Here is a 57,304-nt window from a genome sequence, read left to right on the forward strand (position 1 = left end):
GAGCGGACCGCGGTCCTCAGCCGAGGTCGCCGGCCGCCGTGAGCTCGGCGAGACGCACCAGGGTGCGCACCGCGCTGCCGGTGCCGCCCTTGGGCGTGTAACCGAACGGCCCGCCCTCGTTGAAGGCCGGTCCCGCGATGTCGAGGTGCGCCCAGGTGATGCCCTCGCCGACGAACTCGCGCAGGAACAGGCCCGCGACCAGGCCGCCGCCCATCCGCTCGCCCATGTTGGCGATGTCGGCGGTGGGGGAGTCCATGCCCTTGCGCAGGTGCTCCGGCAGCGGCATCGGCCAGGCCGGCTCGCCGACCTCCTCGGCGGCCTCGTGCAGCGCGGTGCGGAACGAGTCGTCGTTCGCCATGATGCCGAAGGTGCGGCTGCCCAGCGCCAGGACCATCGCGCCGGTCAGGGTCGCCACGTCCACGACGGCGTCGGGCTTCTCCTGGGAGGCCGCCCACAGCGCGTCGGCGAGGACCAGGCGGCCCTCGGCGTCGGTGTTGAGGACCTCGACGGTCTTGCCGCTGTACATGCGCAGCACATCACCCGGACGGGTGGCGGAGCCCGACGGCATGTTCTCGGCCAGCGCCAGCCAGCCGGTGACGTTGACCTCCAGGCCCAGGCGGGCGGCCGCGACGACCGCGGCGAACACGGCGGCGGCACCGCTCATGTCGCACTTCATCGTCTCGTTGTGACCGGCGGGCTTGAGCGAGATGCCGCCCGAGTCGTAGGTGATGCCCTTGCCGACGAAGGCGAGGTGCTTGTCCGCCTTCGAGGAGGTGTACGAGAGCTTGACCAGGCGCGGGCCGGAGGCGGAGCCCCTGCCGACGCCGAGGATGCCGCCGTAGCCCCCCTTCTCCAGGGCCTTCTCGTCGAGCACCTGCACCTTGAGGCCGTGCTCCTTGGCCGCGGCCTGGGCGATGGCGGCGAAGGCCGCCGGGTCCAGGTCGTTCGGCGGCATGTTGATCAGGTCACGGGCGCGGTTGAGCTCCTCGGTGACGGCCGTGGCGCGCTCGACGGCGGCCTTGTGCTCCTTGTCGCGGGGCTTGCCGCCGAGCAGCGCGGCCTCGGCCAGCGGGGCCTTGCCGGCCTGGGCCTTGGCGTCCTTGCCGTTGTCCTTGTAGGCGGTGAAGGCGTACGCGCCGAGCAGCACGCCCTCGGCGATCGCGCCCAGGGCGGCGGCGTCGGTGAGGGGCAGCGCGAAGGCGGCCTTCTTGACCCCGGTCAGGGTGCGGGCGGCCGCGCCGGCGGCCCTGCGCAGCGCCTCGGCGTCGTAGGCGGCGTCCTTCTCGGGCTCGGCGCCCAGGCCGACCGCCACCACGAGGGGGGCCTTGAAGCCCGTCGGTGCGGGCAGCTTTGTCACCTCGCCCTCGGCACCGGAGGCGCCGAGGGTCTCGAGGACGCCGGCGAGCCTGCCGTCGTAAGCCTGGTCCACGGCCTCGGCGCCCGGTGCGACGACCGGACCCTTCGAGCCTTTGGCGACACCGATCACGATGGCGTCGGCCCGGAGACCGGGCGCCGCGGCGGTGCTGAGAGTGAGAGCAGTCACGGTGGTGGAATCTCGCTTCCGGTGAGGAGTGTCTGTGGCCGAACGGTGTGGGTCGACCTGGCCCGTGTGCCGACCTGGCGCGGCCGGCGGGAGCGGTCTCCACCAGGGCCCTCACCGGTGCGGCGGACCGGTGCGGACGTCTGGGAGGAGCCTACGCGCGTAAGGGCTTTCGCTCATTCCTGCGGGCGTTCACCCGTCGGTGGCGTCGTCGTCACTTCCCGATCCTCGCACTCCCCGCCCCGGGCTACACCCGGCGGGTCGCGAACGGAGGCGCGTCGCCCGGACCTCACCACGGGCTGGCTGCCGCGGGCGTCGCCGTCGGCGGCCCGGTCCGGGACGCGGCCCGCGAGCCGCCGCCGCGCCGACTCCCTTGCAGTGGCGCCGAGTTCGCTACGGAGCCGGTGCCGCCCCGGGAGCGGGCGCGGGCACGGCGGCGCCGTGGCGAAGCCCGAAGCCGGTCACGGCCGTGCCGGCCACCCGGTCGGCGAGGGAGCGGCGGCCGGGCAGCAGGACCGGCAGGGCGTCGAGGAAGAAGACGGCGACCGCCACCGCCCACACCGTCAGCGACAGCAGGAAGCGGCCCTCGACGAGCAGCACGCAGGCGACGGCGTACATCGCGACGTCCGCGGCGGTGGTCACCGCGGCCCGCAGCGCGGCCCGGTGCGGCGCGGTGCGGCACGGCGCGGTGCGGTGCGGTCGACCTTCAGGCCGAGCAGGCCCTTGCCGAGGGTGCGTCCGGCCAGGGCGAGGCAGGTCCACCGGTAGAGGAAGGTGGCGACGACCAGCAGGCCGAAGGCCTCCTCGACGTACAGCACCGCCTTGTTCCACAGGGACAGCCCGAAGTGCTCCCCGGCGCCGGGGACGTCGCCGCGCGAGGCCGGCAGGTCGAGGCCGCCGCGGGTGGCGAGTTCGGGCACGGCGGTGACGAGTGCGGAGACCCGGTGGAAGGTGAGCACCGCGAGCGCCGAGGCCCCCGCGAGCACCAGTGCGAAATCGATGAACCAGGCCATGGCGCGGCGCAGTTTCGGCACGAACGTCCCCCGATCGTGATCATCCGTCCGTGTGAGGCGCAACAGACCAGTGCTCCGCCGGCCGCGCCCCGGCCGACAGGCCTGCCCGCGAACTAGCGGCCTAGGGACAGCAGTACGAGCGCGGCTGTCGCGGCCGTCTCGGCCAGGGCGCCGAACACGTCGCCGGTGACCCCGCCGAAGCGGCGGGTGCAGTGGCGCAGCAGGAGTTCGGCGACGGCGAGGGCGGCGAGCACCGACAGGGCCGTGCGGACGGCGTCGTACGTCCCCAGGAGCGCGCCGGCGGCAGCGGCGGCGAGCACCGTGACGCCCGCGGCCCCCGCCGCCGCCCGCGCCGGGACCACCCCGGCGACCGCGGCCCCCAGGCCCTCGGGCCGGGCGGCCGGCACCCCGCCGCGGGCGGCCAGGGTCAGGGCCAGCCGCGCGGCGGTCGCCGAGACGACGGCGGCGAGCGCCCCGCGGGCCCAGGAGTCCCCGTACAGCTGGGCGAGCGCGGCCGTCTGGGCGAGCAGCCCGAGGACGAGCGTGATCACCCCGAACGGGCCGATGTCGGACTGCTTCATGATCCGCAGCGCGTCCTCGGCGGGCTTGTTGCTGCCCAGCCCGTCGGCGGTGTCGGCCAGTCCGTCGAGGTGCAGCCCACGGGTGAGCGCGGCCGGTACGGCGACGGTGGCGACGGCGGCGAGCGACGGGCCGGTCCTCAGGAACAGCAGGAGCGCGCCGAGCGCGGCGGCACCGGCGCCGACCGTCAGCCCGGCCAGCGGAGCGCACAGCATTCCGGCGCGCGCTGCCTGCCGGTCCCACCGGGTCACCCGCACCGGGAACACGGTCAGGGTGCCGAAGGCGAAGCGGAGGCCGTCCGGCCAGGCGGGGGTCTGGGGCATCGGCGCAGATTACCGGGCGGGCGGGACGGCACCCGCGGCCACCCTGGATAAGGTGCGCATATGGGACATTGGTTGTACCGGAACATCGTCGAGCCGGGCAAACTCCCCCTGCTGCTCGCCCTGATGTCCTTCGTCGTCACCTTCGCGGTCACCCGGGTGGTCACCCGCATGATCCGGGCGGGCCGGGGCCCCTTCGGCAACGTCAAGGCGGGCGGCCTGCACATCCACCACGTGGTCCCGGGTGTCGTGCTCACCGTCGCCGGCGGCTTCGGGGCGGTCGCCAGCGGCCGTGAGGGCTTCCCCGCGGGTCTGTCCGCGGTCGTCTTCGGGATCGGCGCGGGCCTGGTCCTGGACGAGTTCGCGCTGATCCTGCACCTCGACGACGTCTACTGGAGCGAGGAGGGCCGCAAGAGCGTGGAGGCCGTGGTGCTCACCGCCGCCCTCGTCGGGCTGCTGCTGTCCGGCTTCGCCCCGTTCGGCGTCAACGACCTCTCCCAGGACGAGATCGCGGACCGCGGCACCGTCATCGCGACCGTCGCCGTCAACTTCCTCTTCTCCCTGGTCGCGCTGAGCAAGGGCAAGGCGCGGACCGCGGTCTTCGGGGTGATCGTGCCCGTCGTCGCCCTGGTCGGCGCGATCCGGCTGGCCCGCCCCGGATCCCTGTGGGCCAGACGCTGCTACCGCCACCGCCCGCGCGCCCGCGCCCGGTCCCGGCTGCGGGCCTACCGCCACGACCGCCGGTGGGCCGGACCCCGCCGCGCCCTGGAGGACTGGATCGGCGGCAAGCCCGACCCGGCACCGGGCCGGCTGCCGGGCCCCGACCACCGGTAGGGCCTGCCGGGCCGCTGCACCCGGACGGCGTCAGGGCGGGTCGGACGACAGGTCCGCCCGGGTGCCGAACCGCTTCGCCGCGCCCCGGTCCGGCAGTCGGTGCCGCAGCGCCGTGGCACCGCACAGGGCCACCGTCGCCGCGATCGCCGCCAGATGCTCCTTGCCGGCCAGGTTCTCCTTCAGCAGCACCTCGACGGCCATCGCCAGGGCCACCGCGCCCGCGGTCGCGTACGCGCCGTAGCGCCAGCCGAGGCAGATCGCCAGCCCCACCACGGCCGCCGACGGCCCGGTGTCCACGACCTGGGCGTCCGAGACGGGCAGCCCCAGCGGACGGCCGGGGCCGAGCGCGATGCCCAGCCGGGCGTACAGCGTCCCGGCCAGCGTGGCGGTGTAAGCCACGAGCAGGGTCCGCCACCGGCCCAGACAGATCTCGGCGATCCCGAACACGATCAGGATCTGGGCGAGCGCGCCCCACACCGGCAGGTCCAGCGCCGGCACGAACAGCGACAGGGGCGTACGCAGCAGGGCCGGCCCCAGCGGGTCCTCGGCGCGCACGGCACCGGCGTCCTGCACGAGCCCGTAGCCCCACGACTGGTTCTGCACGACCTGTATCACCGCCGTCAGGCACACCGCCCCCAGCGTCATCGGGACCGCCCGCCAGCGCCGCTTCAGCAGCGGCTCGCGCACCGTGACGTACAGCAGACCCCATTCGGCGCGGGCCCAGCGGGCGATCCTGTTCATCCGGTGTTCCTCATCCCCGTGGTCTCATCTGTGGGTGTCCAGGTGCCTGCGGTGCAGCCACTTGGGCAGCCCCGGTGCCTCCAGGAACCCCTCCGCCCGTGCCGCCGCGACACCGATGCGCAGCAGGTCCGCGCTCTTCTCGAAGAGCAGGAACCGCGGTTCCCAGATGGGCCGGTACTTGGCGTTGGCCCGGTACAGCGACTCGATCTGCCACCAGCGCGAGAAGAAGCTGAGCAGCGAACGCCACAGCCGCAGCACCGGTCCGGCGCCGAGACGCGCACCACGTTCGAAGACCGAACGGAACATCGCGAAGTTGAGCGACACCTGAGTGATCCCGATCTCGTGGGCCCGCCGCAGCAGTTCGATGACCATGAACTCCATCAGCCCGTTGTCGGAGCCGCGGTCACGCCGCATCAGATCGAGCGAGAGCCCGTACGGCCCCCACGGCACGAAGGACAGCAACGCCCGCAACCGCCCGTCCTCGTCCAGGCATTCGAGCATCACGCAGCGCCCGTCCTCCGGGTCGGCGAGCCGCCCCAGCGCCATGCTGAACCCGCGCTCGGTCGCCCCGTCGCGCCAGTCGTCGGCCCGTGCGACGAGTTCCGCCATCTCCTGCGCGGAGATGTCCTCGTGCCGCCGGATGCGGACCGTGCAGCCCGCCCGGCGCACCCGGTTGCAGGCCTGCCGCACGGTCCGCATGGCCCGCCCCTCCAGGGTGAACTCGGCGACCTCCACGATCGCCTCGTCGCCGAGTTCGAGCGCGTCCAGGCCGTGCCGCGCGTACACCGTGCCGGCCTCCTCGCCCGCCCCCATCACGGCCGGGATCCACCCGTGCGCACGGGCCTCGGCGAGCCACGGCTCGATCGCCCCCGGCCAGGCCTCCGGGTCCCCGATCGGATCCCCGGAGGCCAAGGACACCCCGCCGACGACCCGGTAGGCGACCGCCGCCTTGCCGGTCGGCGACCAGACGACGCTCTTCTCCCGGCGCAGCGCGAAGTACCCCAGCGAGTCCCGCTCGCCCTGCTGTCCGAGCAGGGCGCGCAGTCGCTTCTCGTCGTCCTCGGTGAGCGGGTCGACGGCGCGCCGGGAGCGGAAGGCGGCGTAGAACACGGCCAGCACCAGCGCCGTGCTCAGGACGTTGACGGCGACGTCGGCCCAGTTGGGCGTCGAGATGCCCGGGTAGCGGGACTCGTCGGCCGCCACCGAGACCAGCCGCAGCGTCCCGTACCGCCAGCGCTCGGCGAACGTCGAGAGGCCCGGGTCCGCGGCCTGGTTGGTGACCGTCACCAGCAGCGCGGCCAGCAGCGAGGACAGCAGCAGTCCGCCGGTCGCGACCACCGCCGCGAGCCGGGGGTTGGCACGGTCGCCCTTGGCGTAGAACTCGCGCCGCCCGACGAGCAGGGCGCCCACGAAGACCGCGGTGAGGCCGAGCGAGATCCAGTTCTGCGCGTACTGCCGGATGTCCGGGAACGCCATCGCGAGGGCGAACAGCACCAGGAACGGACCGCTCAGCCCGAGGTTCAGGATCCACGCGGCCCGCTTGCGGCGGCGCATGGTGACGGCCAGGAACGCGGTGAACACACCCGACGCGAACCCGGCCGTCAGCAGGTACGGCGTGAAGAGGTTCTCCTGGTTGTGCCGGCGCACGTCCTGCCCCAGGGAGACCCACACCGCGCTGAGGAAGTTGACGAAGGCGATCGCCCGCAGATACCAGACGGCGAGGCTCGCGGCCCGCCGCGAGGCTCCGGTGCTACGGCGGTCCCGGACAGGCGCGATACGGACATCTCCCATGAAGGTTGATCATATGGGGGAGTCTCCCGCGAACCGCTCTTTCGTCACCGCCCTGTCCGACGGCCGGCCGGCCGCCCCGCCGCCCGCGAGCCGGCTCCGGCCGGGTGCGGTCAGACGCCCTCGGGCGCCTCCGCCGTCTCGGGCTCTTCCGGCTTCTCCAGCCCGTGCGCCTGCTCGCCCTGCTCGTCCTGCTCGTCCTCTTCGGCGTCCGGATCCTGTGCCTTCTCGGCCTCCGGCCGCTCCGGGAGCTCCGCCGCCAGGGCCGCCGCGGCCTGCACCAGGGGCAGGGCCAGCAGCGCGCCCGCTCCCTCGCCGACGGTCAGCCCCTGCTCCAGCAGCGGCTCCAGGGCCATCCGGTCCAGCGCCTTGGCCTGCCCCGGCTCGCCGCTGCCGTGTCCGGCCAGCCACCAGTCCGGCGCCCGGAACGCGATCCGCTGGCCGACCAGCGCGCACGCCGCCGCCACGACCCCGTCCAGGACCACCGGCATCTTGCGCACCGCGCTCTGGAGCAGGAAGCCGGTCATCGCCGCGAGGTCGGCGCCGCCCACCGTCGCCAGCAGCCGCAACTGGTCGCCGAGCACCGGCCGGGCCCGGCGCAGCGCGTCCCGGATCGCCGCGCACTTGCGCATCCAAGCCAGGTCGTCGATCGCGAGCCCGCCCCGCCCGGTCACCACGGACGCGTCGGTGCCGCACAGCGCGGCGACCAGCACCCCCGCCGCCGTGGTCCCGCCCACGCTCACATCGCCGAGCACCACCAGATCCGTACCGGAGTCGGCCTCCTCGTCGGCCACCGCGACCCCGGCGAGGAACGCGGCCTCCGCCTCCTGGAGCGTCAGCGCGTCCTCGACGTCGATGGACCCGCTGCCGCGCCGCACCCGATGCCGCACGACGTCCGCGGGCAGCTCGTCCGGTTCGCAGTCCAGCGCCATGTCCACGACCCGCACCGGTACGCCCAGCCGCCGGGCCAGCACCGAGACGGGCCGGCCGCCCTCCAGCACCGCCCGCACCAGCTCCACGGCGCTGCCCGCGGGCCGGGCCGAGACACCGCGCCCGGCGATGCCGTGGTCCCCGGCGAAGAGGATCACGCGGGGCCGTTCGACCGGCCGCACCGGCACCGCCGACTGTGCCGCGGCCAGCCACTCACCCAGGTCGTCGAGGCGCCCCAGCGATCCGGGCGGCACGATCTGACGCTCCCGGCGCGCCTCGGCGTCGCGGCGCACCCCGCCGTCGGGGCGCTCGATCAGATCGGTGAAGTCGTCGAGATTCAGCGAGCTCATTCGCCGAACAGTACCGGCACCGGTCGAACGTGACGGCGCCACATCGCCACCCCGCGCGCACGACGTCGTTGCGCCCAAGATCTGGATCCCATACGTTCCACTTTGCGACGAAATGGTCGGACCTCGACCCTGCCCGGCCGTCGCCCTCTCGCCCCACCGGGAGCCGCTCATGTCCTCGCAGCCCGTCCCGCCCCCCGCCGTCCCCACCGCTCCCCACGCCGAACGGCGCCGCGCCCGCTACGCCGCCGAACTCGCCCTGGGCACGGACCGCTTCCACGAACCGCGCCGCGCGGACTGCCCCTGGTGCGGCTCGGCCCGGCTGCGCACCCGGCTGCGCGCCCCCGACCTGGTTCAGGGCAAGCCGGGCAGCTTCGTCGTCGACGAGTGCCGGGACTGCGCGCACGCCTTCCAGAACCCCCGCCTGACCGCCGAGGGCATCGCCTTCTACCAGCGGGACCTGCACGAGACGCATCCCGACGAGGTCGCCGTCCGCACGACGGGCGCCTTCGCCGCGCGGGCCCGCCGGGGACGGCTGCACGCCACCGCCCGCGCGATGCTGCCGTTCCCCGAGCCGGAGAGCTGGCTGGACGTGGGCACGGGACACGCACATTTCCCGGAGACCGCCAAGCAGGTGTTCGCCTACACCTCCTTCGACGGTCTGGACCCCACCCCCCGGGTGGCCCGCGCCCGCGCGGCCGGGCGGGTCGAGGAGGCCCACGTGGGCCGGCTGACCTCCCCGGAGATCGCCGCCCGGCTGCGCGCCCGCTACGACGTGGTGAGCATGCTCCGCCACCTGGAACACACGACCGACCCCCGCGCGGAACTCCACGCCGCCCTCGCGGTGCTCCGGCCCGGCGGCCATCTGCTGCTCGAACTGCGCGACCCGCGCAGCGCGTTCGCGACGCTGCTCGGCAAGTGGTGGCTTCCGTACGGCCAGCCCCGCCACCTCCAGCTGATCCCGCTGCCCAACCTGTGCGCGGAACTGGAGTCCCGGGGCTGCACGATCGTCACCGTCGACCGCCGGGCCGGCCATGTCCCGTACGACCTGGCCGGCGCCCTGACCCTCGCCGTCACCCGCGCCCTGCCCGCGCCGGACGCCCCCTGGCGGGCGGTCCCGCCCGGCGCGCTGCGGCGGCGGCTGCGCAGCGCACTGCTCGGGGCGAGCACACCGTTCGTCGCGGCGGCCGCGGCGCTGGACCACCTCCTGGCCCCGCTGCTGCGCCGCACCCGCTTCTCCAACACCTACCGGGTCATCGCCCGCCGCGACTGACCTCCGCGGCCGGCCGGATCCGCTTCCCACGGCCGGTGCGGACGTCAGCCGCGCAGCGTCAGCACCTGCCCCGCCACCACCAGCAGCACCTGCTCGCACTCCCCGGCGAACGCGGCGTTGAGCCGGCCCAGTTCGTCCCGGTAGCGCCGCCCCGAGGCGGTGGCCGGCACGATCCCCGACCCCACCTCGTTCGACACGGCGACGACGGTCCGCCGGGCGGCGCGCACCGCCGCGGTCAGCTCCCGCACCCGCTTGCGCAGCGCCTTCTCGCCCCCGTCCGCCCACACCGCGTCGTCCCACGCGCCGACGGAGTCCATCGCGTCGGTGAGCCACAGCGACAGACAGTCGATCAGCAGCGGCGGCCCGTCCTCCGCCAGCAGCGGCACCAGGTCGCACGTCTCCGCCGTCCGCCACGACCCCGGGCGCCGCTCCCGGTGCGCCGCGACCCGCCCGGCCCACTCCTGGTCGCCACGGCGGGTACCTCCCGTGGCGACGTAGAGCACGTCGGGGAACGACTCCAGCCGGCGCTCGGCCTCCACCGACTTGCCCGAGCGGGCACCGCCGAGCACCAGCGTCCGCCGGGGCACGTCGGGCACGTCCTCGTACACCCCCACCGCCAGCGTCGTCCCGTCCGGCACCGTCCGCGCCCCGGCCGCAGCGAGCCGCCGCCGCAGCTCGGGTCCCGGCGGCACGTCGTGATCGAGGTGGACGGCGACGACGTCCGTCGTCGGCCCCACCGCCCCCGCCGCCCGCAGCTTCGCGAGCGCGTCCGGCCGCCCCACGACATCGGCGAGCACCATGTCGTACGGCGCCGCCGCGTCGCCGCCCTCCGTCAGCCCGGCCGGCGCACACCCCGGCGGCAGATACAGCAGCCGCTGGCCGTCCGGTCCGGTCACCGCGTACCCCGTGCCCGGCGCGTCCATCGCCACCGCCCGCACCCGATGTCCCGTCAGCAGCGCCAACTCCCGTCCGTCCGGCACCCGGCCGGGCTGCGGCAGCCCGGCCGGCACCTCCATTGCAGGACCGTCGTGCGGATGCGACAGCAGCACCTGACGTACGCCGGCCAGCGAGCGCCCGGCCCGCGCCGCCGCGAAGGCGGCGCCGGGCGTCAGGTCCAGCAGGAGTGTGCCGTCCACGAGCAGTGAGGTGGCCGCCCGCGCGTCCGCGGCCAGCGCACACGCGCAGGCCGCGCAGGGACAGTCGGGGCGGGGGAGGCCCGCGGGGGCACCGGTGCCGAGCAGAGTCAGATCCACACCGACGATTTTCGCCTGTCCCGGCCGGTCCCGCGTGATCAAGACCTCCCCGGAGCCCGTGTCCCGCCCCGGGCGCACGCCCGGACGCCGGAGCGCGCGGCCGTACCGCGGCCGCAACCGCGCGGCCGGCCCGCGGAGCCGGTCCGGTCCGCACGGCCGCGCCGGCCGATCTTCCTCCGCAGCCTGCTCACGGCCGACCCGGCCGAGCGCATAGGCTGCGAGCAGGGGCCGGACGGTGATCCGGCTCCTGCTCCGCATGTGCTTACATCTGGGAGGCGTACATGGCGGCATGGCTGTGGCGGTTCGAGAAGGCCGACGGGACGGAGGTCCAGCCCGCGGTGCAGCCCGAGGAGTTCACGACGCAGGGGGACGCCGAGTCCTGGATCGGGGAGAACTGGAAGGCCCTGCTCGAAGGGGGCGCCGACCAGGTGCGGCTGTTCGAGGACTCCACCGAGATCTACGGGCCGATGAGCCTGAACGCCGAGGAGTCCTGAGTTCCGGGCGAGGGCCTTCGACCCGGCCCTCGCCCCGCACCGCGCGTCCGGCGTTCGTCCCCTGTACCGGCCGGGCCGGCTCCGGCGCGCGGGAACGTCACCGTCGTCCGCTCGCCCGGCCGGTTCACGGGACCGGGGAGCGGGGAGCGGAAAGTCAGCCGCGCACGCCGCACAGGTGCAGCAGTGCCGCCGTCGCCCGGTAGGGGTCCGTGCGTCCGGCCCGTTCCTCGGCCGCCAGCAGGGTGTCGATGTCGTCGGGCGGCTGCGCGCCGTCCACCGCGGTGTCCGTGAAGACCCGAACCCCGTACCAGGTGTGCAGCGGGGCTCCGATGCCGGCCAGTGTGGCGGTCAGGGTGGCGAGCCGGTCCGCGCGCACGTCGAGACCGAGCCGGTTGCGGTAGACCGTGCTGTCGAAGGCCTCCAGCGTCCGGGCCCAGTCCCCGGACAGCCCCGGCCGCATCGCCAGCGCGTCCGCGTTGCGCACCAGCAGCGACAGCAGGCCGCCCGGCGCGAGCATCCGCGCGAGCCCGGCCACCAGCGGGTCGGGCTCCTCGACGTACATGAGGACGCCGTGGCACAGCACGAGATCGAAACTGCCCGGCAGGAAGTGCACCCCGGTGTCCCGGCCGTCGCCCTCGACGATCCGCATCCGGTCGCGGATCCCCTCCGGCTCAGACGCCAGTGCCTCCCGCGCCGTCGCGGCCATCGTCGCGTCCCGTTCGAGGCCGGTCACCTGGTGACCGGCCCGGGCCAGCCGCAGCGCCTGCGTGCCCTGGCCCATCCCGACGTCGAGCACCCGAAGGCGCTGCCCGACGGCGAACCGCCCGGCTATCTGCTCGTCGAGCTGGCGAGCCACCAGCTCCTGTCGTACGACATTCCGCAACCCGCCCAGCCTGCTCAGCCAGGCATCGGCCGCGCCCCCGGTGAACGACGTCGTACTCAGGGCCGCTCTCCGCGCTTGACCTGCGGCTTGGGCAGCCGGAGCCGGCGCATCTGGAGCGAGCGCATCAGCCCGTAGGCGACCGCGCCCTTGCGCCGCTGGTCGGGGAAGCGCTCGGTGAGCTGCTTGCGCAGCCGGAAGCCGGACACGGCCGAGTCCAGCACGATCAGCACGATCACGACCATCCACAGCAGCAGCGCGATGCTCTGCACCGACGGCACCCGCACCACGCTCAGCACGAGGATGACCACGGCCATCGGCAGGAAGAACTCGGCGATGTTGAAGCGCGAGTCGACGAAGTCACGGGCGTACTTGCGGACCGGGCCCTTGTCGCGGACCGGTAGGTACCGCTCGTCCCCGCTGGCCAGCGCCTGGCGCTGGCGGTCCATGGCCTGACGCCGCTCCTCGCGCTGACGCTTGGCTGCGTCCTTGCGCGACAGCGAGGTGTTGGCGACGCTGCGGCGCTGGGACTGGGCCTCACTGCGCTTGGGCGTGGGCCGGCCCTTGGGGGCCTGCGGGTGGCGGGTCTGCTTGGAGTCGGTCACCTGCGCCTTGTCGGCGGGGGCCTTCTCTTCCTTGGCACGGCTACGGAACACAAAACCCAAGGGTACGGGGTGCGGCGGCATGGACCCCAGCCCGGCCGGGAACGATCCGGCAACACCGGGCGTCTGTACGGGGGCAGGGAGCAGGTCGCGGACGGTTCACCGGGCGAACACCCGGGGGGCCACCGGGGGCGATCCCCGGGGAACACCTACTCCTCACGCCGGAGCGGGTGGGCCGGCAGTCGTCCTTGGGGATGAGCGCATCCGTCCCCGAACAGTGCGGTAATGGATGCAGGGCCCGTACTGTGGGTTCTGTTGCAGTGGCTGGAGCCGGAGTCCGTCAGAAGGGGGCGCGCGAAGCCCATGAGCGGTGTCATGAAGCGTATGGGGATGATCTTCCGCGCGAAGGCGAACAAGGCCCTTGACCGGGCCGAGGACCCGCGCGAGACCCTCGACTACTCGTACCAGAAGCAGCTGGAGCTGCTCCAGAAGGTGCGCCGGGGCGTCGCCGACGTGGCGACCTCGCGCAAGCGCCTGGAACTCCAGCTCAACCAGCTCCAGCAGCAGTCCTCCAAGCTGGAGGACCAGGGCCGCAAGGCGCTCGCGCTGGGCCGTGAGGACCTGGCCCGTGAGGCGCTCTCCCGTCGCGCCGCGCTCCAGCAGCAGGTGACGGACCTGGAGACGCAGCACGCGACGCTCCAGGGCGAGGAGGAGAAGCTCACGCTGGCCGCGCAGCGGCTCCAGGCCAAGGTCGACGCCTTCCGCACCAAGAAGGAGACGATCAAGGCGACCTACACGGCGGCCCAGGCCCAGACCCGGATCGGCGAGGCCTTCACCGGCATCTCGGAGGAGATGGGCGACGTCGGCCTGGCCATCCAGCGGGCCGAGGACAAGACGGCCCAGCTCCAGGCCCGCGCCGGCGCCCTCGACGAACTCCTCGCCTCGGGTGTCCTCGACGACCCCACCGGCACGGCCAAGGACGACCTCCAGGCCGAGCTGGACCGGATCTCCGGCGGTACGGACGTGGAGCTGGAGCTCCAGCGCATGAAGGCGGAACTGGCCGGGGGCAGCTCCTCGGGCCAGCAGGCCATCGAGGGCGGCACCGGCCGGTCGCAGTCCCAGCAGCCGCAGGACACCCCGCGCTTCGACAAGCAGTGATCACCGGACCGTGACCGAGGCCCACGCCGAGGAGGGCGACATGATCGTACGGATCATGGGGGAGGGACAGGTGAGGCTGGCCGACGGCCACCTCGCCGAGCTCGACAAGCTCGACGACGAGCTTCTGGCCGAGGTGGAGAAGGGCGACGGCCCCGGCTTCCGCCGCACGCTCAAGGCGCTGCTCGACAAGGTCCACGACCTGGGCGAACCGCTCCCGGACGACGCCCTGGAGCCTTCGCAGCTCATCCTCCCCGCCGCGGACGCGACGCTGGAGGAGGTCCGGGATCTGCTCAGCGACGAGGGCCTGATCCCGGGCTGACCCGCCCGCCGACCCCGGGCGCGGCCGCCGGCCGCCGCCCGGGGTGGTGCCCCGCCGCACGCGCCGCGACGCGGGTCCGTACGCGGTGATCCGCGACGTCCACGGGAGGGTTCATGGTGTGCGCCCCGACGCGGCGCCGTGCGCCGTGCCGCGCCCTCCACGCGCCCGGAACCGGACCTGTTCCGGCACCGGCGACTGCCCGTACTGTTTCCACCGTGAACCCCCTGGAACCGTCCCGACCGTGAGCACCCTCGAACGCGCCCGATGCCGCCTCCAGGCCCATCCCCTGGCGCTGGACGCGGCGCTCGCGGCGGGGGCGCTGGTGTGCATGGTGGCCGGTTCCTTCGTGCAGGCGCACCAGGAGCGCGACGTCAGCTGGGTCCTGCGCGCGCCGGATCTCTTCAGCCTGCTGCTGATCGCCCTGGGCGCGATGGCCCTGGTCTTCCGCCGCAGCGCCCCGATGGCCGTTCTCGCGGTCACCGGCGGACTCGCCCTCGTCGAGAGCGTCACCGGCGACCCGCGCGCCCCGGTCGCGATGTGTGCCGTGATCGCCCTGTTCACCGTCGCCGCCACCACCGACCGCCCCACCACCTGGCGGGTGGGACTGCTCACCATGACCGTGCTGACCGGCGCGTCCATGCTGGCCGGCCCGCTGCCCTGGTACGCCCAGGAGAACCTGGCGATCCTCGCCTGGACCGGTATCGGCGCCACCGCCGGGGACGCCGTGCGCAGCCGCCGCGCCGTCGTGCAGGCCATCCGCGACCGCGCCGACCGCGCCGAACGCACCCGCGAGGAGGAGGCCCGCCGCCGGGTCGCCGAGGAGCGCCTGCGCATCGCCCGCGACCTGCACGACGTCGTCGCCCACCACATCGCCCTGGTCAACGTGCAGGCCGGAGTCGCCGCCCACGTCATGGACAAGCGCCCCGACCAGGCCAAGGAAGCCCTCGCCCACGTCCGCGAGGCCAGCCGCTCGGCGCTCAACGAACTGCGGGCCACCGTCGGGCTGCTGCGCCAGTCCGGCGACCCCGAGGCCCCCACCGAGCCGGCCCCCGGTCTCGACCGCCTGGACGAGCTCGCCGGGACCTTCCGCAGCGCCGGTCTCCAGGTCGAGGTGGCCCGCGCCGACCAGGACACCGCCCTGCCCGCCGCCGTCGGCCTCGCCGCCTACCGCGTCATCCAGGAGGCCCTCACCAACGTGCAGAAGCACGCGGGCTCCGCCGCGAAGGCCGAGGTCAGCGTCGTACGCGTGGGACCCCATATCGAGGTCACCGTCCTCGACGACGGCCGCCCGGCCCAGGATGTCGTCCCGCAGGCCGGCGGCGGCCACGGACTGCTCGGCATGCGTGAACGCGTCACCGCGCTGCGCGGCACCCTCACCACCGGTCCCCGCTACGGGGGCGGCTTCCGCGTCCATGCGATCCTGCCGGTAAAGACCCGCACCGTCGCCGCGGGGGAGCGGGGGGAGCCCGTATGACCATCCGCGTCCTGCTCGCCGACGACCAGGCGCTGCTGCGCAGTGCCTTCCGCGTCCTCGTCGACTCCGAGCCCGACATGGAGGTGGTGGGGGAGGCGGCCGACGGAGCCGAGGCGGTCCGGCTGGCCGGACAGGAACGCGCCGACGTCGTCCTCATGGACATCCGCATGCCCGGCACCGACGGCCTCACCGCCACCCGGCTGATCAGCGCCGACCCTGCCCTGGCGCGGGTCCGCGTGGTAATTCTCACCACCTTCGAGGTCGACGACTACGTCGTCCAGTCGCTGCGCGCGGGCGCCTCGGGCTTCCTCGGCAAGGGCAGCGAACCGGAGGAACTGCTCGCCGCCATCCGGATCGCCGCCGCGGGGGAGGCGCTGCTGTCCCCGGCCGCCACCAAGGGGCTGATCGCCCGCTTCCTCGCCCAGGGCGACGCCTCCGAGGGCGCCGCGGACCCGGCCCGCACCGAGCGGCTGGCCACCCTGACCGTGCGTGAGCGCGAGGTGCTCGTCCAGGTCGCGGGCGGCCACTCCAACGACGAGATCGCCGAGCGTCTGGAGGTCAGCCCGCTGACGGTGAAGACGCACGTCAACCGGTCCATGTCCAAGCTGGGCGCCCGCGACCGGGCCCAGCTCGTGGTGATCGCGTACGAGTCGGGCCTGGTACGCCCGAGGGTGGAGTGACCCCACCCCGGCCGTACTGCGCCGGGAGTATACGTCCGGCGAGGAAATCGGCCTGGAGCCTACGGATCACGGTCCGGTGGTGGCCCAGGGTGTAGTTGTGGGCGCTCACCTGTCCGTGTGTACGCTCCGTGACTTCTGCCGCTCCCCGAAAAGAGACCCCGACCCATGTCCTGGCTGTCCAGAATCAGCCTCGCGCAACGGGCCCTGATAGGCCTGATGTCCATCATCGCGATCGCGTTCGGCGCGATCGCGATCCCGCAGCTCAAGCAGCAGCTCCTGCCCACGATCGAACTGCCCATGGTGTCGGTGCTCGCGCCGTACCAGGGCGCGTCCCCGGACGTCGTCGAGAAGCAGGTCGTCGAGCCGATCGAGAACTCCCTCGACGGGGTCGACGGTATTACCGGCGTCACCTCGACGGCCAGCGAGGGCAACGCCGTGATCATGGCGTCCTTCGACTACGGCAACGACACCAAGCAGCTCGTCGCCGACGTCCAGCTCGCCGTCAACCGGGCCCGCGCCCAGCTGCCCGACGCCGTGGACCCGCAGGTCATCGCCGGTTCGACGGACGACATGCCGACCGTCGTCCTCGCCGTCACCTCGGGGATGGACCAGCAGGCGCTGGCCGACCGGATCGACCGCTCGGTGGTGCCGGTCCTGAAGAACGTGGACGGCGTCGGCCGGGTCATGGTCAACGGCGTACGCGACCTCCAGATCACCGTCACTCCCGACGACGCGAAGCTGAGGAAGGCGGGCCTGACCACGGCCGGTCTCGCGCAGGCACTCCAGGCGGGCGGCGCGACCATGCCGGCCGGCTCCTTCGACGAGGACGGCAAGAGCCGTACCGTCCGGGTCGGCGGCGGCTACACCTCGGTGGCCCAGATCCAGGACCTGAGGGTGACCGGGCGGCCCGGCGGCAAGCCGGCGCGCCTCGGTGACGTGGCCGAGGTGCGCCAGCAGGAGGCCCCGGCCGACTCCATCACCCGCACGAACGGCAAGCCGAGCCTCGCCGTGATGGTCACCATGGACCACGACGGCAGCGCGGTCGCGATCTCCAAGGCCGTCGAGGACAAGCTGCCGGATCTGCGCAAGGACCTCGGCTCCGGCACGACGATCACGGTCGTCAGCGACCAGGGTCCCGCCGTGTCCAAGGCCATCGAGGGCCTGACCACCGAGGGCGGCCTCGGCCTGCTCTTCGCGGTCCTGGTGATCCTGGTCTTCCTCGCGTCGATCCGCTCGACGCTGGTGACGGCGGTCTCCATCCCGCTGTCCGTGGTCCTGGCGCTGATCGTGCTGTGGACGCGCGACCTCTCCCTGAACATGCTGACGCTGGGCGCGCTGACCATCGCGATCGGCCGGGTCGTGGACGACTCGATCGTCGTCCTGGAGAACATCAAGCGCCACCTCGGCTACGGCGAGGAGCGCCAGGCCGCGATCCTCGGCGCGGTCCGCGAGGTGGCCGGCGCGGTCACCTCCTCCACCCTGACCACGGTCGCCGTGTTCCTGCCGATCGGTCTGGTCGGCGGCATGGTGGGCGCGCTGTTCGGCTCGTTCAGCATCACGGTGACCGCGGCCCTGCTGGCCTCCCTGCTGGTCTCCCTGACAGTCGTGCCGGTGCTGTCTTACTGGTTCCTGCGCGCCCCCAAGGGCACCCCGGCCGACGCCGCGGAGGCCCGCCGCCAGGCCGAGGAGAAGGAGGCGGCCAGCCGCCTCCAGCGCTTCTACGTGCCGGTCCTGCGCTTCGCGACCCGCCGCCGGCTGACCAGCGTCGCCATCGCCGTGGTGGTCCTGATCGGGACCTTCGCGATGGCGCCGCTGCTGAAGACCAACTTCTTCGACCAGGGCGAGCAGGAAGTCCTCACCGTCAAGCAGAAGCTGGCGCCGGGCACGAGCCTGGCGGCCACCGACGAGCAGGCGCAGCAGGTCGAGAAGCTGCTCGCCGGGGTGAAGGGCGTCAAGGACTACCAGGTCACCATCGGCTCGTCCGGCTTCATGGCGGCCTTCGGCGGCGGCACCGACACCAACCAGGCGTCGTACCAGGTCATGCTGGAGGACTCGGCGTCGGCCGACGATGTGCGCAGCCGCATCGAGAAGGGCCTGGCCGGGCTGAAGGGCGCCGGTACGACCACGGTCGCCGCCGGTGACGGCTTCGGCAGCCAGGACCTCAGCGTGGTCGTCAAGGCGGCCGACGCGGACGTGCTGCGCAAGGCGGCGGGCGAGGTCCGCGACGCCGTGGCCGGTCTCGACGACGTCACGGACGTCACCAGCGACCTGTCCCAGAGCGTGCCGCGCATCTCGGTCAAGGCGAACGACAAGGCCGCCGCCGCGGGCTTCGACGACCAGACGCTGGGTCTGGCGGTCGCCCAGGCGGTGCGCGGTACGACGGCCGCGAAGGCGATCGTCGACGACACCGAGCGCGACGTCGTCATCAAGTCGGCCGAGCCGGCCACGACTCTGGCGCAGCTGCGCGACCTGCGGCTGGGCGCGGTGAAGCTGGGCGACATCGCCACGGTGGAGCTGGCCGACGGCCCGGTGTCGATGACCCGCATCGACGGCCGCCGGGCGGCGACCGTCACCGCGCGGCCGACGGGCGACAACACCGGCGCGGTGAGCGCCGACCTCACCGCGAAGCTGAACTCCCTGAAGCTCCCGGCGGGCGCGACGGCGGAGATCGGCGGTGTCTCGCAGGACCAGGACGACGCGTTCAAGAACCTCGCCCTGGCGATGCTGGCGGCCATCGCGATCGTCTTCATGCTGCTGGTGGCGACGTTCCGCTCGCTGGTCCAGCCGCTGATCCTGCTGGTCTCCATCCCCTTCGCGGCGACCGGCGCGATCGGTCTGCTGCTGGTCACCGGCACCCCGATGGGTGTTCCCGCGATGATCGGCATGCTGATGCTGATCGGCATCGTGGTGACGAACGCGATCGTGCTGATCGACCTGATCAACCAGTACCGCGGTCAGGGCCTCGGCGTGGTCGAGGCGGTCGTCGAGGGCGGCCGGCACCGACTGCGGCCGATCCTGATGACCGCCCTGGCGACGATCTTCGCGCTGCTGCCGATGGCGCTGGGTGTCACCGGCCAGGGCGGTTTCATCGCCCAGCCGCTGGCGGTCGTGGTGATCGGCGGTCTGATCACGTCCACGCTGCTGACGCTGCTGCTGGTCCCGACGCTCTACGCGATGCTGGAGCTGCGCAAGGAGCGCCGCGCGAAGAAGCGTGCGGCGAAGCGGCAGGCCGCGGAGCCCGAGAAGACCCTGGAACCCGCCGGAGTCTGACCGCACACCGCTCCGATGTCCCTTCCTCCGTACGGGTTTCATATCCTGTGAACTCGAACTGCATTGCGGGGGAAGGGAATCGGGGCGTTGCCGCTGCACACGGACGATCCGAGGACGCTCGGCGGATACCGGATCGTCGACCGCCTCGGGTCCGGCGGCATGGGCGTCGTCTATCTGGGCCGCTCCCGGTCGGGCCGTGAGGTCGCGGTCAAGGTGGTGCACGCCCAGTACGCGCAGGACGACGTCTTCCGGGCCCGCTTCCGTCAGGAGATCGAGGCCGTCCGCAAGGTGAGCGGCGCCTTCACCGCCCCGGTCGTGGGCGCCGACCCGGAGGCCTCCCGGCCCTGGATGGCCACCCAGTACGTGCCCGGCCCCGCGCTCTCCGCCCTGATCCAGGACACGGGCCCGCTGAAGGGGGCGCGGCTGCGCCTGCTGGCACTGGGGCTGGTGGAGGCCCTGCGGGACATCCACCGGGCCGGGGTCGTCCACCGCGACCTCAAGCCCGGCAACGTCCTGATGGCCGAGGACGGCCCACGGGTCATCGACTTCGGCATCTCCCGCGCGGCGGAGAACCTGCCCCTCACCGAGACCGGTCATGTGATCGGCACCCCGCCGTTCATGTCGCCGGAGCAGTTCGAGGACGCCCGCTCGGTCGGACCCGCCTCGGACGTCTTCTCCCTCGGTGCGCTGCTGGTGTTCGCCGCGACCGGCAGCGGCCCCTTCGACGCCGACAGCCCCTACATGACGGCGTACCGCGTCATGCACGAGGAGCCCTCGGTGGACGCGGTCGCGGAGCCGCTGCGCTCGCTGCTGATCCGCTGCCTGGCCAAGAAGGCCGGCGACCGGCCCGGACTGGAGGAACTGGGACGGGAGTTCGCCGAGGCGCTGCCCGAGCCGGCAGCCGGCGACCGGGAGACGGTGACCCTGCGTCTGTCGCCCTCCGGCCCGCCGCGCGACAGGACCGCCCCGGCCGCCGCCGCACCCCGTCCGGACCGCCGCTCCCGGCTGCGCCGGTGGCCGGTCCTGGCGGGAACGGCGGGTGTCCTGGCCCTGGCGGTCACCGGCTACGTCCTGCTCGACCCGTTCCAGGGGAGGGACGGGAGCACGGCGTCGCGGGGGAGCACCCCGCCGGACGGCGCCGCCAGGACCTCGCCCGCGGCATCGCGCTGGGCGGCGCTGCCCGCCGGCTGGAAGCCGTGGCGGACCTCGGTCTACGGGGCCGCGCTCTCCGGCGTGACCCGGCCGGTGAACGAGGACGGGACCCTCTCCGGCCACACCCTGTCCTGCGCGATGGGCGAGGCCGCCCTGTACTGCGGAGGACAGGGCGTCTTCCCCGTCCGCGTCGACGCGTCGACGGGGAAGCTCGCCTGGCGTGCGGACTCCGTGCCCTCGGAGGCGGCACAGGAGAACTACGACAGCACGGTCCTCGGGGAGCACGACGGTGTGCTGCTGGTCCGCCAGTCGGTCGTGAGCAGCACGGGCGCCGACCGGGTGGCCAAGGTCCTGGCCCTCGACTCCGGCACCGGTGAACTGCTCTGGTCGCGCCCGATGGACGACGGCACGATCCAGCCCGCCCTCGTCGGCGATCTGCTGCTGGTGCCGGACGGCGAGCGCGTGACGGCCCGCGACCCGCGGCAGGGCACCGCGCGCTGGACCACGGACCTGCCCGCCGGGCCGGACCATTTCTGCGGGTTCCACGGGACCGGCAGCCTGGCGTACGCCGTCTGCCTCGACGCGGCCCGTTCGTCGCACACCCTGCTCTACGCCGTGGACCCGGCCGACGGCACGACCCGGAAGGTGAGCGTGCCGGACGGCGACCTCGAACACGTCGGCGACCTCGACGGTGATCCGGTCTTCCTGGAGTCCGGCGGCGGACAGGACGAGTCGGCGGCCGTGGAACCGGCGTACACCGGGGTCCTGCTGATCGACCCGGACACCGGGACCGTACGGCGCAGGAGCCTGCCCGGCAGCCCGCGCGGCGCGGCGGCGCTGGTGGGCGGCGTGCTCTGCTTCGCCTCCTCCAGCGGCCGGGTGACCGCGCACGAGCCCGCGACGGGCAAGAGGCTGTGGGCGACCGCGACCACGCTCCAGCAGCCCGGCACGCCCGTCGCCGACGAGCGGGGCCGCACCCTCTTCGCGGCCAGCGCCTCCGGACGGGCGGCCGCGCTCGACACCGCGACGGGCCGCCTGCTGTGGGAGTCCCCGGCGCGGGCCGAGCAGGTCGCCCCGACCGGTTCCCACCCGGCGCGGGTGTATCCCGACGGCGGTTCCCTGGTGGTGCTCAGCCCCGACGGGACCGTCTTCGCGCTGGACCCGGCCCACCCCGACCGGCAGGAGCCGCAGCCGGGGTGATCCGGGTCCATGGGCGGGCCGGTTACGGCAGCGCCAGCATCCGCTCCAGCGCCAGCTTCGCGAACGTCTCGGTCTCCTTGTCGACCTCGATGCGGTTGACGAGGTTGCCCTCGGCCAGCGACTCCAGGGTCCACACCAGGTGGGGGAGGTCGATGCGGTTCATGGTCGAGCAGAAGCAGACCGTCTTGTCGAGGAAGACGATCTCCTTGCCCTCGGGCGCGAAACGATTCGCCAGCCGGCGGACCAGGTTCAGCTCCGTGCCGATGGCCCACTTGGAGCCGGCCGGAGCGGCCTCCAGGGCCTTGATGATGTACTCCGTCGAGCCGACGTAGTCCGCCGCGGCCACGACCTCGTGCTTGCACTCGGGGTGCACCAGGACGTTCACGCCCGGGATGCGCTCGCGCACGTCGTTGACCGAGTCCAGCGAGAAACGGCCGTGGACCGAGCAGTGGCCGCGCCACAGGATCATCTTCGCGTCGCGCAGCTGCTCGGCGGTCAGGCCGCCGTTCGGCCGGTGCGGGTTGTAGACCACGCAGTCGTCGAGGGACATGCCCATGTCCCGCACCGCGGTGTTGCGGCCGAGGTGCTGGTCGGGCAGGAAGAGGACCTTCTCGCCCTGCTCGAACGCCCAGTCCAGCGCCTTCTTCGCGTTGGACGAGGTGCAGATGGTGCCCCCGTGCTTGCCCGTGAACGCCTTGATGTCGGCGGACGAGTTCATGTACGAGACGGGGACGACCTGCTCGGCTATGCCGGCCTCGGTCAGCACGTCCCAGCACTCCGCGACCTGCTCGGCGGTGGCCATGTCGGCCATCGAGCAGCCGGCGGCGAGATCCGGCAGGACGACCTTCTGGTCGTCGCCGGTCAGGATGTCCGCGGACTCCGCCATGAAGTGCACACCGCAGAACACGATGTACTCGGCCTCCGGGCGCGCGGCCGCGTCCCGGGCCAGCTTGAAGGAGTCGCCCGTGACGTCCGCGAACTGGATGACCTCGTCGCGCTGGTAGTGGTGCCCGAGCACGAAGACCTTGTCGCCGAGCTTCTCCTTGGCCGCGCGGGCGCGCTCGACCAGGTCCGGGTCGGACGGCGAGGGGAGGTCGCCCGGGCATTCGACGCCACGCTCGCTCTTCGGGTCGGCCTCGCGGCCGAGGAGCAGGAGGGCGAGGGGCGTCGGCTGTACGTCGAGCTCCGGGGTCTGGGCGGTGGTCACGACACGCACCCTTTCTGTTCTGCGGCTCGTCGGTCCGTGCATCGGGCCGACGCTAGTTTTCGTCTAAATGACGCTATCTATCATAACTGCTTCACGTCACTTTGACGACGGCCATAGTGTCGGTGTGACATGAATCCCGATGCGCCGTTTTCCGCTCCCTGTGTCATGTGCGAGCATGAAGAGGGATCCGAGGGTCGAAGGAACCAGCGGAACCGAAAAGACACGCGCCCGGCCCGGAATGAATCCGCGGCCCCGCCGGTTGCAACCGTCGGCAAGCAGTCTCCGTACAACCCGGGAGAGATGTAGATGTCCGTATCGGACGAGACCAGCACCGTCACCGACGGCATCATCCTGACCGACGCCGCCGCGTCCAAGGTCAAGGCCCTGCTCGACCAGGAAGGCCGAGACGACCTGGCCCTGCGTGTCGCCGTTCAGCCCGGCGGCTGCTCCGGCCTGCGCTACCAGCTCTTCTTCGACGAGCGTTCGCTCGACGGTGACGTCGTCAAGGACTTCGACGGCGTCAAGGTCGTCACCGACCGCATGAGCGCCCCGTACCTCGGCGGCGCCTCGATCGACTTCGTGGACACGATCGAGAAGCAGGGCTTCACGATCGACAACCCGAACGCGACCGGCTCCTGCGCCTGCGGCGACTCCTTCAGCTGAGCCGCCCGGGCCGCCCTCGGGCGACCCGGACGACACGAAAAGGCGGCGGCCCCCACCGAGGGGGCCGCCGCCTTTCGCCGTCGCCGTGTCCTACTGCGGCTGCGCCGACGCATCCGGCAGCCGCGCCCCCGCCTTCTCGTACGGGATCTCCCTGCCGTCCGACCCGACGACCTTCCGGCCGCCCAGCGGCTCGTCCAGCCGTACGGTCTGCTGGAAGATCTTGGCGATCTTGATGCAGATCTTGTTGGGCCACGGCTTCTCGGTCACCGTCACGGTCACCCGGTCCGCGCTCTCCACCGCCGTCGCCTCGTAGTCGGCGCACACCCCGCCGGTGTAGCGCACCGCGAGGCCGCCGTCCTCGACCGTGTAGTCCTGCACCTGCACGTCGCGCGAGGCCGGTGCCGCCGTGGTCGGGCCGGCCGACACGGACGGGGTCAGATAGTCCGGCTCCACCGCCGGATAGGTCACCGTGAAGGCGTCCTGGGCGCCCGACCCACGGGCCGAGAACAGCCACGACGGGACCAGCGCCAGCCGCTCGTCCACCCGGTGCACCGCCAGCCCGAACACCGCGTCCTCGACCGTGACCGTGGTGCGCCCGCCGGCGCCCGAGGCCGTCGACGAGCCGCACGGCTGCTCCAGCCGGTCCTTCAGCGGTACGGGGCTCGCGCAGCCGCCGATGCCCATCCGGTGGTCCGTGCCGGGGGCCTTGTTCAGCAGGTCCAGCGCCTCCCGCGCGCTCACCGCGGGGTACACGTCCCCCTTCAGCGGCTTCGTCAGCTGCCCGGTGCCGCCGACCAGCTCGCCCTGCGCGCCGACGGTCAGCCCGGTGGTCAGGCCGTAGGTGGGCAGTCCGCCGACCACCGGATCGGCGTTCACCGTCCGCTGGGCACCCATGACCTGGCTCGCGTCCACCTTGGCGTCGTCCTGGCCCAGCGCCTTAAGAACCGGCGCGGCCGCCTTCCTCGCCGCCGCCTCGCTCACCGGGTCGGTGGCCGGGACCGCGGGGTCCTGTATGCACAGGGTCCGCTTCTGACAGTTGTCGGTGCCCGGTGCGTAACGGCTGAAGGTCCAGGTGCCGGGCGCCGCCCTGTCCACCCGCAGGACCGGGCCCGCGCCGTCCTTGCCCGTGCCGACCTGCCAGACCGTGCCCTGCGCCACCGGTGTCCCGTCGATCCCGAGCGCCTTCGCCAGGCGGGCCACCTCGTCCCGGGTGACCTGGCCCGTGGCCCAGTACACCGGCGCCGAGCCGGGGCCGTCGGGCAGCGTCCCGGCGGCCCGGTACGTCACGCCGTACGGATTGGGCTCACCCGGCGCGATGCCGTTCGCGGCGCCCCCGGTGCCCGACGTGCCGGGGGCGGAGTAGCCGTCGAGGGCCAGCGGCGCGGGGGTGCCGTCGCCCGCGGACGCGCCGGAACCCGTACGGCCGCCGGACGCGCTCGCGGCGAGGTACGCGCCCCCGCCCCCGACGAGCAGCACGGCGGCCGCGACCGAGGCGACGACCGCGGGCGAGCGCCGCCGGGAGACCGGACGGTCCTCGTGGCTTCCGTCACCGTCCTCGCTCCCGGACCGGACCTCGGGGTCGCGGACCGTCTCGGAGACCCGTTCGGCCGCACCTCCGACGGCCACCTCGGTGGAGGCGTCCTCGCGGGAGGCGGTGCCGGCGGGGCTGCCGTCGGCAGGGCTGTCCTCGGCGGAGGAGACCTCGACGGGGTCGGCCTCGGCGGAGGCGGGTTCGACCGGGCCGGCCTCGGCAGGTGCGTCCCCGACGGGGGCTGCCCCGTCCTTGCCGGCCTCGGCAGGGGCCGCCTCGGCCGCGGCGTCGGCACGGTCCTCGGCACCGGGCTCGGCGTCGCCCGAGTCGGCACCGGCTCCCACCCGCGCCTCGGGGTCGACATCGTCCTCGGCGTCGGCCCTGGCATCCGTCCCGATCCCGGCCTCGGCATCCGCCCCGGTCTCGGCATCAGCCTCGGCCTCGGGCTGGGCATCTGCCCCGGCATCTGCCCCGGTCTCGGCATCAGCCTCGGCCTCGGGCTGGGCATCTGCCCCGGCATCCGCCCCGGTCTCGGCATCAGCCTCGGCCGCGGCCTCGGGCTGGGCATCTGCCCCGGCCGAGGCCCGGACCGCTTCCTTCTCACCGGCGGTCTCGGCGGCGCCCGGCTCGCGTGCGGCGTCGTCGTTGTCGGGTCGCTCGGTGTCCACCGCATCGCTCCTTCGGCTGCTGTCCTCATGGCCAACCCTGACCCGGCCCTGTCAAGATGGGCGGCGGAGGGGTCGTACCCCGCATCCCCTCTACGGGGGACGCCGATGGGACGCAGCGGGGGAGCGCACGGTTCCCCGGAACGCGCCGACGCGGAATCCGGGCGCCGCTCAGTCCCCGTAGTCCGACATCGCGTCCAGCAGCCGAGCCGACGCCGACGGCACGGTCACGCCGTGGATGAGCGACGGGGACACCGGGAGGGAGGTGAACCGGTCGGGGGCCGCCCAGTGCGGCACCATCCGGGCACAGTCACCGCGCAGCGACGCGAGGCCGCCCTCCAGGTCCGCCGGGGCGGGGGCACAGCGCTTGAGGTTCGTCATAGCGGCACCGTATGCACGACTCGGGCCGCGAAGAAAGATCTACTATCGGGTAGTTTCGTACGCTTCAAGGTGAGCCCGCCGACCGGGTAGCGTGAACTGTCAATGCCCCTCCCCCCAGGAGAGTCCACGCCGTGCGCATCGCAGTCACCGGCTCCATCGCCACCGACCACCTCATGACCTTCCCCGGCCGCTTCGCCGACCAGCTCGTCGCGGACCAGCTGCACACGGTCTCGCTCTCCTTCCTGGTCGACAACCTCGACGTACGCCGTGGCGGCGTCGGCGCGAACATCGCCTTCGGCATGGGACAGCTCGGCACGGATCCGATCCTGGTCGGCGCCGCCGGCTCGGACTTCGACGACTACCGGGCCTGGCTCGACCGGCACGGCGTCGACACCGATTCGGTGCGCATCTCCGAGACGCTGCACACCGCCCGCTTCGTGTGCACCACCGACGCCGACCACAACCAGATCGGCTCCTTCTACACCGGCGCGATGAGCGAGGCCCGCCTCATCGAGCTGAAGACCGTCGCCGACCGCGTGGGCGGTCTCGACCTGGTCCTGATCGGCGCCGACGACCCGGAGGCGATGCTCCGGCACACCGAGGAGTGCCGCACCCGGTCCATCGCGTTCGCCGCCGACTTCTCCCAGCAGATCGCCCGGATGAACGGCGACGAGATCCGGACCCTGCTGGAGGGAGCGACGTACCTCTTCTCCAACGAGTACGAGAAGGGGCTCATCGAGTCCAAGACCGGCTGGAGCGACGAGGAGATCCTCGCCAGGGTCGGCCACCGCGTCACGACCCTCGGCTCGCGCGGTGTGCGCGTCGAGCGGGTCGGCCAGGACCCGATCGAGGTCGGCTGCCCCGACGAGGAGCGCAAGGCCGACCCCACCGGCGTCGGCGACGCCTTCCGGGCCGGCTTCCTCTCCGGCCTGGCCTGGGGCGTCGGCCTGGAGCGCGCCGCCCAGGTCGGCTGCATGCTCGCCACACTGGTCATCGAGACGGTCGGCACCCAGGAGTACCAGCTGCGCCGCGGCCACTTCATGGAGCGCTTCACCAAGGCCTACGGCGACGAGGCCGCCGCCGAGGTGCGCGAGCACCTGTCCTGACCCGGCACGGCCGCTGACCGGCCCCTCTTCCACGGCAGGCCCCGGGATCCGATCCCGGGGCCTGCCGCGGTCAGGACACCCGGCGGACCACGTACGCCGAGCCGCGCTCCGCCGGCTCCTCGCCGACGTACTCCTGCCCCCGCATCTCGCACCACGCCGGGATGTCGAGCCGGGCCGCCTCGTCGTCGGAGAGCACCCGGACCGTGCCGCCCACCGGCACCTCGCCGAAGACCTTCGCCAGCTCGATCACGGGGATCGGGCACCGCCTCCCCAGCGCGTCGACCACCAGCGCGTCGCCCTGCTGCGTGCCGACCACCGGAGCGTCGCCCTCCGGCCCGCCGCCCTCCGGCCCGCCGCCCTCCGGCCCGCCGCCCTCCGGCCCGCCGGCCACCGGCGCCCCCGCCACCGGCGCGGCAGCGTCCACGACCGCCGGTGCGGCGGGTGCGGCAGGCGCGGCGGGTGCGCCGAGCTCCTCGCGCACCGCCGCCACCGTGCCAGGGAGCACCGACAGGAACCGCTCGACCTCCTCGGCCGGCGTGCCGTACGGCAGCGACACCCGGACGTTGCCCTCGCTCAGCACCCCCATCGCCCTGAGCACATGGCTCGGCGTCAGCGTGCTGCTCGTGCAGGACGATCCGGACGACACGGAGAAGCCCTCCCGGTCCAGCGCGTGCAGCAGGGCCTCCCCGTCGACATAGAGGCACGAGAACGTGACGATCCCGGGCAGCCGCCGCGCCGGATCGCCGACCACCTCCACGTCCGGGACGAGCGACGGCACCCGCGTCCGGATCCGGTCCGTCAGCTCCCGCAGCCGTACCGCCTCCTGCTCCGCCTCGGCGCGCACCGCCCGCAGCGAGGCCGCCGCCGCCACGATCGCCGGGATGTTCCCGAAGCCGCCCGCCCGCCCCGACTCGCGCTCGTCGGCCGGGCCTTGGGAGGCGAACCGCACCCCCTTGCGGACCACCAGCAGCCCGACCCCGGACGGGCCGCCCCATTTGTGCGCACTGCCCGTCAGTACCGACCAGTTGCCCGGCACCCGGCCCCAGCCGAGCGACTGCGCGCCGTCCACCAGCAGCGGGACCCCCGCCTCCCGGCACAGCTCGGCCACCGCGGCCACCGGTTGCTCGGTACCCACCTCGTGATTGGCCGACTGGAGACAGGCCAGCGCGGTGTCCGGCCGCAGGGCCTCGCCGTACGACCCGGCCGTCGCCTCGCCGGTCCGCAGCACCGGCACCCGGGTCACCGAACCGCCCGCGGCCTCGTGCGCCTCGGCCGAATGGAGTACCGAAGAGTGTTCGACCTCCGACACGATCAGGTGGTTTCCCACGCGGCGTCGGCCCGTCAGCACCCCCGCGATCCCCGCGTGCACCGCCCGGGTGCCGGAGGAGGTGAACGTCAGCTCGTCCGGCCGGCAGCCGACGGCGTCGGCCGCCGCCTCCCGCGCCGCGTCCAGCAGCAGCCGCGCCCGCCGACCCTCCCGGTACAGCCGCGTGGGGTCGGCCCACCCCTCGTCGAGGGAGGCCGCCAGGGCCTGGCGGGCAACGGGATGCAGGGGAGCGGCCGATGCGGCGTCGAAGTAGGACACACCGCAACGCTAAGCGCCCCGGCCGCCCGCGCCGAACCGCCCCCGCGGGCGGGTCGCGCCGGTGGCCGTCCCGCCCGGGACCACCCGACCTGCGCAATGCCCCGAACTCCCGTCAGAAAACAGCCGCAGCAGGACAACCCACCCCCTTCGGGGGGACCGGCGGCGCGTTGGCCACCCTCCCCGCGCGACCCCAAAACGCGTCCAGTAGGGTTTGGTCCGCATAAACATCCAAACCCCTGCCCGACGCAGGGCGGCGACCGACCAGCGAGAAGGCCGCAGCCGAACAGCGCGGGCGAGACTCTCGGGAAGGCGCTACGTGAGTCCCAACGGCTCCGACCGCTCGCCGCGGCGCCCGATGCGGCGGAAGCTGCTGCAGGCAATGACTGCGGGCCTGGTCCTGGCGACAGCCACTGGTTGCTCGTACAACTGGGAAGACTTCCCCCGCCTTGGTATGCCCACCCCGGTCACAGACGAGGCTCCGCGGATCCTCTCCCTCTGGCAGGGCTCGTGGGCGGCCGCGCTCGCCACCGGCGTGCTGGTCTGGGGCCTGATCCTGTGGGCGACCGTGTTCCACCGGCGCAGCCGGACCAAGGTCGAGGTTCCTCCGCAGACCCGGTACAACATGCCGATCGAGGCCCTGTACACAGTGGTCCCGATCATCATCGTCTCGGTGCTGTTCTACTTCACCGCCCGTGACGAATCGAAGCTCCTCAGCCTCAAGCAGAAGCCCGACGTCACTGTGAACGTCGTCGGCTTCCAGTGGAGCTGGGGCTTCAACTACATCGAGAACGTCGACGGTTCCACCGGTGACGCGAAGACCGACAAGAACCTGGCCGCCATCCCGGACCGGTTCAAGGCGGACTTCCCGGCGAACGCCGGCGGCGTCTACGACGTCGGCACGCCCGGCACGCGCAACCCGCAGACGGGCAACCCCGGTCCGACGCTGTGGCTGCCCAAGGGCGAGACCGTTCGCTTCGTCCTCACCTCGCGTGACGTCATCCACTCCTTCTGGGTGGTGCCGTTCCTGATGAAGATGGACGTCATCCCCGGTCACACGAACTCCTTCCAGGTGACGCCCAACCAAGAGGGCACCTTCATGGGCAAGTGTGCCGAGCTCTGCGGCGTCGACCACTCCCGGATGCTGTTCAACGTGAAGGTCGTCTCCCCCGAGCGTTACCAGCAGCACCTCAAGGACCTCGCCAAGAAGGGGCAGACCGGTTACGTTCCCGCCGGCATCGCGCAGACGAGCCACGAGAAGAACCGGGAGACGAACAACCTGTGAGCATCGTCAACGAACCTCAGGGCGCCGCGGCGGCCGGAGCCTCGTACTACGAGGACGAACTGCCCGTACGGCGCAAGCAGCCCGGTAACGTCGTGATCAAGTGGCTCACCACCACTGACCACAAGACGATCGGCACGCTCTATCTGGCCACGTCCTTCGCGTTCTTCTGCATCGGTGGCGTCATGGCGCTGCTCATGCGTGCGGAGCTGGCCCGGCCTGGTCTGCAGATCATGTCGAACGAGCAGTTCAACCAGGCGTTCACGATGCACGGCACGATCATGCTGCTGATGTTCGCGACGCCGCTGTTCGCCGGTTTCACGAACTGGATCATGCCGCTCCAGATCGGTGCCCCGGACGTCGCGTTCCCGCGGCTGAACATGTTCGCCTACTGGCTCTACCTGTTCGGCTCGCTCATCGCGGTGGGTGGCTTCCTCACCCCGCAGGGTGCGGCCGACTTCGGCTGGTTCGCCTACTCCCCGCTGTCGGACGCGGTCCGCAGCCCGGGCGTCGGCGCCGACATGTGGATCATGGGTCTGGCCTTCTCCGGCTTCGGCACGATCCTCGGCGCGGTCAACTTCATCACCACGATCATCTGCATGCGCGCACCCGGCATGACGATGTTCCGCATGCCGATCTTCGTGTGGAACGTGCTGCTGACGGCCGTTCTGGTCCTGCTGGCCTTCCCGGTGCTGGCCGCGGCCCTGTTCGCGCTGGAGGCGGACCGAAAATTCGGCGCCCACGTCTTCGACGCGTCCAACGGCGGAGCCCTGCTATGGCAACACCTCTTCTGGTTCTTCGGCCATCCAGAGGTGTACATCATCGCGCTGCCGTTCTTCGGCATCATCAGTGAGATCATCCCGGTCTTCTCCCGCAAGCCGATGTTCGGCTACATGGGCCTGATCGCCGCGACGATCTCGATCGCCGGTCTGTCCGTGACGGTGTGGGCCCACCACATGTACGTCACCGGCGGAGTGCTGCTGCCGTTCTTCTCCTTCATGACGTTCCTCATCGCCGTTCCGACCGGCGTGAAGTTCTTCAACTGGATCGGCACGATGTGGAAGGGGTCGCTGAGCTTCGAGACCCCGATGCTGTGGGCGGTCGGCTTCCTGATCACCTTCACCTTCGGTGGTCTGACCGGTGTCATCCTGGCGTCGCCGCCGATGGACTTCCACGTCTCGGACTCGTACTTCGTGGTGGCGCACTTCCACTACGTCGTGTTCGGCACGGTCGTCTTCGCGATGTTCGCCGGCTTCCACTTCTGGTGGCCGAAGTTCACCGGCAAGATGCTCGACGAGCGCCTCGGCAAGATCACCTTCTGGACGCTGTTCGTCGGCTTCCACGGCACCTTCCTGGTCCAGCACTGGCTGGGTGCCGAGGGCATGCCCCGTCGTTACGCCGACTACCTGGCGGCCGACGGCTTCACCGCCCTGAACACGGTCTCCACGATCAGCTCGTTCGTCCTCGGTCTGTCGATCCTTCCGTTCTTCTACAACGTGTGGAAGACCGCCAAGTACGGCAAGCCGGTCGGCGTGGACGACCCGTGGGGCTACGGCCGCTCGCTGGAGTGGGCCACGTCCTGCCCGCCGCCGCGCCACAACTTCCTCACCCTGCCGCGGATCCGCAGCGAATCCCCGGCGTTCGACCTGCACCACCCTGAGATCGCCGCGCTCGAGCTGGAGCACGCCGCCCACGGTGGCGCCATCACGGACGGCAAGGAGGCCGGCAAGTGAAGATCCAGGGCAAGATGTTCATGTGGCTGAGCGTCTTCGTCCTCGCCATCGCGATCGTCTATGGCGTGTGGTCGAAGGAGCCGGCCGGTACCACGGCGCTCTTCCTGGCCTTCGGCCTGTGCATCATGATCGGCTTCTACCTGGGCTTCACCGCCCGGCGGGTCGACGCGGGTGCGCAGGACAACAAGGAGGCGGACGTCGCGGACGACGCCGGCGAGCTGGGCTTCTTCAGCCCGCACAGCTGGCAGCCGCTGTCCCTGGCCGTCGGTGGCGCCCTGGCCTTCCTGGGCGTCGCGATGGGCTGGTGGCTGCTGTACTTCTCGGCTCCGCTGATCCTGCTGGGCCTGTGGGGCTGGGTCTTCGAGTACTACCGCGGTGAGAACCGCACCCAGTGACACGCGCTGACCCCAGGTCAGCCTCTGCACCACCCGGGAGCCCGGATCCTCCGTCAGGAGGATCCGGGCTCCTGTGTTTGCCGGAAGCCGGGTCCCTCTTAAGGGTTACTCAGCGCGCCGGTGCCGGTGAAGCTTCCTAGCGTGATGCCATGAGCCTTTCAGCCCGTCCTCGCACCACCGTCGGCTGCGCGCTGCTGGTGATCGCCCTCTGCGCGGGCGTCACCGCCTGCGGCGCGGACGGAGACCCGCTCTCCGCCCGGCCCTACGACGCGGACCCGGAGGTCGCCGTCAACGCCCCGACGGAGACCGGCGAGAAGGCCGACCCGGACAAACCCCTAGAGGTCACCGCCGAGGACTCCGACGGGCGCCTCACGGACGTCACGGCCGTCGACACGTCGGGCCGCTACGTGGCGGGCGAACTGTCCGCGGACGGCAGCCGCTGGCACAGCACCGCGCCGCTCGCCGCCGACACCCGCTACACGGTGCGGGTGAGCACCGAGGACGACGACGGGGCGCCCGGCCGCAAGGTCCTCACCTTCCACACCGGCCGGCCCACGGGCAAGGCCCGGCAGACCGTGGACGTCCTCTTCACCCCCAGGTCGGGCCTGTACGGCGTCGGCCAGCCGGTCGTCGCGCAGCTCAGCGTGCCCGTCAAGGACAAGGGTCAACGGGCCGTCGTCGAACGGGCCCTGAAGGTGGATTCCACACCCCGGGTGGACGGCTCCTGGTTCTGGGTGAACGACAAGGAACTGCACTACCGGCCCAAGGACTACTGGCCCGCCCACGCGACCGTCCAGGTGCACAGCAACCTGGCGGGGATGCGCATCGGCGACCGGCTGTGGGGCGGCAAGGCGGCACCCCTGAAGCTCACCACGGGCGACCGCGTCGTCGCCGTCGCGGACTCGGCGGCGCACCAGTTGACGGTCTACAAGAACGACCGGCCGATCAACCAGATCCCCGTCACCACCGGCAGGCCCGGCTTCGACACCCGCAACGGCATCAAGGTCATCCTGGAGAAGCAGCGCATGGTACGCATGCGCGGCACCACGATCGGCATCCAGGAGGGCACCTCGGACTCCTACGACCTGCCCGTCTACTACGCCTCGCGGATCACCTGGAGCGGCGAGTACGTGCACGCCGCCCCCTGGTCGGTGGGCTCCCAGGGCTCCGAGAACGTCAGTCACGGCTGCATCGGCATGAGCACCAGCAACGCGGAGTGGTTCTTCAACACCGTCCACGAGGGCGACGTCGTCCAGGTCGTCAACTCCGACGGCCACCAGATGGAGCCGTTCGGCAACGGCTTCGGCGACTGGAACGTCACCTGGGACAAGTGGCGCAGCGGCAGCGCGCTGCAGGACGGCGCCCCGGAGAGCCCCCGGCCCGAGGACACGGCGAGGCTGCGCCCGACGCCGGTGTGACCCCGCCGGGGGGCGCCGGGACCGGCACCATCACCCGGCCGGGGGAACGAGGGGGGCGTGAGGGGCCGTCAGGGACCGGCCGTCACCGGCCGACCGGATCTCGTCCCGTGGGGAACCCCGCGCCCCGTCCTGACTACGCGCTCAGCAGCCTCTTGCGGCGCAGCAGAGCGGCCAGCGACCCCGCGAACTCCACCGGATCCACCGGGAGCGTCACAGCGGCGTCGGCGCGGCTCCAGGTGGCCAGCCAGGCGTCCTGCGGCCGCCCGATGAGCAGCAGCACCGGCGGGCACTCGAACACCTCGTCCTTGATCTGCCGGCACAGGCCCATGCCGCCCATCGGCACGGCCTCACCGTCGAACACGCAGACGTCGATGCCGCCCCGGTCCATCTCGGTCAGCACCGCGGCCGGGGTGGCGCACTCCACGAACTCGACCTGGGGCACGTCGGGAGCGGGCCGGCGTCCGGCCGCGAGCCGCACCTGTTCGCGGGTGTTGGAATCGTCGCTGTAGACCAGCACCGTGGCGGTCGGCTGCATGTTTCCTCCGAGACGTCAGCGTCGTACGGACAGAACCGGTGCGGCGGATGCTACTCCCTTGAACAGGCTGTCAACACCTGTTGGAACACCGCTTCGATGGGCCATACGGGCACTACACACGCTGGGAACACTCCGAACGGCACCCCCCGGAGTGAGGGCGGGATAAGGGACCGACATAATGTCGGTCGTGGCGACAGCAACGACAGTAGAAACCGGGCACGCGCACCCGTCGGTCAACCGGCCGAACCTCGTCAGCGTAGGAACCATCATCTGGTTGAGTTCCGAGCTGATGTTCTTCGCGGCCCTCTTCGCGATGTACTTCACCCTGCGATCGGTGACGGGTCCCGACCACTGGAAGGAAATGGCGTCCGCCCTGAACTTCCCGTTCTCGGCGACGAACACCACGATCCTGGTGCTCTCCTCCCTCACCTGCCAGCTCGGCGTCTTCGCCGCCGAGCGAGGTGACGTGAAGAAGCTCCGGGGCTGGTTCATCGTCACCTTCATCATGGGTGCGATCTTCATCGGCGGTCAGATCTACGAGTACACCGAGCTGGTGAAGAAGGACGGGCTCTCGCTCTCCTCCGACCCGTACGGCTCGGTGTTCTACCTGACCACCGGCTTCCACGGCATGCACGTGACGGGCGGCCTGATCGCTTTCCTGTTCGTCCTCGGCAGGACGTACGCGGCCAAGAGGTTCACCCATGAACAGGCGACCGCGGCCATCGTCGTGTCCTACTACTGGCACTTCGTCGATGTCGTCTGGATCGGCCTCTTCGCCACGATCTACATGATCAAGTAGCCGGGCCCGATCCCGCGCACCTTCCAGAAGCATCGACGCAGAAGATCCTGACACCGGGGTAATCCGTGAAAAAGCTCTCCGCACGACGACGCCATCCGCTGGCGGCGGTCGTCGTCCTACTCCTCGCGCTGGCGGCCACTGGGGGGCTGTACGCCGCGTTCGCGCCCGCGAGCAAGGCGCAGGCCGATGAAACCTCCCAGTCCCTCGCCATCGACGAGGGCAAGAAGCTCTACGCCGTGGGCTGCGCCAGCTGCCACGGCACCGGCGGTCAGGGCACCTCCGACGGTCCGAGCCTGGTCGGCGTCGGCGCCGCGGCCGTCGACTTCCAGGTCGGCACCGGCCGTATGCCTGCGGCGACCTCCCAGGGTCCGCAGGTGGTGAAGAAGAAGAACATCTACAGCCAGGCCCAGATCGACCAGCTCGCGACCTACATCGCGTCGCTGGGCGCCGGCCCGAACGTCCCCACCTCGGCCCAGTACGGCCCCGAGGGCGCGGACATCGCCAAGGGCGGCGAGCTCTTCCGCACCAACTGCGCGCAGTGCCACAACTTCACCGGCAAGGGCGGTGCCCTCACGGAGGGCAAGTTCGCGCCGGACCTGGAGGGTGTGGACCCGAAGCACATCTACGAGGCCATGCAGACCGGCCCGCAGAACATGCCTTCGTTCCCCGACACGACCCTGTCGGAGCAGAACAAGAAGGACATCATCGCGTACCTGAACGCGGTCAACAGCGATGAGACGGTGAACCCCGGCGGTCTCGAACTGGGCGGCCTCGGGCCGGTCAGCGAGGGTCTGTTCGCGTGGATCTTCGGTCTCGGCGCCCTGGTCGCGGTCGCCGTCTGGGTCGCCGCTCGGACCGCAAAGGCCAAGAAGTCATGAGTAGCCAAGACATTCCAGAAGAGAACCTGCCCGCTGAGCAGGCCCACGCGCACGGCGCCGTGGACGTCGCGGACGAGCAGAACCCGTTCGCCGACCCGGGGCTGCCGCCCCACGAGCACCGGATCCAGGACATCGACGAGCGGGCCGCCAAGCGGTCCGAGCGTACGGTCGCCTTCCTGTTCACGCTGTCGATGCTGGCCACCGTCGGCTTCATCGCGTCGTACGTGACGATCCCGCAGGACAAGTCGATCTTCGTGTTCCCGATCGGTCACATCAGCGCGATGAACTTCGCGCTGGGCCTGACCCTCGGCACGGCGCTGTTCTGCATCGGCGCGGGCGCGGTCCACTGGGCCCGCACCCTGATGTCCGACGTGGAGGTCGCCGACGAGCGTCACCCGATCGAGGCGTCCCCCGAGGTCCGCGCGAAGGTCTTCGCGGACTTCAAGGAAGGTGCCGCGGAGTCCGCGCTCGGCCGTCGCAAGCTGATCCGCAACACGATGTTCGGTGCGCTGGCGCTGTTCCCGCTCTCCGGTGTCGTCCTGCTGCGCGACCTCGGGTCGCTGCCCGAGGACAAGATGCGGCACACCCTGTGGTCCAAGGGCAAGCTCCTCGTCAACATGAACACGAACCAGCCGCTGCGCGCTTCGGACGTGGCCGTCGGTTCGCTCACCTTCGTCAAGCCCGAGGGCCTGGAGGAGACCGACGAGGAGTTCCAGAACGAGATCGCCAAGGCGGCCGTGATGATCGTCCGGCTCCAGCCCGACGACATCAAGGACAAGCAAGAGCTCGAGTGGTCGCACGACGGCATCGTCGCGTACTCGAAGATCTGCACCCACGTCGGTTGCCCGATCTCCCTGTACGAGCAGCAGACGCACCACGTGCTCTGCCCCTGCCACCAGTCCACCTTCGACCTGTCCGACGGCGCCCGGGTGATCTTCGGTCCCGCCGGTCACGCCCTGCCGCAGCTGCGCATCGGCGTGAACCCCGAGGGCTACCTCGAGGCGCTCGGCGACTTCGCAGAGCCCGTCGGCCCTGCCTTCTGGGAGCGCGGATGAGCACTACGACCACCACCGAGTCCCGCTCCCGCGGGAAGGCGCCGGCCGGCGAGCGGATCGCCGACTGGGCCGACGGCCGGCTGGGGATCTACTCCCTGGCCAAGGCCAACATGCGCAAGATCTTTCCCGACCACTGGTCGTTCATGCTGGGTGAGGTCTGCCTCTACAGCTTCCTGATCATCATCCTCACGGGTGTGTATCTGACGCTGTTCTTCCACCCCTCGATGAACGAGGTGGTGTACCACGGCAGCTACGTCCCGCTCCAGGGACAGCTGATGTCCGAGGCGTTCAGCTCGACCCTGCACATCTCCTTCGAGGTGCGCGGTGGTCTGCTCATCCGGCAGATCCACCACTGGGCGGCGCTGATCTTCCTCGCCGGCATGTTCGTGCACATGATGCGCGTGTTCTTCACCGGCGCGTTCCGCAAGCCGCGTGAGATCAACTGGCTGTTCGGCTTCCTGCTGTTCGTCCTGGGCATGTTCACCGGCTTCACCGGTTACTCGCTCCCGGACGACCTGCTCTCCGGCACCGGTGTCCGCTTCACCGAGGGCGCGATCCTGTCCATGCCGATCGTCGGCACGTACATCTCGTTCTTCCTCTTCGGCGGGGAGTTCCCGGGCCACGACTTCGTGGCGCGGTTCTACTCGATCCACATCCTGCTGCTGCCGGGCATCATGCTCGGCCTGGTCGTGGGCCACCTGATCCTGGTCTTCTACCACAAGCACACGCAGTTCGCGGGCCCCGGCAAGAGCAACAAGAACGTCGTCGGCATGCCGCTGCTGCCGGTCTACATGGCCAAGGCCGGAGGCTTCTTCTTCCTGGTCTTCGGTGCCATCGCGGCCATCGCGGCGATCGCGCAGATCAACCCGATCTGGGCCATCGGCCCCTACCGTCCGGACCAGGTGTCGACCGGCGCCCAGCCCGACTGGTACATGGGCTTCGCCGAGGGTCTGATCCGCTACATGCCGGGCTGGGAGATCAACCTCTGGGGCCACACGCTGGTCCTGGGCGTGTTCATCCCGCTGGTCCTGTTCGGTGTCGTCCTCGCCGCGCTGGCGCTCTACCCCTTCATCGAGGCGTGGATCACCGGCGACAAGCGCGAGCACCACATCCTGGACCGCCCGCGCAACGCCCCGACGCGTACGGCCCTGGGCAGCGCCTGGGTCACGATGTACATGATCACGCTGGTCGGCGGTGGCAACGACCTGTGGGCCACCCACTTCCACCTGTCGATCAACTCGATCACCTGGTTCGTCCGGATCTTCTTCTTCGTCGGACCGGTCATCGCGTACATCGCCACCAAGCGGATCTGCCTCGGCCTGCAGCGCCGGGACCGGGACAAGGTGCTGCACGGTCGCGAGACCGGCACCATCAAGCGCCTGCCGCACGGTGAGTTCGTCGAGATCCACGAGCCGCTCAGCCAGGAGCAGCTGCACACCCTCACCGCGCACGAGCAGTACCAGCCGCTCGACCTCGGCCCGGCGGTCGACGAGAACGGCGTCGAGCGCAAGCTGAAGGGCTCGCAGAAGCTGCGCGCCAAGATCAGCAAGGCCTACTTCGACGAGGACGGCCAGATCGAGAAGCCGACTGCCGACGAGTACAAGGAGATCACGAGCGGCCACGGCCACCACTGATCGCTGCGCTCGCCACGCGCACACAAGGACCCCGTCCGGTCTTCGGACGGGGTCCTTCGCCGTGTCCGGCGCTGGATAGGCTGTAGTGGAGTCTGTACGTGTCTACGAACCAGGAGCGGCTGATGAGCGCTGTGACCCCCGCTGGAGGCGACACCGCGGCGGGCCGTTCCTGGCCCGCGGTACTGAACGGTCTGCTGGAGGGCCGCGACCAGAGCGCCGAGAGCACCGCCTGGGCGATGGACCGGATCATGCGCGGCGAGGCCACCGACGCGCAGATCGCCGGGTTCGCGGTGGCACTGCGGGCCAAGGGCGAGACCGTCCAGGAGATCACGGGTCTGGTCCAGGCGATGTACGCGCACGCCAACGTGATCCAGGTGCCGGGCGACACCGTCGACATCGTGGGCACCGGCGGCGACGGCGCGAAGACGGTGAACATCTCCACGATGTCCTCGATCGTCATCGCGGGCACCGGTGCCAAGGTCGTCAAGCACGGCAACCGCGCCGCCTCGTCGGCGTCGGGCGCCTCGGACGTCCTGGAGAAGCTCGGGGTCAACCTCGAACTGACCCCGCAGCGGGTGGCGGAGGTCGCCGAGGAGGCCGGGATCACCTTCTGCTTCGCGGTGAAGTTCCACCCGGCACTGCGCCATGTGGCGGCCGCCCGTGGCCAGTTGGGCATCCGGACGGTGTTCAACTTCCTGGGTCCGCTGACCAACCCGGCGAAGGTGCGCGCCCAGGCGGTCGGCGTCGCCGATCCGCGGGTGGCGCCGATCATCGCGGGTGTCTTCGCCGAGCGCGGCAACTCCTCGCTGGTGTTCCGCGGCGACGACGGCCTGGACGAGCTGACCACGACCGCCACCTCCCGGGTGTGGGTCGTGCGCGACGGCAAGGTGACCGAGGAGGCCTTCGACCCGCGGGACGTCGGTATCGAACCGGTGCCGGTGGAGGCGTTGCGCGGCGCCGACGCCTCGTACAACGCCGATGTGGCCCGGCGGCTGCTGAACGGCGAGAGCGGCCCGGTGCGGGACGCCGTGCTGCTGAACTCCGCGGCGGCGCTGGTGGCGCTGCGGCCCGGCTCCGGGAGCCTGGCCGAGCAGCTGCGGGCCGGCATGGACAGGGCGGCGGAGTCGATCGACTCCGGCGCGGCCCGGCGGACGCTGGAGCGCTGGGTGGCCGTCAGCAACGCCTGATCCGCCCCGACCGGCCGCGGGCCACGCGAGGCGCAGTCCACGATCCGGACTGCGCCTTGCGCTTGCGTGGCCGTGTGGCAGGATCTGAACCAGGTCATGAGTGACAGTCATGAGGCCCCGGCCGACTGTCCGGCAACCCTCCGTCCGTGGCGGGGTGCCCCGGGTGAGGACCAGGTCGTAGGCAGCGAGGTCTACGGCAAGCGCGGACCCCTCGACGGCTCGTGAACGAGCCCAGCACCAGGGGTCCTGGTCATCGAGGGAGCCCCCTGTGAGCAAGCGAATGCGTTAGGGCGTGTCTGCCCCTTCCCGCCTGCCCCGCGACGCCATCACGCACTCTCGCCGCAGCGGGCGCAGTCCCACGTACATCCAGTACGAGGGACCACGCCCGGCACGCCGAGAGCACGCACCTGACGCCGCGAGGCCCGCCCTCCGGGCGGACGACGGGAAGGGGCGGCCAAGCCCTAGGGCGCCGAGCCCCGCCTCCGCACACCCCTTTTCATTTCTCCGCGCTCGAGCTCAGGTGCTCGCGTGGTGATTCCGCCTTGCCGCTCACGGGAGTTCCCCATGTCCGTCTCCACCGCTGCCCCCGCCCAGACCGTTTGTTCCCCGCTGGCCGTTCTGGGACGTGATGTCACCGTTCCGCTCGTCACGGGCGGCGAAGTCACCTATGCCGCGCTCGACTACGCGGCCAGCGCCCCCGCCCTCCAGCGCGTCTGGGACGACGTGGCGGCGTACGCCCCGTACTACGGCAGCGTCCACCGCGGCGCCGGCTACCTCTCGCAGCTGTCCACGGACCTCTTCGAGAGCGCCCGCCGCACGGTCGCGGAGTTCCTCGACTGCCGCGACGGCGACCAGGTCGTCTTCACCCGGTCCACCACCGACTCCCTCAACCTGCTGGCGGCCGCGCTCCCGGCCGGCTGCGAGGTCTTCGTGTTCGAGACCGAGCACCACGCCTCGCTGCTGCCCTGGAAGGACGCCCGGGTCACCTACCTCGACGCCCCGCGCACCCCGCACCAGGCGGTGCAGAGCCTGGAGCGCGCCCTGGCAGACCGCGACCCGTACGGCCCGGCGCTGGTCTGCGTCACCGGCGCCTCGAACGTCACGGGCGAGCTGTGGCCGGTGCGCGAGCTGGCGGCGGCGGCCCACGCGCACGGCGCCCGGATCGTCCTGGACGCCGCCCAGCTGGCCCCGCACCACCCGGTCTCGGTCCGCGACCTCGACGTCGACTGGGTCGCCTTCTCCGGCCACAAGCTGTACGCGCCGTTCGGCTCCGGCGTCCTGGCCGGCCGCGCGGACTGGCTGCGCGAGGCCGAGCCGTACCTCGCCGGCGGCGGCGCGAGCCGGCGGGTGACCCGGCGCGCGGACGGGGGAGTGGACGTGGAGTGGCACGACAGCGCCGCCCGCCACGAGGCCGGCTCGCCGAACGTGATCGGCGCCTACTCCATCGCTTCCGCCTGCAAGGCCCTCACCGAGGCGGGCTTCGACACGCTCGTCGCCCGTGAGCGGCACCTGATCGACACCGTCCGGGCGGGCCTCGCCGAGGTGCCCGAGGTGCGGATCCTGTCCCTCTTCGGCGACGACGCCCCGCGGGTCGGGGTGATCTCCTTCGTGGTGGAGGGCTGGAACAGCTCCCACTTCGCGGCCGCCCTCTCCGCCGAGTACGGCATCGGCGTGCGCGACGGCCTCTTCTGCGCCCACCCGCTGGTGCGCACCCTGCTGGGCAGTGACCCGGGCAGCCAGGGCGAGTGCGGCGCGCCCGAGGCCGCGCCGGGCGAGAAGTCCCTCAACGCCATCCGGGTGAGCTTCGGCGCGGGAACGCCGGACGAGCACGTGGAGCGGTTCGTGACCGCGGTGCGGGAACTGGTCAGGGACGGCGCGAAGTGGCAGTACCGGACCGAGGACGGCCGCTGCGTGCCCGCGGTCTGACCGGGTCCGTGCGCGGTGCCGTCCTGGCCGACCGCGCGGTTCCCCGCGCCCCCGAGGCCACCTGCCCGCAGGCGGGCCCAAGGGCGCGGGGAACCGCGCGCTCGGCCGCCGCCGGTCCGCGGGGAGGGACTCAGCTGTCGAGGCCGATCGCGAACGCCGCCTCCAGGTCGTGCTGGGAGTAAGTGCGGAACGCGACGTGCGTGTCCGTGCCCTCGACGCCGGGGATCTTGCTGATCCGGCCCGGGATGACCTCCGCCAGGTCCTCGTGCCGGGCCACCCGCACCATCGCGATCAGGTCGTAGGTGCCGGTGACGGAGAAGACCTCGCTGACGGAGTCCAGCGCGGCGATCGATTCCGCGATCTCGGGGATCCGGTCCACGCTGGTCTTGATAAGGACGATCGCGGTGATCACGGTTGGTTCTCTCTCTCGGCCGGGGGCCTCACTCTATGACGTGATCCCGAACCCACCAAGGCCGTGACGGCCCGCCGTGCCGGTCAGCCGCCGTCGCCCGTGGCGGGCCTGATCCGCCGGGCCGGGCCGCGGCTGCGGCCGAACCGCAGCCACGCGTACCCGAAGCCCGCGCCGAAGCCCAGCAGGTGGGCCAGATAGGCCACGCCCGGGCCCTGGCTGGCGCGGCCCGCCGCCACCCACTGCACGGCCGCCCAGAAGGGCAGCACGACCCATGCCGGGAAGCGCAGCGGCAGGAAGAACAGGAACGGCAGCAGGCTGGTCACCCGGGCCCTGGGGAACAGGTAAAGGAACGCGCCGAGGACCGCGGAGATCGCTCCGGAGGCGCCGACCAGGGACTGCTCGGAGCCCGCGTTGGCGGCCGCGTAGCCGAGCAGTGCCAGGTAGCCGCAGCCGACGTAGAAGAGGGTGAACTCCACGCGGCCCATCCGTTCCTCGGTCATCGCCCCGAAGACGTGGAGGAAGAGCATGTTGCCGAGGAGGTGGACCCAGCTGCCGTGGACGAACAGGGCGCTGGCCGGTGTCAGGGCCTGCCCGGCGGCGTCCCGGAACAACTCGGCCGGGACCACTCCCCAGTGGCGGAAGTAGGCCCGCTGGGCGGCCGACAGCGCGGCGCCGGTGCCGTACCCGGGATTGAAGCCGGAGGCCGGGCCGATCAGGAAGACGAGGCAGCACAGGGCGATCAGCCCGTACGTCACGGGCGCCGACGGCCTCCGGATCGCGCTGCCCGTGGTTGCGTTCCAGTCGCTGATCATGAACACAGAGCATGACGTACGGGGACGCATCGGCACAGACCGCCTCGCCGCCGTGGATGGGTGGGCGGCGAGTACCCGCCAGGCCGTAGGGTTACGAGCCACATGTTCCGGGGAGAGCCCGGTGCATCACGGACAATGGACAGAAGGAAGGCGAGCAGCCCTGATGACGGTTCCCCTGCCGACCGCCTCGACACGGTGGCGCTGCACCCTCTGCGGCAACCTGACGCGTTTCGACGTGACCCGCTCGTCGAAGGTGGTGGAGTACGTCCACCTCGACCTCGCGGGACAGCCGAGCGTGGAGGAGCGCGAGGTGGTCAGTGAGACCATCGAGTCGGTGCGCTGCCGCTGGTGCAACGCCGTCGACCAGGTGGAACTCGTGGACAGGCCGGGCGCCGGCTCCTGACGGAGCGGCCCCGCACGGATATTGGGGTGTGACGGATGGTGGAGACCGCAGGCGGGGGGCCGGGCGACGGCGCCGCCGAGGTGCTCGACCGTCCGCTGCCCGACGGGGTGCGGCGCCGGGTCGTGCAGATCGTCTCGGACGGCTTCGGCGGGCTGGTGCTGGCCGAACTGCCCGCCCAGTTGCGACAGTACGCCCGATTCGCCCCGAATCGCCGGGCCAAGTTCGCCGGTAACGCCATGGCGGCAGCGCTGGAGTCGGACGCGCTCTTCCGGCAGCGCATCGCCGAGAAGTTCAGGGAGGCGCAGCCCGAACTCTCCGGCGCCCTCGAATCCGGTTCGCCGCCCCCGGCCGCGGACCCCCTGGACGTGGCGGCCGCGGCCTATGTGCTGCGGCCGGTCGGCTGGGTGAAGCTGGTGGCCGCGGCCGGCGAGGAGGCGCTGCGCGCGGACGCCGAGCGGGCCGACGAGGAGAGCCGGGCCGAGCTGGAACGGCTGCGCGAGGAGCTCGACCGGGCCCGTGAGCACGGCCGGACCGAGACCGAGCGGCTGCGGGCCGAGCTGGACGCCTCGAAGCGGGAGGCCGAGTCGCTGCACCGCAAGCTGCGTTCGGCCCTCAGCGACGTCAAGCGCGGCGAGGCGGCGCTGCGCAAGGTGCACGGCGAGACCGAGGCCGCGCGGGCCGAGGCGCAGGCACAGGTGTCCGCCGCCGAGAGCGAGTCCCGGCGGCTGAAGGCGCGCCTCGGCGAGGCGGAGGCGGCACTGGAGGCCACCCGCAGGGCGGCCCGCGAGGGGCGCAGCGTCGAGGACATGCGGGTGCGGCTGCTGCTGGACACGGTGCTCGACGCGGCCCAGGGACTGCGCCGGGAGCTGGCGCTGCCGCCGGTGTCGGTGCGGCCCGCGGAGACCGTGGACGCGGTCGAGCCCGGCCGGATGACCCCGAAGGACATCGCCAACCGGGCGCTGTCGGAGCACGATCCGGCGATCCTCGACCAGTTGCTCGCGCTGCCCCAGGCGCATCTGGTCGTCGACGGCTACAACGTCACCAAGACCGGCTATCCCCAGATGCCGCTGGAGAAGCAGCGGCTGCGGCTGCTCGGGCAGCTCTCGCAGCTCGCCGCGCAGACCGGCGCCGAGGTCACCTGTGTCTTCGACGGAGCCGAACTCGTCGCGCCGGTGCTGCTGGCGCCGCCGCGCGGAGTGCGGGTGCTGTTCTCCAAGCCGGGTGTCACCGCCGACGAGCTGATCCGTCAGCTGGTGCGGGCCGAGCCCCCGGGCCGGCCGGTCATCGTCGCCTCGACCGACCGTGAGGTGGCCGACGGGGTGGCCCGGGCGGGCGCGCGGCCGGTGGCTTCGGCGGTCCTCCTCAAGCGCCTGTCCTGAACGTCAAGTTCCGGAACCAATGCCCGAATTGACGGAGTCGTCACGCAACGTAGCGTCAATCGAGTATCACTGCATGTGAGTTGCGGGCAAAGAATGCGGTGCGTAACCGGGATTTTTCGCCGGAGGATTTGAACTGATCACAGGAACATCACTAAGGTCAGGTTTCGAATCTCCGTACGTCTTCTCACCCGGAAGAAGGAGCTCGTCTCCGTGGCGTCCCACCGTCGACCGAAGCAGCCGAGTCGTGCACGCGTGACCGTGCTGACCACCGCAGCCGCCGCCGCCGTGGTGCTGAGCGCCCAGGGCGCCAACGCCGCGCCGAGCGAGAAGCCCACCAAGGACGAGGTCAAGTCCAAGGTCGACAAGCTCTACGAAGAGGCGGAGCAGGCCACCGAGAAGTACAACGGGGCCAAGGAGAAGCAGGAGAAGCTCCAGAAGGAGATCTCCACCATCCAGGACAACGTCGCGCGCGGTCAGGGCGACCTGAACGAGCTGCGCGACAGCATGGGCCTGGCGGCCGCGGCCCAGTACCGCACCGGGTCCATAGACTCCTCCCTCCAGCTCTTCCTGTCGGCCGACCCGGACGACTACCTCGACAAGGCCTCCACGCTCGACCAGTTGAGCGGCCAGCAGGTCGAGGCGCTGAAGAAGATCCAGGAGAAGCAGCGCGAGCTCGCCCAGGAGCGCGCCGAGGCCTCCGACAAGCTCAAGGACCTGGCCTCCACCCGTACGGAGCTGGGCAAGAAGAAGAAGGAAGTCCAGGCCAAGCTGGCCGAGGCGCAGAAGCTCCTCAACACGCTGACGGCCAAGGAGAAGGCCGCCCTCGCCGAGGCCGACGCGCGCGCCAGCCGCTCCGCCAGCGCCCGGGTCGACCTGGGCAACGAGACCAGCGCCTCCGGCCGGGCCGCCGCCGCGTTCTCCGCCGCGCAGAGCAGGATCGGCTCGCCCTACGTCTACGGCGCGACCGGCCCGTCCTCCTTCGACTGCTCGGGCCTGACGTCCTGGGCCTACGCCCAGGCCGGCGTCTCCATCCCGCGCACCTCGCAGGCCCAGGCCAACGCCGGTACGCGCATTTACTCGCAGAGCGACCTCCAGGTCGGCGACCTCGTCATCTTCTACGGCGACCAGCACCACGTCGGCCTGTACGCGGGCAACGGCCAGGTGCTGCACGCCCCCCGCACCGGCACCGTCGTGCGCTACGAGTCGATCGGCAACATGCCGTTCCAGTTCGGCGTCCGTATCTGACCCGCAGCCCCGAGCCCCTTCGGGAGCGGTCGGCGCAGCACTGATCGGGACCGCCCGATCGGGCGAATTGCGACACCGCCAAGTGAACCCACGCCCCGCCGGTGACCTGCGTCAGCGGCGGGGCGTCGCTTTGTGTGCCCGCCGACGGCTTTGGCCGCCGACCCGCGACGGGGCTACTGTCTGGCGCGTTTCCCCACACCGCCGTGGCACGTCCGCCCCCGGGTCGGGGAACGGTCCTCGTCCGCCAGCGGAAGGAGTGCGGTTTCCCGTGGGGTCCCATCGCCGCCTTGCACCGTCCGGGTTCGACCGGGGTGCCTGCGCAGCCCTCAGTGTCCTGTCGGCCGCCACGGCCGCCACGGCGGCCATCGGCGCCGTACCGGCGACGGCCGCACCGCGCGACGGCACCCGGGCCGAGGTGGACCGCCTCTACGAGGAGGCCGAGCGGGCCACCGAGGCCTTCGACCGGGCCGACGAGCGCGCCGACCTCCTGCGCACCCAGGTGGGGCACGCCCAGGACCGGATCGCCCGGCAGCAGGACCGGGTCAACTCCCTGCGCCGCACGATCGGTTCGCTGGCCGGGGCGCAGTACCGTTCCGGCGGTCTCGATCCGTCCCTGGCCCTGCTGCTCTCCGACGACCCGGACGACTACCTCGACCGGGCCTCCGTCCTGGACCGCATCACCACCCGTCAGGCCGACGAGCTGACCGAACTGCGCTCGGCCCTGCGCGAACTCTCCCAGGAGCGTGCGGACGCGACCTCGAAGCTGGATGAGCTGGAGCGCAGCCGCCGGGCGGTGGCGACGCACAAGCGGACCGTCGAGAGGAAGCTCGCGCAGGCGCGGCGGCTGCTCAACTCCCTGCCCCTCCAGGAGCGTCTGGCCTTCGGCCGGGCCTCCCGCTCCGACCGGGCGGACCTGGCCGGGTTCGGCCCGGCCGAGGCGGCCACCGGCCGCGCGGCGTTCGCCGTCGCCGCCGCCCGCTCCGCGCTGGGCCGCCCCTACGTCTGGGGCGCCAACGGCCCCGGCGGCTTCGACTGCTCGGGCCTGATGCAGTGGGCGTACGCGCGGGCGGGGGTGCACCTGCCGCGCACCTCGCAGGCCCAGCGCTTCGCCGGGCAGCGGATCCCGCTCTCCCAGGCCCGGCCCGGGGACCTGGTCGTCTACCGGTCCGACGCCAGCCACGTCGGGATGTACGTGGGCAACGGCCAGGTGATCCACGCCCCCTATCCGGGGGCCCCGGTGCGCTACGACCCCGTGGGCATGATGCCGATCTCGTCGGTCACCCGGGTCTGAGGCCTCCGCAGCCCCGTACGATCGGTGGAATGGCTGGTCGAGGGCGGGCGATGAGATCCGCGGCCGCGGGGCTGTGTCTGCTGCTCGTCTCCCTGACGGGGTGCGGCGGGCGCCCCGCGGCCGACGACGTGCGCGCCGACGCGCAGCGGCTGCTGGACGCACGGGCGGCCGCGGTCCTGCACCACGACGAGCTCGCCTACCGCGCCACCGGAACCCGGGCCGGATTCGCCGCCGTGCGGGCGGTGCCGCTCGCGGCCTGGTCCTACCGGGTCACCGCCGTGCACCGCAGCGGGAACACGGCCGTCGTGGACGCCCGGCTCGGCTATCGCGTCAGCGGGTACGACACGGCGCCGGTCACCGCCTCCCGCGTCCTCGGGCTGGCCCGCGACGCCCACGGACGGTGGCGGGTGACCTCGGACCGGCCCGCGCAGCGCACCGCACAGCAGCTGTGGGACCAGGGCGTGGTGCGCGCGGTGCGCGGCGCCCACAGCCTGGTGCTTGGCGCCGGGCAGTCCGAGGGCACGCTGCGCTCCTTCGCGGCCCTCGCCGACCGCGCGGTGCCGGCCGCGTCGCGGGCGTGGGGCGCCGACTGGAGCGGGCATGTCGTGGTGCTCGTACCGAAGTCGCTGGAGGGCATGGCCGGGCTGCTCGCCTCGCCCGCCTCGTCCTACCGAGGGATCGCGGCGGTCACCACGGGCGAGACCGGCGGCTCGGGCCGGGCGCCCGCGGACCGGATCATCGTCAACCCCGAGGCGTACGGGATGCTGGGCTCGCTGGGCCGGCAGGTCGTGCTCACCCACGAGACCACCCATGTCGCCACCCGCGCCCACACCGGCGCCGCCACCCCGCTGTGGCTGTCCGAGGGGTACGCCGACTGGGTCGGCTACCGCGGCACCGGGCGCACCGCGGCCCAGATCGCACCGGAGCTGGCCCGCGCGGTGGCCGACGGGCGGATCCCGGTGGCGCTGCCCACGGACAAGGACTTCGGCTTCACCGGGGACGCGGACGCGCTGGCGCGGGCGTACGAGGGCGGCTGGCTGGCCTGCCGGATGATCGCCGACCGCTGGGGCGAGGCCCGGCTCGGCGCGTTCTACCGGGCCGTGGGCGCGCACCGGCAGCGGGCGGGAGCGGTCGAGGACGCGCTGGCGAAGGTGCTCGGGACGACCCCGCAGCAGTTCACCGCGCTGTGGCGGGAGGCTCTGCGCACCCGCCTGGGCTGAGCCCGTCGAGGTGGGCGACGGCCTCGCCGAGCCACCCGCGCTCCGCCTCGCCCGTGGCCCGTGCCACCCGCAGCATGCCCTGCCGGAACAGGTCGTCCGTCTGCTCCGCCCGCACCGGCTGCCCGTCGCGGTAGAAGAAGCTCGCGGGCGTGTTCAGGAACTGCAGCCGCCGGCGCAGCACCGCGGCCTGTTCGGCGGGATCGGGCAGGTGCCGCAGGAACGCCAGGACCGTGTTGAAGCGCACCTGGTCGGTGATCTCCGCCTGCCGGGGGTGCCGCAGCCGTTCCAGCAGGTCCTCGCGGCCGTGTTCGGTGAGGGACAGCATCCGGCGCGGGGCCGCGCCCGCGCCCTCGGCCGTGTGCTGGTCGAGCTTGCCCGCGGTCACCAGGCGGGTGATCGCGGGGTAGAGCGCGCCGTCGCTGACCGGGCGGACATGGCCGCTGAGGGCGGTGATGCGCTCCTTCAGTTCATAGCCGTGCAGGGGCTCCTCGGCCAGGAACCCGAGGATCGACAGCTCCAGCATCAGGTGCGGTCCCTTCTCCGGTCTCGTCCCGCGCGCCCGGCTCGTGCGTCCCCTCCCGCACGTCCCGTCCCGCGGGAGTTCCGTCTTGTGGGCTTCGGGCCGCCATGGTACCTCTTATCGAGTTACCTCGTTTCGAGGTAACTCGATGAGAGGTAACTCGTTTCGAGATATCTCGATACGAGGTGCCGGACAAGAGGCACCGACAGGTGGCTCGGCCTCAGGGGGAATCACGTCGTGAACGAACACCGCGCACAGCTGGTCCGGCTCGCCCGTCCCGTCTACCTCTCGCTGCTGGCCTCCGTCGCCGCCGGGATCATCAACACCGTCTGGGTCTCCCGGCTCGGCGGCCCGGCCGTGGCCGCGGTCGCCGTGGCCACCAACACCGAGAACGTGCTTCTCGGCGTGGCCCTGGTCTTCGGCTCCGGTACGACCGTGCTGGTCGCGCACGCCAGGGGAGCCCGCGACCCGGCCGCGCTGCGGGCCGCGGTACGCGGTGGCTGGGCCGTGTGCGCACTGGTCACGCCCACCGTCCTGAGCTGCTGCTTCCTGCTGCGCGCACCACTGGCCCGGCTGGTCCTGGGCGGCGCCGACAGCGCCGCGGTCCCCCTCGCCGTCGCCTACTTCGCCGTCTCGCTGCCGGGCATGGCCGTCTTCTTCGCCCAGACCCTCGTCGACGGCATCCTCAAGGGCACCGGCGACACCAGGACCCCGATGCGGCTCGCCCTGCTCGCCAACGGCCTGATCCTGCTCTGCGACCCGTTGCTCATCCACCTCTACGGCGTCCGGGGCGCCGCCGCCTCCACCGTGCTGTGCCGGGGCGCGGCCCTCGCGGTGGGACTGCGGGCGCTGCGCCGCAACGCGCAGCTGCGCGGCGCGGCACAGGTGCGTCCCGCCGAGCAGACCGCCGCCGCGCTGCGCCGGACCCTGGCCACCGGACTGCCGATGTCGGCCGACTTCACCGTGCGCCAGGGCGGCGCGCTGGTGCTGGTCGCGATCGTGGCCCGCCTCGGCGTGACCGCGGTGGCCGCGTACGCGGTCGCCTACAAGGTCATGTACGTCGCGACCATGGCCTTCTACGCGGTACGCCAGGCCGCCTCGATCCACACCGCGCACACCCGCGGCGCGGGCCGGGACGCCCGGCGGGCCATCGGCCGGCAGGCCGTGCTGGTCTCCGGGACGGCGGCCCTGGCCGCGGCCGTCCTGCTGGGCCTGGCCGCCCCCTGGGTCATGGCCGCCTTCGGCGCCGGGCCCGAGGTCGCCGGTGCCGGGGTGCTGTTCCTGCGCTGCGTCGGGCCCTATCTGCTGCTGACGGGCTGTTTCATCGCGCTCGGCGGGGTCTTCGAGGGCAGCGGGGGAGCGCCGGCCCTGCTGCGGGTGACCGTGCTCGGCACGGCGGTCCAACTGCCGCTCGCCCTGGCCCTGTCCGGCCTCGGACTGCCCGGAATCTGCCTGGCGCTGGCGCTGGCCATGACCCTGCAGTGCGCGGCGCTGGCCCTGACGGCCGCCCGCACGGTACGTCAGGAGGAGACCGGGGTCCCGTCGGTGCGGGTCGTCTGAGCGGGGAAGGACGCCCCGCCCCCGCGGGGTACCGTCGAGCGCCACAGCCGCACGGCCGCGACGACCGCCGCGGCCACCAGCAGCCCGTTGCGCACGAACAGCAGGGTGAGGCCCGTCGGATCGCTCGAGACGACGTGGTCGAACCCGAGGGGGAACTCCAGCAACGTCACGGGCGTCGCCGCCAGGACCAGGGCGGCCGCCGGCCGCATCCGGGTGTCGCGGTGGCACAGGCAGACCGCCGCGACCCCGACCAGCCACACCAGGTACTGCGGGCTGATCACCCGGCTGGTGACGACGAACAGCAGCACCGCCGCCAGCGCCGCGTCGGGGAGCGTGTGCGGCCGGAAGCGGGTGGCCATCAGGCGCCACAGCAGCAGCCAGCCGAAGGCCGCCCCGGTCAGGCCCAGCGCCGCGGTGCTGACGACGTCCACGTACGGGCCGAGGAATTCCACCGAGCCGTAGTTCAGCAGCACCTGGCCGCTCCAGCCGAAGTGCCGGGCCACATGGAAGACCAGCGAGCCCAGCGACTCCACCTCGGTCCCGCGGTTGCGCTGGAAGGTCAGGAACGCGAACGCGCCGGGCACGGCCAGGGCGGCCACCAGGGACACCACGGCCGCGGTCACCGCCGCCGCCACCCACGCCCGGCGCCGTACGGCACCCACCAGCAGCAGCGCCGGCCACACCTTGACCAGCGCCCCGAAGCCCGCCAGCGCGCCCATCAGCCGGGGGTGCCGGGTGCCCGCGAGCAGCGAGGCCACCGCCACGGCGGTCACCATCACGTCGTAACGGGCGTAGAGCGTCGGCCCGAGCAGTGCCGCGCCCGCCACCCACGCCCAGGCGCCGAGCGGCGAGCGGCCGGCGCGCGGGCCGGCGTACTGGAGCAGCAGCAGGACCAGCAGGTCGGCCAGGACGGCGAGGACGAAGAAGGCGGTCGGATAGGACAGGAACGGCAGCAGCGCGGGGGAGAGGACCGCCAGCGCGGCGGCGGGCGGGTATTGCCAGGTGACGTCGGAGAGCGGGAACGTGCCGTGCCGCAGCACCTCGTACCAGCCCTGGTAGATCACGGACACGTCGCTGGTGACGTCCGGGCCCGGGAGGACGAACACCTTGAGCACGAACAGCAGCAGCGGCAGCCTGGTCGCCGCCCAGGCGACCGGCAGCCACACCGGGGACCGACCCGCGCCCGCAGCCTCCACCTGTGCTCCTGCTTCCGTCCGTCCGCCCTGATGACGACCACATGATGACCCGCCGTGGTGACGGCGGCACGACGACCCGTCGTGATGACGGCCACATGATGACCCGCCGCGCTGTGCGAGAGCCATGAAGCACGGCCGCGGCCGGCCGTCCGGACCCGTTGGGTAAGGTCGGCGGCGATGGACAAGACCCTCATCGTGACGAACGACTTCCCGCCCCGCCCCGGTGGCATCCAGGCGTTCCTGCACAACATGGCGCTGCGGCTCGACCCCGAACGGCTGGTCGTCTACGCCTCCACCTGGAAGCACGGCCGGGAGGGCGCCGAGGCGACGGCCGCCTTCGACGCCGAGCAGCCCTTCACGGTCGTACGGGACCGTACGACGATGCTGCTGCCGACGCCCGGGGCGACCCGGCGGGCGGTCGGGCTGCTGCGCGAGCACGGCTGCACCTCGGTGTGGTTCGGCGCGGCGGCGCCGCTCGGGCTGATGGCCCCGGCGCTGCGCAGGGCCGGGGCCGAGCGGCTGGTGGCCACCACCCACGGTCACGAGGCCGGCTGGGCCCAGCTGCCCGCCGCGCGGCAACTGCTGCGCCGCATCGGGGAGTCCACGGACACCGTCACCTACCTCGGCGAGTACACCCGCTCCCGGATCGCACCCGCGCTCACCCCGGGCGCGGCCGGGCGGATGGTCCAGCTGCCGCCGGGTGTCGACGAGAAGACCTTCCACCCCGGCTCGGGCGGCGACGCGGTACGGGCCCGGCTCGGGCTCACCGACCGCCCGGTCGTGGTGTGCGTGTCCCGGCTGGTGCCGCGCAAGGGACAGGACACGCTGATCCTGGCCATGCCGCGGATCCTGGCCGCCGAGCCGGACGCGGTGCTGCTCGTCGTCGGCGGCGGCCCGTACGAGAAGGACCTGCGCCGGCTCGCCCAGGAGACCGGGGTGGCCGGCTCCGTGCGGTTCACGGGGGCCGTGCCCTGGGGCGAACTGCCCGCCCACTTCGGTGCCGGGGACGTCTTCGCGATGCCGTGCCGCACCCGCCGGGGCGGGCTCGACGTCGAGGGACTGGGGATCGTCTACCTGGAGGCGTCCGCGACCGGGCTGCCCGTCGTGGCCGGCGACTCCGGCGGGGCGCCCGACGCCGTGCTCGACGGCGAGACCGGCTGGGTGGTGCGCGGCGGCGTCGCCGAGGAGGCCGCCGAACGGATCGTGGCCCTCCTCGGGGACGCGGAGCTGCGCCGCCGGATGGGGGAGCGGGGCCGGCAGTGGGTCGAGGAGAAGTGGCGCTGGGACCTGCTGGCGGAGAAACTGCGCGCGCTGCTGTAGCCGGGAGAACCTGCGGGCGCCGCTGCGGAGAAGCTGGCGTCGCGCCCTGCGGTGGGAGCCCTAGGCGGAGCGCGATAATCCGCCGATGCTGCGTCCATGACAGCAAAACTGATGCAGCGTCAGCTGACGAGACGTCACATCCTGGGCATGATCGCCCTCCAGGCCGCCGCCGCGGCCGGTCTCACCCGGATCGGGCTCCGGTCGGCGCAGGCCGCCGAGGAGGCCGCCGCCGTCGACAACGCGCCCGCCATCGTGGTCGGTTCCGGGTACGGCGGGGCCGTGGCCGCGCTCCGGCTCGGGCAGGCCGGGGTACGGACCGTCATGATCGAGATGGGCCGGCTGTGGAACACGGCCGGCTCCGACGGCAAGGTCTTCTGTTCCACCGCCGCCCCGGACCAGCGGTCCATGTGGTTCAAGACCCGGACCGAGGCACCGCTGGCCACCTTCCTCTGGCTGGACGTCGTCAACAAGGACATCGGCGCCTATCCCGGCGTCCTGGACCGGGTGCACTACGACAACATGTCCGTGTACGTCGGGCGCGGCGTGGGCGGCGGTTCCCTGGTCAACGGGGGGATGGCGGTCACGCCCCTCCAGTCGTACTTCGCCGAGCAGTTCCCGACCGTGGACGCGAGCGCGATGTACGGCACCTACTACCCGCGCGCCCGCGCCATGCTCGGCGTCAACACCGTCGACCCCGCCTGGTTCGAGTCGACCGAGTGGTACCGGTTCACCCGGACGTCCAGGAAGGCCGCCGCCAACGCCGGGCTCAGGACCACCTTCGTGCCCAACGTCTACGACTTCGGGTACATGCAGCAGGAGGCCGCGGGCACCGCCGTGAAGTCCGCGCTCGCGCAGGAGGTCATCTACGGCAACAACCACGGCAAGAAGAGCCTCGACAAGACCTACCTGGCCGCCGCCCTCGGCACCGGCAACGTCACCATCCACACCATGGAGAAGGTCAAGGCCATCACGCGGGCGAGCGACGGGTCGTACGTGCTGAGCGTGGACCGGATCGACACGACCGGCGCCGTGGTCGAGAGCAAGCAGTACAGCTGTACCTACCTGTTCCTGGGCGGCGGCAGTCTCGGGACCAGCGAACTGCTCGTGCGGGCCAGGGACACCGGCGCGCTGCCCGCGCTCAACTCCAGCGTGGGCGCGGGCTGGAGCACCAACGGCAACACCATGCTCGGGCGCGCCAACCACATCTGGGACACCACCGGCGCCAACCAGTCGACCATGCCGGTGATGGGCATCGACGACTGGGCCAACACCGACAACCCGGTCTTCGCGGAGATCGCCCCGCTGCCCATCGGGTTCGAGACCTGGGTGAGCCTGTACCTGGCGATCACCAAGAACCCGCAACGGGCGTCCTTCACCTACGACCCGGCGAGCGGCGCGGTGAAGCTCGGCTGGACCGCGGCCCAGAGCGCGGTCTCGGTCGCCATGGCCAGGAAGCTGTTCGACCGGATCAACGCGGCCAACGCGACGATCTACCGGTACGACCTGTTCGGGTCGAGCGGCAAGGTGTTCGCGGACGACTTCTGCTACCACCCGCTCGGCGGCTGCGTGCTGGGCAGGGCGACCGACGACTACGGCCGGGTGAAGGGGTATTCGAAGCTGTACGTCACCGACGGCTCACTGGTGCCGGGGAACATCGGCGTGAACCCGTTCGTGACCATCACCGCGCTCGCCGAGCGGACGATGGAACGGGTCCTCGCCGAGGACATGTGAGCCAAGGGCCGTACTACTTCGCGTAGATGGCCTCGATCTCGTCCGCGTAGTCCTTCGCCACCACGTTGCGCTTGAGCTTCAGCGACGGCGTCAGGTGGCCCGACTCCTCCGAGAACTGGGAGGACAGAATGCGGAACTTCCGCACCGATTCCGCCTTCGACACCGCGGCGTTGCCGTCGTCGACCGCGTCCTGGACCGCCGCGATCAGATCCGGGTCCTCGCGCAGCGACGCCGCGGTGGCACCCGCGGGCTTGCCGTGCTCGGCTGCCCAACGGCCCAGGAACTCCTCGTCGATGGTGACCAGCGCGCCCACGAACGGCCGCCCGTCGCCCACCACCATGCACTCCGCGACCAGCGCGTGCGCGCGGATGCGGTCCTCTATGACGGCCGGGGCGACGTTCTTGCCGCCCGCGGTGACGATGATCTCCTTCTTGCGGCCGGTGATCCTGAGGTAGCCGTCCTCGTCGAGGGTGCCGACGTCGCCGGTGTGGAACCAGCCGTCGGCCAGCGCCTCCGCGGTCGCGGCCTCGTTGTTCCAGTAGCCCTTGAACAGGTGCTCGCCGTGCAGCAGCACCTCGCCGTCGTCGGCGATGCGCACCACCGAGCCGGGCAGCGGCTGGCCGACCGTGCCGATCTTCTGCCGGTCCCAGGGGTTGAACGCGGTGGCGGCACAGGACTCGGTCAGGCCGTAGCCCTCCAGGACCGTGAAGCCGATGCCGCGGAAGAAGTGGCCGAGGCGCTCGCCCAGCGGGGCGCCACCGGAGATCGCGTACTCGCCGCGGCCGCCGAGGACCGCGCGCAGCTTGCTGTAGACGAGCTTGTCGAACGCCTTGTGCTTGATCCGCAGGCCGAGCGACGGGCCCGACGGGGTGTCCTGCGCCCTGCTGTAGGCGATGGCGGTGTCCGCGGCCTTGTCGAAGATCTTGCCCTTGCCGTCCGCCTGGGCCTTGGCGCGAGCCGAGTTGTAGACCTTCTCGAAGACCCGCGGGACGCCGAGGATCAGCGTCGGGCGGAAGGCGGCCAGCTCGTCGGTGAGGTTCTTGATGTCCGGGACGCAGCCCAGCTTGATCGGCGCCATCATCGGGGCGATCTGCACGAGCCGGCCGAAGACGTGCGCCAGCGGCAGGAAGAGCAGCACCGAGCACTCGCCCGTACGGAACAGCGGGCGCAGCCGCTCCACGATGTTCCCGCACTCGGCGAAGAAGCTGCGGTGGGTCAGCACACAGCCCTTGGGCCGGCCCGTGGTGCCGGAGGTGTAGACGATGGTCGCGGGGTCGTCGGCGCCGGCGATCGAGCTGCGCTCCTCGACGGCCGAGTCCGGGACGTCCTGCCCGGCCCGCTCCAGCGCGGCGACGCCGCCGTCCTCGATCTGCCAGACGTGCTGCAGCGCGGGCAGCGTCGCCCGCACCGACTCGACCGCCTCGGCGTGGCCGGGCAGCTCCACCACGCAGGCGGTGGCGCCCGAGTCGGAGAGGATCCACTGCACCTGCTCCGGCGAGCTGGTCTCGTACACCGGCACGGTGACCGCGCCCGCGCTCCAGATCGCGAAGTCCAGCAGCGTCCACTCGTAGCGGGTGCGGGACATCAGGGCGACCCGGTCGCCCGGCCGCACGCCGGAGGCGATCAGGCCCTTGGCCGCGGCGCGCACCTCGGCCTGGAAGGCGGTGGCCGTCACGTCCTGCCAGACACCGTCCACCTTGCGGGCGATGACGGCGACGTCGGGGTGCTGCGCGGCGTTTCGCCGGACGATGTCGGTGAGATTGCCGTCCGCAGGGACCTCGTACAAAGCCGGAAGGCTGAACTCGCGCAAGACTGCTGCTCCTCATAGGGCGCCGGCGCCACGACGTTGTGCGATGCGACGGTGCGGTCCACGGCTCGGGCAGTACCCAGGAGGTTCTCCCGCGAGCTCGCGACCCGCTGGTTGAATTTCTGAGTACGACTGGACTGCCCGGACGTTACCCGCCGGTATGCCGTCTTCGACAGGGGGGTCCGGCGAGATGTTCGCTGCGTCACACAGATTGGTGTTCCTTGACGCACAGTAGTCCACGCATGAACTGACGAGCCAGTAAGGGCAGGTCCGGCCGCCACTGTTCACGTATGCCCCACACGCCTACTCTTGATCGACATGGCACCCACACCAGCCGGCAACCGCAGGACCCGTGTCCATGTGGTCAGCGACGTACACGGCAACGCCCGCGACCTGGCCAGGGCCGGCGACGGCGCCGACGCGCTGATCTGCCTCGGCGACCTGGTGCTGTTCCTGGACTACGCCGACCACTCGCGCGGGATCTTCCCCGACCTGTTCGGCGTCGAGAACGCCGACCGCCTGGTCGAGCTGCGCACCGCCCGGCGCTTCACGGAGGCGCGTGAGCTGGGGGCCCGGCTCTGGGC

At 72.1% G+C, this 57,304-nt stretch carries 50 protein-coding genes and 1 riboswitch (1 of these 51 cut by a window edge); of the genes, 30 read left to right on the plus strand and 20 right to left on the minus strand.

The features are described from left to right. Positions 1 to 16: 16 nt before the first annotated feature. The 4 genes from ABT085_RS00420 to ABT085_RS00435 form a co-directional block, all read right to left on the minus strand. Positions 17 to 1,543, minus strand: coding sequence for a leucyl aminopeptidase (locus tag ABT085_RS00420; RefSeq protein ID WP_351599940.1), 1,527 nt, complete (start codon positions 1,541 to 1,543; stop codon positions 17 to 19). Between the two features lie 390 nt (positions 1,544 to 1,933). Then, positions 1,934 to 2,182, minus strand: a complete 249-nt coding sequence (locus ABT085_RS00425) for a hypothetical protein (RefSeq protein WP_351599942.1) — start codon at positions 2,180 to 2,182, stop codon at positions 1,934 to 1,936. Beyond that, positions 2,179 to 2,574: an RDD family protein gene (locus ABT085_RS00430; protein ID WP_351599944.1), complete on the minus strand. Its 396-nt coding sequence runs from the start codon at positions 2,572 to 2,574 to the stop codon at positions 2,179 to 2,181. The genes ABT085_RS00425 and ABT085_RS00430 overlap by 4 nt, the downstream gene beginning before the upstream one ends. Positions 2,575 to 2,666: 92 nt before the next feature. Beyond that, positions 2,667 to 3,455 carry an adenosylcobinamide-GDP ribazoletransferase gene (locus ABT085_RS00435; protein ID WP_351599946.1) on the minus strand — a complete coding sequence of 263 codons (789 nt, stop codon included), beginning with the start codon at positions 3,453 to 3,455 and terminating at the stop codon, positions 2,667 to 2,669. Positions 3,456 to 3,515: 60 nt separating this feature from the next. On the opposite strand from ABT085_RS00435, the gene ABT085_RS00440 reads away from it, so the two are divergent. Further along, positions 3,516 to 4,286, plus strand: a complete 771-nt coding sequence (locus ABT085_RS00440; protein WP_351599951.1) for a hypothetical protein — start codon at positions 3,516 to 3,518, stop codon at positions 4,284 to 4,286. Positions 4,287 to 4,316: 30 nt separating this feature from the next. On the opposite strand, the gene ABT085_RS00445 is transcribed toward ABT085_RS00440, so the two are convergent. From ABT085_RS00445 to cobT, 3 genes are all read right to left on the minus strand, one after another. After that, positions 4,317 to 5,027: a hypothetical protein gene (locus ABT085_RS00445; protein WP_351599953.1), complete on the minus strand. Its 711-nt coding sequence runs from the start codon at positions 5,025 to 5,027 to the stop codon at positions 4,317 to 4,319. A 24-nt stretch (positions 5,028 to 5,051) separates the two neighbouring features. Beyond that, entirely contained in the window at positions 5,052 to 6,818 is a 1,767-nt protein-coding gene (locus ABT085_RS00450; RefSeq protein WP_351599955.1) for a phosphatidylglycerol lysyltransferase domain-containing protein, read from the minus strand. Between the two features lie 110 nt (positions 6,819 to 6,928). Beyond that, positions 6,929 to 8,095: a nicotinate-nucleotide--dimethylbenzimidazole phosphoribosyltransferase gene (cobT, locus tag ABT085_RS00455; protein WP_351599957.1), complete on the minus strand. Its 1,167-nt coding sequence runs from the start codon at positions 8,093 to 8,095 to the stop codon at positions 6,929 to 6,931. 169 nt (positions 8,096 to 8,264) lie between these two features. On the opposite strand from cobT, the gene ABT085_RS00460 reads away from it, so the two are divergent. After that, complete coding sequence (locus ABT085_RS00460; RefSeq protein ID WP_351599959.1) at positions 8,265 to 9,365, plus strand: class I SAM-dependent methyltransferase; 1,101 nt, start codon at positions 8,265 to 8,267, stop codon at positions 9,363 to 9,365. A gap of 44 nt (positions 9,366 to 9,409) precedes the next feature. Here the strand turns inward: ABT085_RS00460 and ABT085_RS00465 are convergent, their stop codons facing one another. Beyond that, positions 9,410 to 10,618 (minus strand): bifunctional adenosylcobinamide kinase/adenosylcobinamide-phosphate guanylyltransferase, encoded by a 1,209-nt coding sequence (locus ABT085_RS00465; protein ID WP_351599961.1) that lies wholly within the window; start codon positions 10,616 to 10,618, stop codon positions 9,410 to 9,412. A 281-nt stretch (positions 10,619 to 10,899) separates the two neighbouring features. On the opposite strand from ABT085_RS00465, the gene ABT085_RS00470 reads away from it, so the two are divergent. Continuing rightward, complete coding sequence (locus tag ABT085_RS00470) at positions 10,900 to 11,112, plus strand: hypothetical protein (RefSeq protein WP_351599963.1); 213 nt, start codon at positions 10,900 to 10,902, stop codon at positions 11,110 to 11,112. A 154-nt stretch (positions 11,113 to 11,266) separates the two neighbouring features. Here ABT085_RS00470 and ABT085_RS00475 read toward each other — a convergent pair whose 3' ends face one another. Both ABT085_RS00475 and ABT085_RS00480 read right to left on the minus strand, forming a co-directional pair. Beyond that, positions 11,267 to 11,968 carry a class I SAM-dependent methyltransferase gene (locus ABT085_RS00475; protein ID WP_351599965.1) on the minus strand — a complete coding sequence of 234 codons (702 nt, stop codon included), beginning with the start codon at positions 11,966 to 11,968 and terminating at the stop codon, positions 11,267 to 11,269. An 83-nt stretch (positions 11,969 to 12,051) separates the two neighbouring features. Then, entirely contained in the window at positions 12,052 to 12,678 is a 627-nt protein-coding gene (locus tag ABT085_RS00480; protein ID WP_351599967.1) for a DUF3043 domain-containing protein, read from the minus strand. A gap of 279 nt (positions 12,679 to 12,957) precedes the next feature. Here ABT085_RS00480 and ABT085_RS00485 point away from each other — a divergent pair, with 279 nt between their 5' ends. The 6 genes from ABT085_RS00485 (at position 12,958) to ABT085_RS00510 (ending at position 21,847) form a co-directional block, all read left to right on the plus strand. Further along, complete coding sequence (locus ABT085_RS00485; protein ID WP_351599969.1) at positions 12,958 to 13,752, plus strand: PspA/IM30 family protein; 795 nt, start codon at positions 12,958 to 12,960, stop codon at positions 13,750 to 13,752. Positions 13,753 to 13,792: 40 nt separating this feature from the next. Beyond that, positions 13,793 to 14,071 (plus strand): PspA-associated protein PspAA, encoded by a 279-nt coding sequence (gene pspAA, locus ABT085_RS00490; RefSeq protein ID WP_351600104.1) that lies wholly within the window; start codon positions 13,793 to 13,795, stop codon positions 14,069 to 14,071. A gap of 241 nt (positions 14,072 to 14,312) precedes the next feature. Then, positions 14,313 to 15,545, plus strand: a complete 1,233-nt coding sequence (locus ABT085_RS00495) for a sensor histidine kinase (RefSeq protein ID WP_351599971.1) — start codon at positions 14,313 to 14,315, stop codon at positions 15,543 to 15,545. After that, a complete protein-coding gene (locus tag ABT085_RS00500) occupies positions 15,542 to 16,225 on the plus strand; it encodes a response regulator transcription factor (RefSeq protein WP_351599973.1) in 684 nt (227 codons plus the stop codon). Before ABT085_RS00495 ends, ABT085_RS00500 begins: the two co-directional genes overlap by 4 nt. Before the next feature lie 165 nt (positions 16,226 to 16,390). Further along, positions 16,391 to 19,495, plus strand: coding sequence for an efflux RND transporter permease subunit (locus tag ABT085_RS00505; protein ID WP_351599975.1), 3,105 nt, complete (start codon positions 16,391 to 16,393; stop codon positions 19,493 to 19,495). An 87-nt stretch (positions 19,496 to 19,582) separates the two neighbouring features. Beyond that, a complete protein-coding gene (locus tag ABT085_RS00510) occupies positions 19,583 to 21,847 on the plus strand; it encodes a serine/threonine-protein kinase (protein WP_351599977.1) in 2,265 nt (754 codons plus the stop codon). A gap of 22 nt (positions 21,848 to 21,869) precedes the next feature. Here ABT085_RS00510 and nadA read toward each other — a convergent pair whose 3' ends face one another. Further along, positions 21,870 to 23,054, minus strand: a complete 1,185-nt coding sequence (gene nadA / locus ABT085_RS00515) for a quinolinate synthase NadA (RefSeq protein WP_351599979.1) — start codon at positions 23,052 to 23,054, stop codon at positions 21,870 to 21,872. Between the two features lie 306 nt (positions 23,055 to 23,360). Here nadA and erpA point away from each other — a divergent pair, with 306 nt between their 5' ends. After that, the gene (erpA, locus tag ABT085_RS00520) at positions 23,361 to 23,717 is read left to right on the plus strand and encodes an iron-sulfur cluster insertion protein ErpA (protein WP_351599981.1); all 357 of its coding nucleotides are present in this window, start codon (positions 23,361 to 23,363) and stop codon (positions 23,715 to 23,717) included. A 90-nt stretch (positions 23,718 to 23,807) separates the two neighbouring features. Here the strand turns inward: erpA and ABT085_RS00525 are convergent, their stop codons facing one another. Together ABT085_RS00525 and ABT085_RS00530 are read right to left on the minus strand one after the other, a co-directional pair. Further along, positions 23,808 to 25,916: a hypothetical protein gene (locus ABT085_RS00525; RefSeq protein WP_351599983.1), complete on the minus strand. Its 2,109-nt coding sequence runs from the start codon at positions 25,914 to 25,916 to the stop codon at positions 23,808 to 23,810. A 168-nt stretch (positions 25,917 to 26,084) separates the two neighbouring features. Then, a complete protein-coding gene (locus ABT085_RS00530; protein WP_351599985.1) occupies positions 26,085 to 26,294 on the minus strand; it encodes a hypothetical protein in 210 nt (69 codons plus the stop codon). A gap of 131 nt (positions 26,295 to 26,425) precedes the next feature. Here ABT085_RS00530 and ABT085_RS00535 point away from each other — a divergent pair, with 131 nt between their 5' ends. After that, positions 26,426 to 27,400: a carbohydrate kinase family protein gene (locus tag ABT085_RS00535; protein ID WP_351599987.1), complete on the plus strand. Its 975-nt coding sequence runs from the start codon at positions 26,426 to 26,428 to the stop codon at positions 27,398 to 27,400. Positions 27,401 to 27,470: 70 nt separating this feature from the next. Here ABT085_RS00535 and ABT085_RS00540 read toward each other — a convergent pair whose 3' ends face one another. Continuing rightward, positions 27,471 to 28,985, minus strand: a complete 1,515-nt coding sequence (locus tag ABT085_RS00540) for a cysteine desulfurase/sulfurtransferase TusA family protein (RefSeq protein WP_351599989.1) — start codon at positions 28,983 to 28,985, stop codon at positions 27,471 to 27,473. 316 nt (positions 28,986 to 29,301) lie between these two features. On the opposite strand from ABT085_RS00540, the gene ctaC reads away from it, so the two are divergent. The 4 genes from ctaC to ABT085_RS00560 all read left to right on the plus strand — a co-directional run bounded on the left by ctaC (position 29,302) and on the right by ABT085_RS00560 (position 33,810). Beyond that, positions 29,302 to 30,267 (plus strand): aa3-type cytochrome oxidase subunit II, encoded by a 966-nt coding sequence (gene ctaC, locus ABT085_RS00545; protein ID WP_351599991.1) that lies wholly within the window; start codon positions 29,302 to 29,304, stop codon positions 30,265 to 30,267. Continuing rightward, the gene (gene ctaD, locus ABT085_RS00550) at positions 30,264 to 31,997 is read left to right on the plus strand and encodes an aa3-type cytochrome oxidase subunit I (protein WP_351599993.1); all 1,734 of its coding nucleotides are present in this window, start codon (positions 30,264 to 30,266) and stop codon (positions 31,995 to 31,997) included. Before ctaC ends, ctaD begins: the two co-directional genes overlap by 4 nt. Next, entirely contained in the window at positions 31,994 to 32,392 is a 399-nt protein-coding gene (locus ABT085_RS00555) for a cytochrome c oxidase subunit 4 (RefSeq protein WP_351599995.1), read from the plus strand. Before ctaD ends, ABT085_RS00555 begins: the two co-directional genes overlap by 4 nt. A gap of 149 nt (positions 32,393 to 32,541) precedes the next feature. Next, the gene (locus tag ABT085_RS00560) at positions 32,542 to 33,810 is read left to right on the plus strand and encodes a L,D-transpeptidase (RefSeq protein ID WP_351599997.1); all 1,269 of its coding nucleotides are present in this window, start codon (positions 32,542 to 32,544) and stop codon (positions 33,808 to 33,810) included. A gap of 133 nt (positions 33,811 to 33,943) precedes the next feature. On the opposite strand, the gene ABT085_RS00565 is transcribed toward ABT085_RS00560, so the two are convergent. Next, entirely contained in the window at positions 33,944 to 34,345 is a 402-nt protein-coding gene (locus ABT085_RS00565; protein ID WP_351599999.1) for a response regulator, read from the minus strand. Between the two features lie 178 nt (positions 34,346 to 34,523). Here ABT085_RS00565 and ctaE point away from each other — a divergent pair, with 178 nt between their 5' ends. The 6 genes from ctaE (at position 34,524) to ABT085_RS00595 (ending at position 41,824) form a co-directional block, all read left to right on the plus strand. Next, positions 34,524 to 35,144, plus strand: coding sequence for an aa3-type cytochrome oxidase subunit III (gene ctaE, locus ABT085_RS00570; RefSeq protein ID WP_351600001.1), 621 nt, complete (start codon positions 34,524 to 34,526; stop codon positions 35,142 to 35,144). Between the two features lie 65 nt (positions 35,145 to 35,209). Further along, positions 35,210 to 36,022 carry a cytochrome bc1 complex diheme cytochrome c subunit gene (gene qcrC / locus ABT085_RS00575; RefSeq protein ID WP_351600003.1) on the plus strand — a complete coding sequence of 271 codons (813 nt, stop codon included), beginning with the start codon at positions 35,210 to 35,212 and terminating at the stop codon, positions 36,020 to 36,022. Beyond that, a complete protein-coding gene (qcrA, locus tag ABT085_RS00580) occupies positions 36,019 to 37,077 on the plus strand; it encodes a cytochrome bc1 complex Rieske iron-sulfur subunit (RefSeq protein WP_351600005.1) in 1,059 nt (352 codons plus the stop codon). Before qcrC ends, qcrA begins: the two co-directional genes overlap by 4 nt. Continuing rightward, positions 37,074 to 38,711, plus strand: a complete 1,638-nt coding sequence (gene qcrB, locus ABT085_RS00585; protein WP_351600007.1) for a cytochrome bc1 complex cytochrome b subunit — start codon at positions 37,074 to 37,076, stop codon at positions 38,709 to 38,711. The genes qcrA and qcrB overlap by 4 nt, the downstream gene beginning before the upstream one ends. Positions 38,712 to 38,833: 122 nt before the next feature. After that, positions 38,834 to 39,898 (plus strand): anthranilate phosphoribosyltransferase, encoded by a 1,065-nt coding sequence (trpD, locus tag ABT085_RS00590; protein ID WP_351600009.1) that lies wholly within the window; start codon positions 38,834 to 38,836, stop codon positions 39,896 to 39,898. A 92-nt stretch (positions 39,899 to 39,990) separates the two neighbouring features. Then, a riboswitch (SAM riboswitch) is annotated at positions 39,991 to 40,107 on the plus strand. A gap of 355 nt (positions 40,108 to 40,462) precedes the next feature. Continuing rightward, a complete protein-coding gene (locus tag ABT085_RS00595; protein WP_351600011.1) occupies positions 40,463 to 41,824 on the plus strand; it encodes an aminotransferase class V-fold PLP-dependent enzyme in 1,362 nt (453 codons plus the stop codon). A 130-nt stretch (positions 41,825 to 41,954) separates the two neighbouring features. On the opposite strand, the gene ABT085_RS00600 is transcribed toward ABT085_RS00595, so the two are convergent. Further along, the gene (locus ABT085_RS00600; protein ID WP_351600013.1) at positions 41,955 to 42,236 is read right to left on the minus strand and encodes an Lrp/AsnC family transcriptional regulator; all 282 of its coding nucleotides are present in this window, start codon (positions 42,234 to 42,236) and stop codon (positions 41,955 to 41,957) included. A gap of 83 nt (positions 42,237 to 42,319) precedes the next feature. Continuing rightward, positions 42,320 to 43,048 (minus strand): rhomboid family intramembrane serine protease, encoded by a 729-nt coding sequence (locus ABT085_RS00605; RefSeq protein WP_351600015.1) that lies wholly within the window; start codon positions 43,046 to 43,048, stop codon positions 42,320 to 42,322. 163 nt (positions 43,049 to 43,211) lie between these two features. On the opposite strand from ABT085_RS00605, the gene ABT085_RS00610 reads away from it, so the two are divergent. The 5 genes from ABT085_RS00610 to ABT085_RS00630 all read left to right on the plus strand — a co-directional run bounded on the left by ABT085_RS00610 (position 43,212) and on the right by ABT085_RS00630 (position 48,586). Beyond that, positions 43,212 to 43,451 (plus strand): hypothetical protein, encoded by a 240-nt coding sequence (locus tag ABT085_RS00610; RefSeq protein WP_351600017.1) that lies wholly within the window; start codon positions 43,212 to 43,214, stop codon positions 43,449 to 43,451. Between the two features lie 35 nt (positions 43,452 to 43,486). Next, positions 43,487 to 44,830, plus strand: a complete 1,344-nt coding sequence (locus ABT085_RS00615; protein WP_351600019.1) for an NYN domain-containing protein — start codon at positions 43,487 to 43,489, stop codon at positions 44,828 to 44,830. Between the two features lie 210 nt (positions 44,831 to 45,040). Then, positions 45,041 to 46,075, plus strand: coding sequence for a C40 family peptidase (locus ABT085_RS00620; protein ID WP_351600021.1), 1,035 nt, complete (start codon positions 45,041 to 45,043; stop codon positions 46,073 to 46,075). 268 nt (positions 46,076 to 46,343) lie between these two features. Then, positions 46,344 to 47,366 (plus strand): C40 family peptidase, encoded by a 1,023-nt coding sequence (locus tag ABT085_RS00625; protein ID WP_351600023.1) that lies wholly within the window; start codon positions 46,344 to 46,346, stop codon positions 47,364 to 47,366. A gap of 29 nt (positions 47,367 to 47,395) precedes the next feature. Further along, complete coding sequence (locus ABT085_RS00630) at positions 47,396 to 48,586, plus strand: hypothetical protein (protein WP_351600025.1); 1,191 nt, start codon at positions 47,396 to 47,398, stop codon at positions 48,584 to 48,586. Here ABT085_RS00630 and ABT085_RS00635 read toward each other — a convergent pair. Further along, positions 48,543 to 49,109, minus strand: a complete 567-nt coding sequence (locus ABT085_RS00635; RefSeq protein WP_351600027.1) for a PadR family transcriptional regulator — start codon at positions 49,107 to 49,109, stop codon at positions 48,543 to 48,545. The genes ABT085_RS00630 and ABT085_RS00635 overlap by 44 nt on opposite strands. Before the next feature lie 234 nt (positions 49,110 to 49,343). On the opposite strand from ABT085_RS00635, the gene ABT085_RS00640 reads away from it, so the two are divergent. Further along, positions 49,344 to 50,666, plus strand: coding sequence for an MATE family efflux transporter (locus tag ABT085_RS00640; RefSeq protein WP_351600029.1), 1,323 nt, complete (start codon positions 49,344 to 49,346; stop codon positions 50,664 to 50,666). On the opposite strand, the gene ABT085_RS00645 is transcribed toward ABT085_RS00640, so the two are convergent. Beyond that, positions 50,627 to 51,862 (minus strand): glycosyltransferase 87 family protein, encoded by a 1,236-nt coding sequence (locus ABT085_RS00645; RefSeq protein WP_351600031.1) that lies wholly within the window; start codon positions 51,860 to 51,862, stop codon positions 50,627 to 50,629. The two genes, ABT085_RS00640 and ABT085_RS00645, sit on opposite strands and share 40 nt — an antisense overlap. A 177-nt stretch (positions 51,863 to 52,039) precedes the next feature. Between ABT085_RS00645 and ABT085_RS00650 the strand changes: the two genes are divergently transcribed. Both ABT085_RS00650 and ABT085_RS00655 read left to right on the plus strand, forming a co-directional pair. Beyond that, positions 52,040 to 53,182, plus strand: coding sequence for a glycosyltransferase family 4 protein (locus tag ABT085_RS00650; RefSeq protein ID WP_351600033.1), 1,143 nt, complete (start codon positions 52,040 to 52,042; stop codon positions 53,180 to 53,182). 96 nt (positions 53,183 to 53,278) lie between these two features. Then, positions 53,279 to 54,913, plus strand: a complete 1,635-nt coding sequence (locus ABT085_RS00655; RefSeq protein ID WP_502982580.1) for a GMC oxidoreductase — start codon at positions 53,279 to 53,281, stop codon at positions 54,911 to 54,913. Positions 54,914 to 54,926: 13 nt separating this feature from the next. On the opposite strand, the gene ABT085_RS00660 is transcribed toward ABT085_RS00655, so the two are convergent. Next, entirely contained in the window at positions 54,927 to 56,723 is a 1,797-nt protein-coding gene (locus ABT085_RS00660; protein WP_351600035.1) for an AMP-dependent synthetase/ligase, read from the minus strand. 315 nt (positions 56,724 to 57,038) lie between these two features. On the opposite strand from ABT085_RS00660, the gene ABT085_RS00665 reads away from it, so the two are divergent. Next, positions 57,039 to 57,304, plus strand: the start of a protein-coding gene (locus ABT085_RS00665; RefSeq protein WP_351600038.1) for a metallophosphoesterase family protein. 532 nt of this gene lie beyond the right edge of the window; the window shows 266 of its 798 coding nt (coding positions 1-266); its start codon is at positions 57,039 to 57,041; its stop codon lies off the right edge, out of view.

This window comes from Streptomyces sp. NPDC002265 (genome assembly GCF_040296125.1).
Lineage (GTDB): Bacteria > Actinomycetota > Actinomycetes > Streptomycetales > Streptomycetaceae > Streptomyces.

What these genes read in the sequence shown, in the direction of transcription:
- ABT085_RS00460 (WP_351599959.1), top strand. Translation starts at nt 8,265, where the DNA reads ATGTCCTCGCAGCCCGTCCCGCCCCCCGCCGTCCCCACCGCTCCCCAC.
- cobT (WP_351599957.1), bottom strand. Translation starts at nt 8,095, where the DNA reads ATGAGCTCGCTGAATCTCGACGACTTCACCGATCTGATCGAGCGCCCC.
- ABT085_RS00435 (WP_351599946.1), bottom strand. Translation starts at nt 3,455, where the DNA reads ATGCCCCAGACCCCCGCCTGGCCGGACGGCCTCCGCTTCGCCTTCGGC.
- ABT085_RS00445 (WP_351599953.1), bottom strand. Translation starts at nt 5,027, where the DNA reads ATGAACAGGATCGCCCGCTGGGCCCGCGCCGAATGGGGTCTGCTGTAC.
- ABT085_RS00655 (WP_502982580.1), top strand. Translation starts at nt 53,279, where the DNA reads ATGACAGCAAAACTGATGCAGCGTCAGCTGACGAGACGTCACATCCTG.
- ctaE (WP_351600001.1), top strand. Translation starts at nt 34,524, where the DNA reads ATGTCGGTCGTGGCGACAGCAACGACAGTAGAAACCGGGCACGCGCAC.
- erpA (WP_351599981.1), top strand. Translation starts at nt 23,361, where the DNA reads ATGTCCGTATCGGACGAGACCAGCACCGTCACCGACGGCATCATCCTG.
- ABT085_RS00595 (WP_351600011.1), top strand. Translation starts at nt 40,463, where the DNA reads ATGTCCGTCTCCACCGCTGCCCCCGCCCAGACCGTTTGTTCCCCGCTG.
- ABT085_RS00450 (WP_351599955.1), bottom strand. Translation starts at nt 6,818, where the DNA reads ATGGGAGATGTCCGTATCGCGCCTGTCCGGGACCGCCGTAGCACCGGA.
- pspAA (WP_351600104.1), top strand. Translation starts at nt 13,793, where the DNA reads ATGATCGTACGGATCATGGGGGAGGGACAGGTGAGGCTGGCCGACGGC.
- ABT085_RS00615 (WP_351600019.1), top strand. Translation starts at nt 43,487, where the DNA reads ATGGTGGAGACCGCAGGCGGGGGGCCGGGCGACGGCGCCGCCGAGGTG.
- ABT085_RS00630 (WP_351600025.1), top strand. Translation starts at nt 47,396, where the DNA reads ATGGCTGGTCGAGGGCGGGCGATGAGATCCGCGGCCGCGGGGCTGTGT.
- ABT085_RS00650 (WP_351600033.1), top strand. Translation starts at nt 52,040, where the DNA reads ATGGACAAGACCCTCATCGTGACGAACGACTTCCCGCCCCGCCCCGGT.
- ABT085_RS00500 (WP_351599973.1), top strand. Translation starts at nt 15,542, where the DNA reads ATGACCATCCGCGTCCTGCTCGCCGACGACCAGGCGCTGCTGCGCAGT.
- ABT085_RS00565 (WP_351599999.1), bottom strand. Translation starts at nt 34,345, where the DNA reads ATGCAGCCGACCGCCACGGTGCTGGTCTACAGCGACGATTCCAACACC.
- ABT085_RS00505 (WP_351599975.1), top strand. Translation starts at nt 16,391, where the DNA reads ATGTCCTGGCTGTCCAGAATCAGCCTCGCGCAACGGGCCCTGATAGGC.
- ABT085_RS00480 (WP_351599967.1), bottom strand. Translation starts at nt 12,678, where the DNA reads ATGCCGCCGCACCCCGTACCCTTGGGTTTTGTGTTCCGTAGCCGTGCC.
- qcrB (WP_351600007.1), top strand. Translation starts at nt 37,074, where the DNA reads ATGAGCACTACGACCACCACCGAGTCCCGCTCCCGCGGGAAGGCGCCG.
- ABT085_RS00560 (WP_351599997.1), top strand. Translation starts at nt 32,542, where the DNA reads ATGAGCCTTTCAGCCCGTCCTCGCACCACCGTCGGCTGCGCGCTGCTG.
- ABT085_RS00610 (WP_351600017.1), top strand. Translation starts at nt 43,212, where the DNA reads ATGACGGTTCCCCTGCCGACCGCCTCGACACGGTGGCGCTGCACCCTC.
- ABT085_RS00635 (WP_351600027.1), bottom strand. Translation starts at nt 49,109, where the DNA reads ATGCTGGAGCTGTCGATCCTCGGGTTCCTGGCCGAGGAGCCCCTGCAC.
- ABT085_RS00470 (WP_351599963.1), top strand. Translation starts at nt 10,900, where the DNA reads ATGGCGGCATGGCTGTGGCGGTTCGAGAAGGCCGACGGGACGGAGGTC.
- ABT085_RS00530 (WP_351599985.1), bottom strand. Translation starts at nt 26,294, where the DNA reads ATGACGAACCTCAAGCGCTGTGCCCCCGCCCCGGCGGACCTGGAGGGC.
- ABT085_RS00485 (WP_351599969.1), top strand. Translation starts at nt 12,958, where the DNA reads ATGAGCGGTGTCATGAAGCGTATGGGGATGATCTTCCGCGCGAAGGCG.
- trpD (WP_351600009.1), top strand. Translation starts at nt 38,834, where the DNA reads ATGAGCGCTGTGACCCCCGCTGGAGGCGACACCGCGGCGGGCCGTTCC.
- ABT085_RS00440 (WP_351599951.1), top strand. Translation starts at nt 3,516, where the DNA reads ATGGGACATTGGTTGTACCGGAACATCGTCGAGCCGGGCAAACTCCCC.
- ABT085_RS00605 (WP_351600015.1), bottom strand. Translation starts at nt 43,048, where the DNA reads ATGATCAGCGACTGGAACGCAACCACGGGCAGCGCGATCCGGAGGCCG.
- qcrA (WP_351600005.1), top strand. Translation starts at nt 36,019, where the DNA reads ATGAGTAGCCAAGACATTCCAGAAGAGAACCTGCCCGCTGAGCAGGCC.